Genomic DNA, 56,942 nt, shown 5'->3' with positions numbered 1-56,942 from the left:
TAGGATTCTCAACCGACTCGTCTTTCTGCGAAACCACGCCAATCACTTTACTGCCTTTATTTGCATCATTGATTAGTTTAATAGATTTATCGCGACCAGCCGTAATAGGAATCACCACACCCGGAAATAACACCGTATTTCGCAAAGACAAAATAGGTAGCGTGTCAGGTAAGGCTTCTTTATTTATTTCTTCTTCATCTTCAGGCGTCATCAATGGGATTAATTCTGAATTTTCATCAAAATCTTGAAATGACAAACTGTCAAGGCTTAAAAAATTAGATTTCTTCATAGATATATTTAAGTCATTCTGTCATAAGTTTTACAAGATAACAGAATAGTCTTTATGTTTAAAAGTTTGATTTACTAAATACCCAACTCATAATCAGCGGTTTCATGCTGCATTATTGCTGTATATTTGCCTATAGTATTCAATTAATATGCCATGAACAAAAAGAATACTAAAACATTTTTTTTAATAACTGTAACAATTTGATTTTTGTAGCATCTATATATTAACAATCTGATTTTTTGAAACTAACCACCAAAAATATTGAAGAACTTATAGTCTTGTGTAAATCTGGTAACCAACAGGCGCAGTTGGAAATTTACAACAGATATTACAAAGCTATGTATAATACGGCCTTTAGAATTGTAAAAAATTCTTTTGAGGCGGAGGATATTATGCAAGAAGCTTTTTTATCAGCCTTTACCATGTTAGATACCTTATTAGAAAGCACAACATTTGGAGCCTGGTTAAAACGGATTGTGGTAAACAAAAGTATTTATAATTATACTAAAAACGGCAAATATCAGCATGTTCCAGTAGATGCAGTTTTATACAAATTAGAAGATGAAAGTACAAGTTTGTCTAGTGACGAAACGGCAAATTCACCTAAAGTAAAAGTTATATTAAACGCCATTAATGGTTTAAAGGATACCTACAGAATTGCGCTGACCTTGCATTTAATTGAAGGTTTTGATTATGAAGAAATTGGCCAGATCACCAATGTTTCTTATGCTAATTGCAGAACAACCGTATCACGAGCCAAAGAGAAATTAAGACAAGCCCTTCAACCCGTTATGAATTATTAAAATAATGACTATGAAACCAAACGATTTAGATACTTTATTTCATGATTTAAAAGTGGATTTTGATGTTGAAATACCTGCGGAAAATCACCAGGAACGGTTTTTAGCAAAACTGAATAACCAATCGGCAAGCGCAAAACCAAAACATAAAATTATAAAATTGTGGCTACCTGTTATTGGCATTGCCGCTTCCATTATACTATTGGTTTCTCTGGTTATTGGAAATGGTGCCAATACGACGGTGAAAGGATTGGCAAGCGTATCACCAGAAATGGCAAAAACCCAAGACTTTTTTACATCTACTATTTCAGCAGAGTTAAAAAAACTGGAAATAGCCTCCAATCCAAAGACCACTTTATTAATTAATGATGCTTTAAAACAATTGAAACGGTTAGAAGTAGAATACGAAACGCTTAAAACCGATTTAACTGAAAGTGGAAACGATCAACGCGTTATTTATGCCATGATTTCCAATTTTCAAAACCGTATTGAAGTTTTAGAAAACACTATAAAACAAATTGAACACATGAAAGAATTAAACACGTTTCAATCTGAAAAAATCTTATAAAATAACAATTATGAAAACACACATATTATACAAACTGGTTTTGGCTTTAGCTATTATGCCCATGTTTATGTCCGCCTCTACAGATCCCGTAAAAACGGCTAAACATACCGAGGAAAAAACTATTAAAAAATCCTTTAATGTTTCCAAAAACGCCACACTAAAAATTAATAATAGCTATGGCAATTTAGATATCATTACTTGGAAAGAAAACCGCATTGAAATTGTGATTAAAATCACCGTAAATGGCAGTAGTGAAGATAAAGTTCGTGAGAAAATAGATAATATCTCTGTAGATTTTGATTCCAATTCAAGCTATGTTTCAGCTGAAACTATTTTCAATAAAAATAAATCGCGGTCTTGGTGGAGTTGGGGAAGTTCTAGCAGTATTAATATGAAGATAAATTATATTGTTAAAATGCCCATGACCAATAGCGTGGATTTAAATAATGATTATGGAACTATTAATTTAGATAAGCTGGAAGGAAATGCCAAAATTAATTGCGATTATGGTAAAATAACCACTAAAGAACTTATGGGATCTAATAATGTCATTGCCTTTGATTACTGCAAAAACTCCTATTTCGAATATATAAATAATGGAAGCATTAATGCCGATTATAGCGAATTTGTGGTTTCCAAAGCCAAAAACATTAATCTAGTAGCGGATTATACCAATTCAAAGTTTGAAACCATAGAAAACTTAAAATATAATTGTGACTATGGTTCCTTAACCATAGATAGAGCCAATAATGTAAACGGAACAAGCGATTATTTAACGATAGTTCTAGGCGATATTTATAAAAACGTGAGCATTGATGCGGATTATGGTTCCATAAAAATTAAAAGCATTAAAGAAACGGCTAAAAGTATTAGTATAGACTCGGATTACGTAGGTATAACTATCGGTTTTGACTACAGATATCATTTCAATTTTGAAATTGATTTAGAATATGCTTCGCTTCGCACGCATGAAGGTTTCGAATTTAATAAGAAGCGTGAAGAATCTACAAGTAAATATTATCAAGGTTATTATGGTTCATCATCTACCAATAATCTCATAAAAATAAATTCAGACTACGGAAGCGTGAGTATTGAAAAAAACTAAATCAATCAATTAAAACCAATTATTATGAAAAATCAAATTTTATTATTAGCCATATTATTAACTAGCGCAGTGAGTTGTGCTCAATGGGGAGAGAAAATTTCTGGAAATGGAAATGTTGTAACTGTTAATAGAAATACAAGCGATTATAGTGCCATAAGTTGTGCGGGACCTTTCGATTATATTTTAGTGGCAGGAACTGAAGGTAAATTAAAAATTGAAGGTGAAGACAATTTATTGAAATATGTTATTACAGAAGTCAAAGACGGTAAATTAATTATAAAAACCGAAAATAATATCAATTTAAGAACCAGCAGAGGGAAATCTATTAAAGTAACTATTCCCTTTAAAGATATTGAAAAAGTAAGTTTATTAGGTTCAGGTGATTTATACACCAAAGACCAAATTACAGCGGACGAATTTGACGTGGAATTAACGGGATCCGGCGATATTACATTAGATATTATAGCCAATGAAATAGAAGGCAAATTAACCGGTTCCGGTGATATTACTTTAAAAGGAAAAACGAAGAAATTAGACCTTAGCATTACAGGTTCTGGCGATTATAGCTGCTATGGTTTACAGGCTGATGACACCGAGGTAAATATTTCTGGCTCTGGTGATGCTCAAGTTGTTAGTAATACAAACTTAAAAGTCCGTATTACAGGTTCTGGTGACGTGTCTTACAAAGGGAAACCATCAAAAGAAGATAGTAAGGTTACAGGTTCTGGGAGTATTATTATGGAATAATCGCGATAATAAATAGAAAGCCACTCAAATTGAGTGGCTTTTTTATGATTAAACTTTTCAAAAAAGCTTGTTAAAGCTTATTAAAAATGGTCACGGCATTTATAAGTGTCGTCGAAACCATTCCACCCTGATTTTGCGTAATCTCTTCAGATTGCGTTGTTCTTAAAGTTTGTCCATTATTACTGAACGCAAATTGAACTGTTTGTGCGCCTCCAGATTCTGACATATCAACATCATCAAATTCAAACTCAAAAAATGAGCCATCTACTGTTAGCGTATTTCCGCTTGTTGTGTAGGTGCCAGAACCAGAAACGTTTTCATAAACTTCTGTTACATCCTGAAACTCCACACCATTTAAAGTTGTAACTAAATGCATAGAATAATCGCCACTAGTTTGAAAGGCTGTTTCAGTAAAGGATACGATATAGTCCATATCTACACCAACAATTTCATTTCTAGTTGCTGTAGTTTCTCCCATAATAACAATTTCTGTAGAAGTTTCCGTTTCAAAAGACACAATTTCCCAATCACCTACAAAGGAAGACAAAGAACCCGGATTATTAGTGTCATTATTCTCGTTTGCTGTGTTAAGACCGCTGTCTATTGGTTCATTATCACAAGCTGTGAAGGCCATAAAAAATACGGAAAGTGTTAAAATTGAAATTGATTTGAGGTACTGTTTCATGATTTTAAATTTAAATTAATTTATAAAATAGGTATTAAGAATCTCTAGGAACTCTAAATAATAGGAAAATTCCAAAAAGGAAAAATACGAATAAAAATAATATGGCATTACGCATACTGCCAGTAATTTGATCTACGGTTGCAAAAATAATCATACCAATCACGATTCCTATTTTTTCAGCCACATCATAAAAACTAAAATAGGATGTGGTATCAGCTGTATCTGGTAAAAATTTTGAATAGGTTGATCGGGATAATGCCTGAACACCACCCATTACTAAACCAACAAAACCAGCCGTAACATAAAAGTGAACAGGCGTTACTACAAAATAGGCCGCAAAACACAAACTCATCCAAATAATGTTTACCACAATTAAAGTTTTAACATTCCCGAATTTTTCAGAAGCCCTAGACGTTAAAAATGCACCTAAAATGGCTACCACTTGAATAACCAAAATGCTCACAATTAAACCCATTGTTTTTTGACCATCATCTCCCCAAGCAATTTCTTCTTCACCAAAATAAACCGCAATTAGCATAATAGTTTGAACAGACATACTATAAACAAAAAAGGCTCCAAGAAAGCGTTTTAAGCGCAAGTTTTCTTTGAGTTGGTGCCAAACCGAGCGTAATTCTTTAAAACCGTTAAGTATGACATTCCGCGTTACTTTGTTGCCATTCTTTACCCCTTTCGGTAAGATATAAAAGGTGTATTGGCTAAATAAAATCCACCAAAGTCCAACCATAACAAATGATAAACGCATCATAGCCATTTTAGCTTCACCAGTTTCCTGACTCAAAACCATAATAAGATTAGTAACCAATAGAATAACACTTCCAACGTAACCTAATGAAAATCCTCTTGCACTTATACGGTCTTGTTGTTCTGGAAAAGCAATATCCGGTAAATAGGAATTATAAAAAACCAAACTTCCCCAATAGCCAATAAGTCCCATGAAATAAAAAACTAAACTTATATAAATGTGCTCTAAACTAAACCAGTATAATCCAATACAGCCAATACCACCAACATAACAGAAAAACTTCATAAAGCTTTTCTTATTTCCTACATAATCAGCGATTCCTGACAATAATGGCGACATTATAGAAACTACTAAAAAAGTAAATGCCGTTACAAAAGTTATAAGTGCGGTACTTTTTAATTCCAAGCCAAAAGCGTAAACAACTTTTATTTCTGAAATAAATAATGCGGAATAAAAAATAGGAAAGATGGAAGATGCTATTGTTAAGGTATACACCGAATTGGCCCAATCATAAAAAGCCCAGGCATTTAGAAGTTTGGAACTGCCTTTAGGTAGTGGTTGTTTCATAAAAAAAGCTGCCCTTTTTTGGGCAGCTCCTAAAGTAAACAAATATTTTTAAACGCCTAATATTTTCCTAAAGGTCTATAGCTAGTTACGCCAAATTTCTTGGCTTCTGCATTTGCTTTTGGTACTAAATTCGTTAAATTTTGAATACGAGATGCATTCGCTGGGTGGGTACTTAAAAACTCCGGTGGCCCTTGTCCGCCACTATTAGCATCCATACGTTTCCATAAATTGGCAGCTTCTTCTGGGTTATAACCAGCAACAGCCATTAAAATAAGACCAATTTCATCCGCTTGCGTTTCATGACTTCTACTAAAAGGAAGCATCACGCCTACTTCTGTTCCAATCCCGTAAGATTGATTAAAAATATCACGCGTCTGATTATCCTCAATTAACACATTTCCAGCCAAAGCAACACCTTGTTGAATATAAGCAGCACTCATTCGTTGTTGTCCGTGATTTGCTAAAGCGTGCGCCACTTCATGACCCATAATGGCAGCAATAGCTGTTTCATTTTCAGCTATCGGTAAAATACCTGTGTAGAAAGCAATTTTTCCACTTGGCATACACCATGCGTTAACCGTTTTATCTTCAATTAATTTATATTCCCACTTATAATCCTTTAAATATCCTTGATAACCATTAGCATTTAACCAACGTTCTGCTGAAGTCGCAATACGCTCACCAACGCGCGCAATCATTTCAGATTGAGATGTGCCAGTGACAATTTTATTTTCAGAAAGTACTTGATTATATTGTTGGAAAGCTGATGGAAATATTTGATCATTGGAAACCAACGCCATGGTTTGATTGCCAGTAAATGGATTGGTTGCACAAGATACCACCAAAACTAATGTAAGAATAGAGACTATTTTAAGTTTTAATTTCATGTTTTCAGAGTTTATTTAAATAAAAATGCAAAAATTGAGCCATAATAAAATTGACATTTCCATTGTATTAACAAATATACGTTAGAATACTATTAATTAGATTTTCTTGTTATGTATTAAAGGTATTTCCGACCAAAATAATAAATAAAAAAAGTTATGAAATATTTCCTATCCGTAGTACTTGTCAGTTTACTTTTTAGTTGCAACAGTTCTGCTCAAAAAAATGACACAAAAAAATCTCAAGTATTTCCAATTTCAAAAACGGAAGCGGAATGGAAAAAAGAATTAACAGCTGAACAGTTTTATGTGATGCGAGAAGCAGGAACGGAGCGCGCCTTTTCAAGTCCATTAGATAAAAATTACAAAAAAGGAACCTATGTGTGTGCGGCATGTGAAACACCATTATATTTAAGTGACCATAAATTTGATTCCGGAACAGGATGGCCAAGTTTTGATCGCGTTATTGAAGGAAATGTTGACTTTGGAACCGATAACGATTTAGGCTTTTCCAGAAATGAAGAACATTGCGCTAATTGTGGTGCGCATTTAGGTCACGTTTTTGATGACGGCCCTGGAGATACCACAGGAAAGCGCCATTGCATAAATGGAACATCTTTAAAGTTTATTCCAGAAGCGTAGTATTTCTTTAGGCTTTTTAAAAAATTATAGCATTACGAAAATATGTATTTTTGTAATGCTATTTTTATTTTTATGAAAAACGACTTAATTACGGGTATCATAAAACAGTTTGAATCTTACAAAACTGTTGGTGATAAAACCTTTGATCAACTTACTTTTGAAGAGATGAGTTGGCAGTATAATGATGCTACAAACAGCATTTCAATTATTGTGAAACACATGGTGGGCAATATGTTCAGCAGATGGACCAATTTTTTACTAGAAGATGGTGAAAAAGAATGGCGCCAAAGAGATCAAGAGTTTGAAGCTAGTTATACGAGTAAAGAGGAAATTGTTGATGCCTGGGAAAGCGGTTGGAAATGTCTTTTTGATGCCATTGAACCTTTAAATAATCACGATTGTAATAAAACCGTTTACATTCGCAACGAAGGCCATTTAGTTTCTGAAGCTATCTTCCGCCAATTAGGTCACTATTCCTATCACATTGGTCAAATTGCCTTTGTTGGAAAAATGCTAAAAGGAAACGATTGGCAATCTCTATCTATTCCGAAGGGAAATTCTAGTGAATATAATCTTCAAAAATTCAATAAACCAAAATAAAAGGTTGCTTTACGGTCTATTGGTAATTAATTTCCTGCTAACAATTAATAATCAAATACGATTTCGTAAATTCGTAGCTTCAAAAAACGATTAAAAAATTCACGATGAGTAAATACGATATTATTGTTCTTGGAAGTGGCCCTGGCGGTTACGTAACGGCTATTAGAGCATCACAATTAGGCTTTAAAACAGCTGTAATTGAAAAAGAAAGCCTAGGTGGTGTATGTTTAAATTGGGGATGTATTCCAACAAAAGCCCTTTTAAAATCGGCTCAAGTTTTTGAATACTTGAAGCACGCCGAAGATTATGGCTTAACGGTAAAAGAAGCTGATAAAGATTTTGATGCAGTTGTAAAACGCTCAAGAGGTGTTGCCGATGGTATGAGCAATGGTGTTAAATTTTTAATGAAGAAAAATAAAATTGACGTTATTGAAGGTTTCGGGAAACTAAAACCTGGAAAAAAAGTAGACGTTGATGGTAAAGAATATACAGCCGATCATATTATTGTAGCAACTGGTGCACGTTCACGTGAGTTACCAAGTTTACCACAAGACGGCAAAAAAGTAATTGGTTATAGAGAAGCTATGACATTAAAAGAGCAACCTAAAAAGATGATTGTTGTCGGTTCTGGTGCTATTGGTGTTGAGTTTGCTTATTTCTACAACTCGATGGGAACAGATGTAACAATAGTTGAGTTTTTACCAAATGTAGTTCCTGTTGAAGACGAAGATGTTTCTAAACAATTAGAGCGCTCATTTAAGAAAAGTGGTATTAAAATTATGACATCTTCAGAAGTTACTAAAGTAGATACTTCAGGAACAGGTGTAAAAGCAACGGTAAAAACGAAAAAAGGTGAAGAAGTTCTTGAAGCAGATATTATATTATCGGCTGTAGGAATTAAATCAAATATAGAAAATATAGGTATAGAAGATGTTGGTATTGCCGTAGATCGTGATAAGATTTTGGTAAATGATTATTACCAAACAAACATTCCTGGCTATTACGCTATTGGCGATGTAACTCCTGGCCAAGCTTTAGCGCACGTAGCTTCAGCTGAGGGTATTTTATGTGTGGAGAAAATTGCAGGTCAAAATGTAGAGGCTCTAGACTATGGCAATATTCCTGGTTGCACATACGCATCACCAGAAATTGCCTCGGTTGGTTTAACTGAAAAGCAAGCTAGAGAACAAGGTTTAGATATTAAAGTAGGTAAATTTCCATTTTCAGCTTCAGGAAAAGCAAGTGCTTCTGGCGCTAAAGATGGTTTTGTAAAAGTTATTTTTGATGCTAAATATGGTGAATGGTTAGGATGCCATATGATTGGCGCTGGGGTAACTGATATGATTGCGGAAGCTGTTTTAGGTCGTAAATTAGAAACTACAGGGCATGAAGTATTAAAAACGGTACATCCACATCCAACTATGAGTGAAGCGGTGATGGAAGCCGTTGCTGATGCTTATGGAGAGGTGATACATTTGTAATCCCTTCCTAGCTTCCCATCCTAAATCTTTCGCGAGGGGAAGGACTTTCACTCGGACGGAAATACTAATAATACAAAAAGCGATTCTTAAATTTAAGAATCGCTTTTTTATTGTGTTTGATTTTGAGTTTGAGTAAGGGTTCCTTCCCTTTGGGAAGACTAGGATGGGATAAAACTATGAATAGCCAACTCGTAACTTTGTAATCCAAATCCAACAATAACACCTTTGGAATGTGGCGCAATATATGATTGATGTCTAAAGTCCTCCCTTCCAAACGTATTGGATATATGAACTTCTACAACAGGCGTTTTTATAGCAGAAACGGCATCGCCAATACCAATAGAAGTATGTGTATATGCTGCCGCATTCAAAATAATCCCATCATAGGTAAAACCAACTTCATGTAGTTTGTCTATCAGTTCACCTTCTATATTGGATTGAAAATAAGCAATAAAAACATCTTTATATTTAGATGATACGTCCTCTAAAAATTCTGTAAAGGACAAATTCCCATATATTTCAGGTTCTCGAACGCCTAATAGGTTTAAATTAGGACCATTAATGATAATCAATTTTTTCATAAAGTAAAGGTATAAAAAAAACCGAAGCTATGAAGCTTCGGTTTTCTTTATATAATAAGGTTGATTTAGAACATAAAACCAACACCAGCTTGCCATACAGCATTTTTAGCATCTACGTTTTGTAAAACCGTATCATCTTTAAAAATGTTTGTTAAACCAAAAGTATAACGGGCGTTTACAAAGAAACCACCATCAAACTTATAAGCTGCGCCAAGTGCTAATGAAGTATCGAAATCTTTAATATAAGAATCATCACTGTTTATTTCAATATCACCACCATCAGAGTTTGGTTGAAAATCTAATTCTTCATGAATTTTAAATCCAAATTGTGGACCGGCTTCTACACTTAAGCCTTCAATTAAATAAACTTTAACCAAAACGGGTACCTGAATATAATCTAATTGGTACTCTACATTTTGATCTGTATCAAAAACATTGTCTTGATTCACTTCTTTCACGTCAAATCCTTGACCTGAATAAAGAACCTCTGGCTGAATAGAGAAACGATCCGTAATTGGAATTTCTGCTAATACACCAACGTTAAAACTAGTTCTTGATTTGGCATCATCAAAATCATCACTTGTAATGGTAGAGAAGTTTACACCACCTTTAACACCAAATTCAACAGTTTTAGAATCCGATTGCGCTTGTATACCTGTAATTGTAAAAACTGCTACTGCAGCTACTAAAAATACTTTTTTCATAAGTTTTGCTATTAATAGTTAATAATTATAGTGCAAAAATGGCCATAATTTAAAGTACAGATTGACTTTAAAAAAAATAAAAATGACTCTATTAAAATCATTAAAAAACTAAAGCCGAGTTTTAAATCTCGGCTTTTAGTATAATGTATTATATATAAGTGGTTTAGAACATAAAACCAACACCAGCTTGCCACACAGCATTTTTAGCATCTACGTTTTGTAAAACCGTATCATCTTTAAAAATGTTTGTTAAACCAAAAGTATAACGGGCGTTTACAAAGAAACCACCATCAAACTTATAAGCTGCGCCAAGTGCTAATGATGTATCGAAATCTTTAATATAAGAATCATCACTGTTTATTTCAATATCACCACCATCAGAGTTTGGTTGAAAATCTAATTCTTCATGAATTTTAAATCCAAATTGTGGACCGGCTTCTACACTTAAGCCTTCAATTAAATAAACTTTAACCAAAACGGGTACCTGAATATAATCCAATTGGTACTCTACATTTTGATCTGTATCAAAAACATTGTCTTGATTCACTTCTTTCACGTCAAATCCCTGTCCTGAATAAAGAACCTCTGGCTGAATAGAGAAACGATCCGTAATTGGAATTTCTGCTAATACACCAACGTTAAAACTAGTTCTTGATTTGGCATCATCAAAATCATCACTTGTAATGGTAGAGAAGTTTACACCACCTTTAACACCAAATTCAACAGTTTTAGAATCCGATTGCGCTTGTATACCTGTAATTGTAAAAACTGCTACTGCAGCTACTAAAAATACTTTTTTCATGTTTCTTAAATTTTACAAGTTACTACAGCTTGTACTAAAAACAGTATAGCATGGACCATTCGTTAACTGTTTTTAACAGGTTTCAACAGCAATTAATATTATTTAACGACTTTTAGAAACAAAAAAAACCGAAGCATTTGCTTCGGTTTTAATTTTATATTGAATTTTATTTACTATAATTTGAAAAGTAAACCAAATGCAGCGTTTCCGCCAAATGGGTTAGCAACATCTCCAAAACCGAAGTTAAATTCAGAAACTGATTCACCTTTTAAATCACCTACTTCTGCTTTACCGCTAGTAAAAGATAAAATGTTCTTTAAACCAAAAGTTAAAGCAATATTTTCAGTTACAAAATAGTTGATACCTAAATCAATACCAGCACCAATTACATTAATTTTTTGCTCAACAATTCCGCTTTTGTCTTTAGCAGTTGCATAACCTACACCAAATTCAGAAAACGTTTTAAAACGCTTACCTAAATCCAAGAAGTAGTAACGTGCAAATACACCAGCACCAAAACCTGAAAGGTCTGCAGTATCAACACCAGCAACTTCTTCTTTAGAAGATTGGAAAGATACGTCAAGACCAACAGCTAAATCTTCAGTAACGAAATAACCCGCTTTTGGGCTAATATTAAAGCTACTTTCTTTTTCGTCAGTGTTCTTATTGTTTGCACTGCTGAATCCAACAGTACCTTCAATAAATACATCACCTTCTGCAAAACCAAATGTACTATCGTCTTCTTGTGCGTTAACGTTAGTATAACCGAAAGCTGCAATAGCAGCAATAAATAATAATTTTTTCATTTTGATAAATTTAATTTTGTTTTTAATTTATTTGAAGCGGCAAAAATAAGCCTAATCCTCATATGTACCAAATAAAAAACAGGCATTAGTTTTTAATAGTTATAAACCAAATTATATATCAAAATTAAATCATAAAATTAAGAAGTTTCCCACATTATAAGCCGAATTCTATACCAAAATTAAAGGAATTAAAACCACTTCCGCTTACATAGGTTCCTCCATAATAGGTATCGCCATAATCTACGCCTCCAGAAATACTTTGAAATGATGCCATTAAGGAAATAGCTCCTAAATCAAAACCAAATTTAGGTCTTGCATAAAATCCAGATTTAGCATCACCAGATACATTAACGCCCACACCCAAATCCAATCCTGCAAAAAACTTACGTTCACTAAAATAGTAGCGCGCTGAAGCTGCAATAGGAATAAATGAAGCATCTTTATAGTCTCTAACAACTAATAAGTCCTCATCAAAATAAGTGCTATAGGAATAGCCACCATCAGCTATATAGTGCGTGTAACCCAATAAACCTCCTATTTCTAAATTATCAATTACCTCAAACAAATAGGCGCCATCAAAACCGAAATTAAAAGAAGAAACATCACTAGTTGTGCTTAATGGCAAACCAATATTGGCTCCAATATAGAAGCCTCCAGATTCTACCTTATCTTTAAGGTCTTCTTGGGCATTCATTGTAGTTACTGCGAAAACTGCCAAAGCAGTCAATAACATTGATTTTTTCATATTATTCATGGATTAATTAATGGGTTAATAAGAATAAATGTATCACTTTTCCTGAAATGAAAAAAGCTAAACGCTATGTTTCGACTCCCTAACAAACTTGAGACTAATTAATTAGCCACATATCAAGAAGACTGTTAGAAAAAATAATTTGGAATTGAATATGCCGATTTTCCAATAAACCGAACTATGGTCATTATAAAATTCACTAAAATGAATACCTTAAATATTAAATTTCAGACAAAAAAAATCCATTGTTATTCACAATGGATTTTTTTAATAATAATTGATTATATTATAGAGAAAACTCAATTCCTAAACCAATTGTAGAGAAGTCACCTCCATCTGCACTAATTCCTGTGTAAGAAATATTAGCACCAATCATGTCAGTAAAGTTGTAACCAACTTTTGGACGGTAATAAAAACCACCATCATTTCCATCATTAACGCCAAGAGCATAACCTAAATCTGCACCTAAATAGAACTTTTCAGTTGCCATGAAACGTGCTGCAGCAGCAATAGGCACAAATTGAACGTCATCATAATCGAAATCTAATGTGTTACCTAAAATAGTAACAGATTCAGTTTTTCCAAAAGCATTTGTAAATCCAATAGCAGGACCAACTTGAAATTTTTCAGATACTTCAAATAAATAAGCAGCATCTAAACCAATACTAAACGAAGAATAATCGCCAGCATCACCAATTGGAAGTGCAAAGTTAGCACCTACTTTAAATGAATTTTGTGCAAATGATGTTGAAACACCAAAGGCAGCGATAGCCGCCATCATAAATAATTTTTTCATAATTTTAAGTTTTAATAAATTGATTAGTACAAACTAAACACTTTTTCTTTAATATATCACATAAAATCAACATCTTGTTAACAATTTAATTAACATAAAAACTCAATAAATTGATTTACAGCTATTTAAACAATTAGTTATTAACAATTTATAAAGGAAAGTAAGGCTTCAAACGCTTTTCCATACATTTATTCATTAAAACGAAACCCATGACATGGCATCAAGCCTTAAACGATTTTAATTTATATTTAAAAATTGAACGTGGTTTATCTAAAAACACCATTGCTAGCTACAGTTTCGACATTGAAAAGCTCATGATTTATTTAGAGAAACACGATATAACTATATCACCACTTCACGTTAACTCTGAAACCATTCAACAATTTATTTATGATGTGGCTAAAGATGTAAATCCACGCTCGCAATCGCGTATTATTTCAGGTTTAAGAAGCTTTTTTAGCTTTTTAGTTTTTGAAGACTACAGAAATGATAACCCCATAGATTTAATTGAATCGCCTAGAATTGGTAGAAAATTGCCCGACACCTTAAGTTTAGAAGATATAGACCGGATTATAAACGCTGTTGATATAAACAAGACCTATAATAATGTCCGAATAGGGCAACGTGATCGCACCATGCTAGAAACGCTTTATGGATGTGGGTTACGTGTGAGTGAATTGGTGGAATTAAAGATTTCCGATTTGTTTTTTGAGGAAGGTTTTATAAACGTTACCGGAAAAGGTGATAAACAGCGCTTTGTTCCCATTAGTCCTTCAACACAAGAATTTATAAATTTCTACATTCAAGAGGTCCGATCCACTATCACAATTCAGAAAGAATATAATGACACCTTATTTTTAAACATCCGTGGGAAACAATTAACACGGGCTATGGTTTTTACTATAATTAAAAATTTAGCTACTCAGATTAATATGAATAAAACCATTTCACCACATACGTTTCGGCATTCCTTTGCTACACATTTATTAGAAAATGGAGCGGATTTAAGAGCTATACAAATGATGCTCGGGCATGAAAACATTACCACCACGGAAATTTATGTGCATTTAGACACCAAGCAATTAAAGAAAGCCATTCAAACCTTTCATCCTAGAAAATAAAAAGTCCTTCATATTTTAGAAGGACTTTTTAAATATATACTTTTTAAAATCTTATTTAGCAATGTTAACGGCACGCGTTTCACGAATAACCGTAACTTTAACTTGCCCTGGATAGGTCATATCCGTTTGAATTTTTTGTGAAATATTAAAAGATAAATCAGCTGCTTTTTGATCATCTACGCGATCGCTTTCTACAATAACACGTAACTCACGACCGGCTTGAATAGCATAGGCTTTTTTAACACCTCCGAAACCGAAAGCAATATCTTCTAAATCTTTTAAACGCTGAATATAACTATCTAGAACTTGACGTCTAGCACCTGGTCTAGCACCTGAAATAGCATCACACACTTGCACAATTGGTGCTAATAAGGTTTTCATTTCAATTTCATCGTGGTGAGCACCAATGGCGTTACAAACGTCATCTTTTTCACCATATTTTTCAGCCCACTGCATTCCTAAAATAGCATGTGGCGTTTCCATGTCGGCTTCTGCATCTGGAACTTTACCAATATCATGCAGTAATCCGGCACGTTTAGCCATTTTAGGGTTTAAACCTAATTCTGCTGCCATAATACCACAAAGTTTAGCAACTTCGCGGGAGTGTTGTAGTAAATTCTGTCCATAAGAAGAACGGTATTTCATACGACCCACCATTTTAATTAATTCAGGATGTAAATTATGAATTCCTAAATCGATGATGGTACGTTTTCCAACCTCAATAATTTCTTGCTCAATTTGTTTGGTTGTTTTTTGAACAACTTCTTCAATACGGGCTGGGTGAATACGGCCATCCGTAACCAATTTATGTAAGGAAAGACGGGCTATTTCACGACGTACAGAATCAAAACATGATAGAATTATAGCTTCTGGCGTATCATCTACAATAATTTCAACTCCTGTAGCGGCTTCAATGGCACGAATATTTCGACCTTCACGACCAATAATACGCCCTTTAACATCATCAGATTCAATATTGAAAACAGAAACACAGTTATCTACGGCTTCTTCCGTTCCAATGCGTTGAATGGTATTGATAATAATTTTTTTAGCTTCGTGTTGTGCGGTAAGTTTAGATTCTTCTATAGTATGCTGAATGTATGCCATGGCATCGTTTTTAGCTTCACCTTTTAAAGACTCAACCAATTGGGATTTAGCATCTTCAGCTGATAAACTAGAAATAACTTCCAATTGCTCAATTTGACTTTTATGTAAACGGTCTACTTCTTCTTGCTTTTTTTCAACAACTTCTAAACGGTGGTTATAATCATTTACTTTTTCCTCTAAACCATCATTTAATTTTTTACTTTTCGAAAGCTCACCAGATAATTGAGATTCTTTGTCGCGCGTCCGTTTTTCAACATCTGCAATCTTTTTATCACGTGCCAAAATCACTTTTTCGTGTTCTGATTTTAATTCAATAAACTTTTCTTTTGCTTGAAGTATTTTATCTTTTTTAAGTGATTCGCCTTCACTTTTAGCTTCTTTTAATATAGCTGCTGCCGATTTTTTAGCACTTTTTATAACTCGTGATGCATTGTTACGTTCCAAAACCTTTGCAACAATAAACCCTATAATGATACCTAATAATATTCCACCTACAATAACAATTGTATTATCCATTTTCTAGTTGATTAATTTATATAAAAAAGCCTGCACCAGAATAAAGTTTTGTATAAACTCCTTAAAACAAGTTTAGGGATACCAAGCTGATCAAAAATCTGTTCGAGATACTGAATAAATTCAGCACTAACAGCACGCTTTTACAGCTTAAACTCACCCTTTTTAAAGAAATCGCGTTGAGTTTATCAAAAAAAATAACTAATGCAGGCAGTAACCTTTATTTTATTTATAAGAACGTTAAGAATCTAAATGCGTATCCAACATACTGTTTAAAGCGTCAAGCTTTAATTCTACCGTTTCGTTCGCATAATCTTTATCCAATGTTTTCTGTTCCACTTGTGAGGCAAACTGCAAGGCACACATAGCCAATACATCTTGCTTATCTTGAACAGAATAACTTTGCTCAAATTGCTTTATCATAGCTTCAATATTTTTGGCTGCTTTACGCAAACCTTCTTCTTGGCCAGGTGTAATTGTTAAAGGATACACCCTATTTGCTATTGAAAGCTTTATTTTTAGTTTTTCTGACATTTAAAAACTATGATTCATTATTCGGAAAGTTGCGTAATACAATGATCAATTTCCCTAATTAATGCGTTTATTTTGAGTTTAGTTTCTCTTTTATTTTCATCACTGCCAAGCATGGAATTGGCTATTTTTAGCGCTTCATATTTTTCCTCCCATGTAACGATTGTCGCTTTATGAGCCTGAAGCATATGTTGAGTTGATTGTAATTCCTGCTGCAATTTTAAATTTTCTTGTTTAAAAAGCTGCTGCTTATGTAAAACCCTATTGATTTTTTTTTCTAAAGCATCTACAGTGTCTTCAATTTTACTCATGTATCATATCCATACTTATGTCACAAAGTTAACATACCTCGATTAATTTAACAATACTTTTTCAATAAAAATTAAATATAATGCGTTTCAACTCAAAATCAACATTCTGGCAATGCTTCGAGATTTTCTTGCCAAATTTGAATCAAATATATACTTTAGCATCAATATCCATTTTATGCAAAAATTCCTCGTATTTTTTATCTTTATAGTTTTCACAAGTCAGGCCCAAAACCCCTATCCTACTGACTATTTTAGACATCCGTTGGATATTACGATTATTCCTTCTGGAACTTTTGGTGAATTGCGTTCCAATCATTTTCATTCTGGCTTGGATATAAAAACACAACAACGCGAAGGTTTAAAAGTTTACGCCGCAGCCGATGGCTATGTGAGTCGTATAAAAATTGATAATTTTGGTTATGGAAAAGCGGTTTATATTACACATCCAAATGGCTACACGACGGTTTATGCGCATTTACAAAAATTGGCACCTATTTTAGAAACTTACATTAAAAAACTACAATATGGGCAAGAATCTTATGAAGTCGAAATTTTCCCTAAACCTGATGAAATGCCCCTTTTAAAAGGCGATCTCATTGCTTATAGCGGAAATACAGGTGGTTCTGGTGGGCCACATTTACATTTCGAAATTCGTGATAATGCCGAAAGACCTATAAACCCTCTACTCTTTGGTGTTGAAATTACGGATAACACCAGACCTATAATTACCGACGTTTATGCGTATGCCATTTCTGATGATGCGCACGTAAACACAACACGAGGCAAACAAAAATTACGACTTATTAGTACGGCCAAAGGCGATTATACAGTGGAAAATATCAAAGCATTTGGCAAAATTGGTTTCGCCATAGAAGCTAATGACAGACAAGATTTGGCAGCGAATACAAATGGTGTTGGTATGATTCAGACTTTTTATAATGGGAATCCTAAATTTGAAATTGATTTTAAACGCTTCTCTTTTGATGAAACACGTTTATTGAATAGATATATAGATTATTCCCATTATACCGATAAAAAGGAACGCCTTCAAAAATTATACGTAGAAAGTGGCAATGAATTAAGCATGATTAAAAACCTAGACGATTATGGTTATATTAATGTTGCTGATAGCACCTCATCTGTTTATAAAGTGCGAGTTTCTGATTTTCATAATAACGAAGTTTGGTTAACCATCAATATTGAAGGATTTAAACCCGAGGAATTAAAAGCGGCTGATGACATTATCACGCCTTTCCATATTTATTCACAAAAATCAAATGAGCTTTTAAATAAAAATATATCGGTTCACTTTCCTCAAGATACCTTTTTTGATGATTTCTATATTAATTTCGAAGTAAAGAACGACACCATCACCTTGCATGACGATAGCGTTCCTGTTAAAAACAACTTTACTATAACGTATGATATTAGTAATTATAAGACCGAGGAATCCGATAAATTATATATTGCCCGTTTAGTAGGCTGGAAAAAACAATATCCTATTTATTCTAAAACCGATAGAAAGGAAAACACCTTAACAACATATGCCAAAACGTTAGGAACTTACGCCATTGTTATGGACACGATTGCACCTAAAATAAAACCTATTAATTTTTCCGAAGGGAAATGGTTAAGTAAATACCGATTCTTAAAACTTAAAATTGAAGATAACGAATCGGGAATTTCTAGTTTTCGCGCGACTTTAAATGGCAAATGGATTTTAATGGAATATGAGTACAAATCGAATATGTTGACTTATGATTTTGAAGATGACATTTCAACTGAAACAAAAAATAATTTAAAACTAATTGTTACGGATAATGTTGGAAATAATTCTACTTTTGAAACAACTTTTTTCCGAAAATAAAACATACTATCTTGACCTATAAATCTTTTTCCGTTTTCAGCATTCTTATGTTATTGGTTGTTTTCACTGCCGCAGCGCAAACCGGAACACTGCAAGGTGTTATTTTAAATGCTGACAATACTCCCATTCCAGACGTAAATATTACCGTAGGAAGTTCAGGAACCACAACAGATAATTCGGGATATTATAGCCTAAAAATACCCGCAAATGAGGATGTAAAAGTTCTTTTTACTCATATTACCTTTAAATCCGTTACCGCAACATTCAACCTAAAAAATGGTGAAGAGATAGAATTTCACCCCGTCATGGATGATGCTATTGAGCAAATGGCAACCGTTGTTATATCCGGTAAAACTCGGAAAGATGTCCAAGGAATTACAACCCTGGAACCTGAAACAATCCGAAATATTCCAGGAGCCAATTCTGGTGTGGAAAATCTATTAAAAACTTTGCCAGGCGTAAGTGGAAATAATGAATTGAGTACACAATACTCCGTTCGTGGTGGGAATTTTGATGAAAACTTGGTATATGTTAATGGGATAGAAGTGTATCGTCCGTTTTTAATTCGTTCTGGTCAACAAGAAGGTTTAAGTTTTGTAAACACAGATTTAGTTCAAAATGTAGATTTTTCAGCTGGTGGATTCCAAGCAAAATACGGTGATAAATTATCGTCCGTTTTAGATATTACCTACAGAAAGCCGTATCAATTTGGCGTTAGAGCCGATGTAAGTTTATTGGGCGCGAGTGTTTCGGCAGAAGGTCGTAGTAAAGATTCTAAATTCACGGGTATTGTTGGCATGCGTTACCGCGATAATAGTTTATTGGTAAATGCCAAAGAAACTGAAACGAATTACGATCCTACATTTGCAGATATACAAACCTATCTTACCTATAAATTTACGGATAAATTTCAGGTCAGTTTTTTAGGAAATGCCTCTGCTAACCGTTACAATTACGAACCTGAAACACGCCAAACTAATTTTGGAACCTTACAAAACCCAATGGCTTTACTCGTTTTTTACGAAGGTCAAGAACGCGATAAATATGAAACCTATTTTGGTGCCTTAAAAGGAACTTATTTTTTAAATGATCATGTTACATTAAACCTTATTGCATCAACCTATCATACTATTGAAGAAGAACATTTTGATATTTTGGCGCAATACCGTTTAGGTGAAGTGAACACGAATATTGGTGATGAAGATTTGGGTGAAGTTGAATTTAGTGAAGGAATTGGCAGCCAATTAAACCATGGACGAAACGATTTAGACGCCCTAATTACAACCATTGAGCATCAAGGTGATTATAAAAAAAACGATCATGAATTTGAATGGTCTGTAAAATATACCAATGAAGATATTCGCGACCGTTTGGTTGAATGGGAAGTAATTGATTCCGCTGGATTTTCCATTAATCCGCCACGTTCGGGCTCTTTTAATGACCAACCTTATACACCTTATGAAGGTCCGTTAGAAGCGTTTCAAAATGTACGCGCTAAAAATAAAACGCAAATAGACCGTTTGCAAGCTTATTTACAATGGAGCAAACGGATGGATATTGGCTCTAGTGAAGCTTGGTTAAATGTTGGTGCCCGCGTTCATAATTGGACTGTAAATGGTGAAGGTATTCAAGGCAGCAACCAAACTGTTGTGAGTCCGCGAGCGCAATTCGCCATTAAACCAAATTGGAATAAAGACATGCTTTTCCGAATAGGAACAGGATTATATTATCAACCACCATTTTATAGAGAATTAAGAGATTCATCTGGAACAGTCAGACCAAATGTTAAAGCACAAAAGTCTTTTCATATTGTTGTTGGAAATGATTACAGTTTTAAAATGTGGGATAGACCTTTCAAACTAACAACGGAAGCTTACTATAAAAAAATAAGCGATGTAAATCCATATACATTGGAAAATGTCCGAATTCGTTACAGAGCTAATAATAATGCTGAAGCTTATGCATATGGTTTAGATATGCGCTTAAATGGTGAGTTTGTTCCTGGAACCGAATCTTGGTTTAGTTTTGGATTTCTAAAAACAGAGGAAAGTATTGATGATCGTGGCTATATTGCTAGACCAACGGATCAACGTTTAAAATTTGCGGCTTTATTCCAAGATTATGTACCAAGCCTACCAAAAATGAAAGTGTATTTAAATCTGGTTTATAATACAGGATTGCCTGGCGGATCGCCAAGTTATGCGGATCCTTACGTATATCAAAATCGTTTACCAGATTATAAACGTGCCGATGTTGGTTTCCAATATGTCATTGTAGATGATAAAGATGATTATGAATACGGCTGGCGTAAACCTTTTAAATATTTGTCCATAGGAATTGAAATTTTCAATGTATTTGATGTTCAAAACTCCATTACAAATACCTGGGTTCGCGATGTATATAGTAAACGCCAATACGGTATTCCAAATTATTTAACACCACGCGTGTTTAATGTAAGAACTAGTATGCGCTTTTAAGAATCACGTTTAAACAATTTTATCCAAGCTTTAAAAATTTAACAGAGTTTTGATTTAACCGAACCTACTTTGTACTACTTTTGTATTATGAAAACGAAGTTTCAACTTCATATTGTGTTCTCCTTACTCCTAGTTTATGTTATAAGCTTTGGGGTTTCGGTTCATGATGTTATTGCTGATTCCTTTTCTGAAAATACCTTTAAAAAACAGACAACGCATAAATCATCAAAAAATGATTCTCCTATATATTATGCGTATCAGGATATTGAAATAATAGGTCATACGCCTACAGATTCAGAAATTGCTGATGTTTTTCCTGAAACTTTAATAGCATTTAATAGTTTTCAAGATTTAAATCCTTCAAAAACGGCTCAAGATAGTCAGTATCTTAAAGCGGGACGTTATATTATACCTAGTTTTAATATACAAGCCTGTATATTTCCTTTCCACGATTTTATTTAGATTCCCTTTTTAATTTTTGTCAGGCTGAAACTTTAACCAAAAGTTTCACGCATTTAAGTATGCCTAATTTTAACATTCAAAAAAATAAAATATCATGGAATCTAATTCAATTATTATCGGTCTAATCATATTAGCAGTAATAGCTTTACCTATTATAGCTATTCAAATGTCTCAAAGTTTTAAAAAGAAAAAAGCTAAAAACGAATTTATTGTTGAAGCTAAAACAAATAATGTTCATATTTCAGACGTGGATTTCTGGGGAACTTACTACGCTATTGCTATGGACAGTTCTGAAAACAAACTAGTTTATTCTAAAAAAACAGAAGATGAAACGGTTTGGATTACTGCCGATTTAAGCCAAGTAACGGAATGCTACATTCATAAAACGGATAGAACAGTAAAAAATCTAACAACAAATAAAACGGAAACAGATCGAATTGATTTAGTATTGCGCACTAAAGGCCAAAAAGACTATGTTTTAGAGTTTTATAATATAGACGTAAACTTTGAAATGACAGAAGAAAAAACCTTATTAGCCAAATGGCAAGAACGTATAAAATCGCAATTAGCTACAGCAAAAGTAGCTGCTTAAATTTTAAATCCCTTTCAAAATAAATTGAAAGGGATTTTTTTTATGCTGTTATAAAATCTTTTAAAACAGAAATAACGTAATCAATTTCAGCTTTAGTATTAAAAATACTGAATGAAAAACGAAGCGAAGGTTTCTTTAAATCGTCTTCACATAAAACTTCGTTTAAAACATGAGATCCTTTATTGCTACCACTTTGACAAGCACTTCCTTTTGAACAGGCTATGCCTTTTAAATCCATTTGAAATAACAAAATCAATGCTTTCTCTGGCGGTATAGGTAAACACACATTTATTAAAGTATACGTACTCTTTTCTAAATCTCCAGACAAACCATTAAAAGTTACTTTTGGAAAGGCTTGGCGTAATTCAGAAATAAAATGACGTTTTAAATCTAACACATATTCACGGTCTTCATTTAAGTTAGCATAAGCCATAGTGAAGGCTTTTTCCAAACCAACAATATTATGTACGGCTTCCGTTCCAGCGCGAATACCACGCTCCTGCTCGCCTCCAAAAATTAAGGATCTTAAACCAGAATTCTTTCTAATATATGCAAAACCAACACCTTTTGGTCCATGAAATTTATGAGCACTAACGGCTAGAAAATCGATGTGAACGTCTTGTAAATTCAATTCATAATGTCCAACAGATTGAACGGCATCACTATGAAACAAAGCGTTGTGAGCTTGGCATAAATTACCTACGCGTTTCACATCTAAAATATTACCAATCTCATTATTCACATGCATTAAACTCACCAAGGTTTTCCCGTGAGATTGAAGTAATGTTTCCAGATTTTCATAATCCACTTGACCGTGAGCGTCTAATTTCACATAACTAACGGTAATATCACAGGTTCTTTCTAATTGTTGAACGGTATGTAAAACCGCGTGATGTTCAATTTTTGACGTAATTATATGTTTAACACCCAAATCTCTAATGGCACATTGTAAAACCAAATTATCCGCTTCCGTACCGCCAGAAGTAAAAACAATTTCGCCAGCACTCACATGGAGTTTTTTGGCAATTGTTTTTCGCGCTTGTTCAATTAATACCTTGGACGATCGGCCAAAACTATGAGTAGATGAGGCATTCCCATATTCATTACGCATCACGTTTGTCATAACATCAATAACTTCATCTCGCATCTTCGTGGTTGCCGCACTATCAAAATAAACTGCTTTCATACTTGGGGTTTTCGCATTAAAAATAATTCCTACAAAATTACGGGAAATAAAATTATTTGTTCCGGATGACGTTGTATATTTAGCAATTCTTTTAATTTTGTTTAAAATATGTTTTCATGCGAAAATTAATCCTACTACTTCTTACAATTTCAGTATTCACATCTTGTGACGATGGTGACATCATAAATATTGAATTCGATTTTGACGATACATTTTCAGCTTGTGGTGAATTAGTTTTTTATCAAATAAAGGATAATCCTTATGAATCTTTGTCATTAAAAATTACAGATCCAAGATGGACTTTGGAAAAACTAATTGCTATAGATACTATTACGGGACAACTTATTAATGATCAAGAAATAGTAATTGATATTGGACTAGCCGGAAATCAATTTAATTACCGGTCTTATAATGCCGATCCAAGAGGTTTGTTTTGTAATGATGTTCCACCTTCTAATATCCAAATTCTTGAAGATTTATCTAGTGTTGGCGGAAAAGCATATATTAATGTTACTTTAGTTGAAGATGATTTGGACGGAATTCCAGCAGAATTTGAAGATGAGAATACAGATGGCGATAATAATCCCGCAACGAATCCAAAAGATACAGATGGCGATGGCATTCCAGATTATTTAGACGTAGATGATGATGGCGATAATGTTTTAACTTCTGTGGAATTAGATGACAATGCTGATGGTGATAATGATCCGCGAACTAACCCGAGAGATACAGATGAAGATGGCATTCCTGATTATTTAGATAGTGATGATGATCAAGATTTAGTTCCAACCATTAATGAAGAAAGCAGGTCTGCAGATCAAAATCCAGCAAATGATTATAGTAGTCCTGGAATAGCTGATTACTTAAACAAAACTATTACAGATTCCGTTCCAGCAACAGCCTACCGCGCAAATCAAATAAATCAAGTATTTAAAATAACATTACGTGTGGAAGGCGTTAGTTTCTCTACCATAACTCAAGATTTATTTATTATGGGAACTTTAGTAGATTCTAGATTAATAAAAACGCGCTCCATAACTCCCGAATTTTAATCGGGACTAACGTTCTGAAAAATATAGACTTCAGTAGCACCAACGCCATATTTTTGATAATCGGCATCGTAATATTTAACGTTATTATAGCGACCAAATAAATATTCCAATTCCGTTTTTAAAACGCCCTCACCTACCCCGTGAATGAAAACTATTTTTTGAATCCTTTTACGAATAGCAAAATCCAGTTGTCCCCTGGCCGTATCTAATTGCAAGGTTAACATATCATGATTACTCATGCGTTTAGAGTTTGTAGTAAGATGATGAATATGTAAATCCACCTCCATAGTGGGTAAAAAGCGTTCTTTCGTTTTTTTAGTTGTAGTTGCTCTTCTTTTAGGTTGTTCCTTCTCTCTTATCATAGCTTCCGCACCACTTAAATCTATTTTCATAGGTTTAGTAACCACGAGCTCATGCGCTTCAAAATCTAGCTCAAAACCGTCTGGTGTTTCAATAGTAATAATATGATCTTTTACTTTGGAAACGATGCCTGATAAATTATCATCTAAAACTGCAACGGTATCTCCTATTTTAAACTTCGTCATGCTCTTCGGATTTTTCATTTAATTCTTTGTCAAATTTACTCGGAATTCTACTAGAAATTCTATAGACACCGAACATTAAAATAACAATACCTATTATTAAAAAAGCGACAGGTTTATCATCACCTGTTTGGCCGTAAATGGCTAATATACCGCCAATTAAAATCAAGAAATAACTTAAATATTGTTGCTTTTTCATACTATGGTCGTTGAAATTTTACGCTTGGTCGAAAATAATATTAAATGTTGAAACGGCATATTAAAAGCATGCTTTTTTTTTATAAATTCATAGGAGATAACCACTTAAATAGTAGCTAATTATGTTTAAAATCACGTCTTTCCCTCGGATATTGTTTGTCTTTATTTTTATGTTTGTACTGCAAACAGAAGTTTTTGCCCAAGTTGGGATAGGGACTACTTCGCCCGCACCAGGAGCAGTGCTGGATGTTACAAGCACGAATAAAGGATTTTTAGTTCCAAGAGTTGATATAGCAGACTTGTCAACCATTGCGCCTGTTACGGGTGGAACCACAGCAGGTCTATTAGTTTGGAACACAAATGCCACAACGGGTATTGGCTATCACTATTGGAATGGCTCTCGATGGATACCGTTTGGAAATGGTGGAATTAATTGGGCATTAATAGGAAATGCTGCAACAACAGCAAACTTTATAGGTACAACCAATAATACACCATTAAATGTACGGACTAATAATATAGAAAGGATGCGTATTTTAGGAAATGGAAATATAGGTATAAGAACAACTACACCATCAAATATGTTCCAAATGACTAACGGCGGTTTAGCTGTAGGTGCGAATGCTATGGCATCATTCGATAACCTTGGTACGACTGGCGTCTCTTTATCTGGTTATAATTCCTCAACAAATAATCCTTATAATAGCATTGAAGGTGTTACTAATTATAATGGGACTACTTATGTAACATCAGGTGTTTTTGGACTCGCAATCAACGCTTCTTTAACACATCAAGCAATTGGTGTTAGGGGGGCTGCAAATGGCAGAGACGGCATTGGAGTATACGGTACTAGACAAAACGTTGGAGGCATATTAGGATGGGGAGGATTATTTGTCAATGATTTAGGTTATACTGGATTTTTCGGTACCATTTCTGATGAAAAAACGAAAAAGAATATTTCACAGATTCAGGATGCGCTTTATATTGTTAAACAATTGAAACCTGTTACATATTATTTTGACCTTGAGAAATATCCAAATATGGGCTTAAATGATAAAATGGAATATGGTTTTATAGCTCAAGAAGTAAGAGATGTTTTACCTGAAGTGACAAGAATAAAAGCGTTAGACACTAATGCAACATCAGAAAATATCCCTTACCAAATGAAAGAAAACAAAAATGAATCTTTCGTTGTATTAGATTACACTAGAATAATTCCAATATTAACAAAAGGTATGCAAGAACAGCAAAAAATTATTGAAACCCAAAATGATAGAATTTTTACTTTAGAGGTGAAAATAATTGAACTTGAAAGTAGAATGAATGTATTAATTAAACGTCAAAATTAGTATTTATATGACTAATTAAATAAACAGATTATGAAATACATATACTTAATTATTATAATTTCCGTAAGTAATTTAATATTAGGACAAACCGACCTACACGTAGGTGGTAATTCATATGTTTACGTTGATGGTACCATTTTCAATAGTTCTCCTGCTGAAGCTCCTATTTATGTTTCTAATTCTATTAACTTAAATGCAGCTAATAGCTATGTCTATCTGCGCAACGAAGCACAACTTTTGCAAGGCAATGATGTGAAAAATAGTGGCATTGGAAAAGTCAGTGTTTATCAATCTGGAACCGTAAATACATATGCTTATAATTATTGGAGTTCGCCTGTAGGAAATACAGCGGCTAATGATTTAGCTAACCGACCATTTATTCCCAACAACAATATTTATGACCACATAGGTAACGTGAATCCTGCACTAGCACCAATTACAAGTGTGCTTGCCACTTACACTTCTGGCTATAACGGCACGCCTACTGCAGCGCCAATACCACAAGTTATTTCTAGTTTTTGGTTGTATACTTATAATCCTGGAATTCTATATACCGATTGGGATACTCTAGGTGCAGGCGGCTCCGTGAATTCTGGTTATGGTTTTACTATGAAAGGAAATTCTAGCGAATCTCAGCAATACGATTTTAGAGGAAAAGCTAATAATGGGACCTTTACCGTAAACGTAGGAAATGGTTTAGAAACTTTAGTAGGAAACCCATACCCTTCTGCTTTGGATGCTCGCGATTTTATTCATGACCCTGCTAACATTGGTTTAATTACAGGTGTCCTAAAATATTGGGAACAAGCGCCCGGAGCGACTTCTCATGTGTTATCGAATTATGTGGGCGGCTATGCCACCTATACTGTTTACCTTGACGGCACAGATTCCTTCACTTATGCTCCATTTACAACTTATTTAGCGGATGGAACAGCAACAAATTTTCCCGCTGGTATTTATGGAACTAAAATTCCACAGCGCTATATTCCAATTGGGCAAGGATTCATGATAGAAGGTATCACAACAGGTTCGGTAACCTTTAATAATGCGCAACGTGAGTTCTACAAGCAATCTGGTCCAAGAAGCTACTTTTTCAGAAATGAAGATGATAATTCTGATAATACATCTGAAGAAACCACTTATACAGAAGAGGGTTTAAATATAGTTCCTGCCGATTTTAAACGCTTTCGTATTAATGTTGATTTTACAGAGAACGAATTATATACGCGACAATTATTAATGAATTTCCACAATTCCGCAACGGATGGCTTTGATTATGGGTTAGAAGGAAAAGGAGATACACCATTAGCTTCCGATGCTTATTGGATATTGGACAATCAACCGTATGTTATTCAAGCTTTCAGCTACAATCAAGCTTTACAAATACCTTTGGTAGTTAAGGCTCGTGCGAATCAACCAATTCGGTTTCGAATCTATGATGTTCAAAATTTTGATGACAGTCAACCTATTTATATTCATGACATTCAAAATAATATATATGTAAACCTTCGCAATCAACATTATGAAATAAACTTGCCACAAGGCGTTTACACAGACAGATTTGAAATTACATTTGCTGCACAAACTTTAAGCAATCCTGATTTTGCTGCAAGCGATTTCACTATATTTCAAAATAATCAGAATTCAGAATTAACTTTGATTAATCCGAAACAGCTCGCTATAAAGCAACTATCAGTTTTTGATGTATCTGGAAAACGCGTTTTAAACTTAAAAAAATTACCGCTATCTGAAAAGCAAATGTTCTCTACTAAACAGTTCAGTGATGGCATGTATGTTGTATCCTTGGAATTTGAAGCTGGTAATTCTCTAACTAAAAAAGTAATCGTTTCAAATAAAAAGTAATTTATTAAACACTTTTTATAACTTTGAGCGAACCCAATTTAAGAAGCTTATGTCTTCATTAGAAGATTTTATGTTACCCTGTTTTACCAAACAAATCTTCGGAGTTGACTGCATGGGCTGTGGCCTTCAGCGCTCTGTTTCACTTATGTTTCATGGTGATCTAATTGCTGCTTTTAAAATGTATCCAGCTATTTATCCATTAATACTTCTATTTATAGCAATTGGTTTCAATATTTTTTTTAAATTTCAACATTCAAATAGAATCATAAACACACTCGCAATTGTAACCATTAGTGTTATAATTGGGAGTTTTATTTTAAAACTAATCATTTAAACCATCACTAACCGTTCTTAAAAGTTGCTTTATGTTTAATTAAGCAACTTCAAGAACAAAAAATTAAAAACAAGTAAATATGGAACAAAAAAGACTCAATCCAACATTAGTATATGTGTTGGCTATTCTTGGTTTATTATGCTGTTGTATAGCTGGCTTTGGATTTATTCTAGCTGGTATCGCCTTTTTTATAGCTCATAATCAAATTAAGCAAGCACAATTACATCCTGAAGAATATGATTTAAGAAGTGTTAATGCCATGAATACCGCAAAAACGGTAGCATTAGTAATTTTGATAATCAATCTTCTATATTTAGTTTGGTCTATTTACCAAGTCTATTCCATGGGCGGACCTGATGCTTATATGGAGCAATTCCAAGATATAATGGAGCAAATTCAAGAAGGTCAAAATTAATAAAAAGTGATTTTTTATCATAAAAAAAGCGACAAATTTAAATTGTCGCTTTTTTTTATATCCATAAGTAACAGGTTACTTAATTTTATTTTTCGAATTGCTTCAAAGTCTTCGTAATAATTGATACACAATCCAATAATTGCGCTTCAGTCATAACTAAAGGTGGTGCAAAACGAATAATGTTACCATGAGTTGGTTTTGCTAATAATCCGTTATCGCGTAAAGCTAAACAGATGTTCCAAGCCGTATCACTATCCTCATCGTCATTTATTACAATAGCGTTTAATAAACCTTTACCACGAACCAAATTCACAATGGAACTTGTTTCAATAAATTTATTTAATTCACTTCGGAATAATTCACCTAATTTATAAGCGTTTTCTGCTAATTTTTCATCTCTAACAACTTCTAAAGCTGCCATGGCAACCGCAGCTGCTACGGGGTTTCCTCCAAAAGTACTACCGTGGTTTCCAGGACGTATAACATTCATAACAGAATCCATGGCTAAAACAGCAGAAACTGGATAAGCACCGCCAGATAAAGCTTTACCTAAAATTAAAATATCTGGTTTTACTTCAGGTTCGCTTGAACAATTTTTATCTTCACAATTACAATTACCGCAGGTTGCTAATAAACGACCTGTTCTGGCAATTCCTGTTTGAACTTCATCTGCAATAAAAAGTACATTATGTTTTTTACAAAGTGCTTTTGCTTTTTCTAAATAATCATCAGCAGGAACGTAAACACCTGCTTCACCTTGAATAGGCTCTACTAAAAATCCAGCAACATTTGGGTTGGCTTCTAAAGTAGCTTCCAGTGCTATTAAATTATCATATTCAATTTTAATAAATCCATCGGTATAAGGACCAAAGTTTTTTCTAGCTACCGGATCGTTAGAAAAAGAAATAATGGTCGTGGTTCTTCCGTGGAAGTTATTTTCACAAACAATAATTTCAGCTTGATTTTCAGGAATTCCTTTTACTTCATAAGCCCATTTTCTACAAATTTTCAAAGCAGTTTCAACCGCTTCGGCTCCTGTATTCATTGGTAATAACTTGTCGAAATTGAAAAATTCACAAGCAAATTTCTCGTATTTCCCTAACATGTCATTATGAAATGCTCTGGAAGTTAATGCTAATGTACTAGCTTGTTCATGCATAGCATTCACAATTTTTGGATGACAATGTCCTTGGTTTACCGCGGAATAAGCAGAAAGAAAATCGTAATACTTTTTACCTTCTACATCCCATACAAATACACCTTCACCTTTTTTTAAAACTACGGGCAGTGGATGGTAATTGTGTGCGCCATACTTGTTTTCTAAATCAATCGCTTCTTGCGACGTTAATTGGTCTAAAACAGCCATTTTATTATATTTTTAAAGTTTATATCCAAGAAAATGGATATCTAAAATAACCATTCCTTATCTACCTTTATCTTTTCTATAAGGATCAATAAACGACCTACATATTCGAAAATTCAGCGTGGGAAAGAAATCATCCCTAGTTATTGCAAATTTACTAAATATATGCTGTTTCCTAAAATAATTGGAACATGTTTTTTGCTACGAAAAAAGAAAGTACTTTTGCAGCTATGTCTAGAAGAACTAAAAAAGAAATATTAACCAATGTTGAAGTTGTTGACGCTGGTGCCAAAGGGAAAGTAGTAGGAAAAGCTGAAGATGGTAGAGTTATATTTATGCCAAACGCTGTTCCTGGTGATATTGTTGATGTACAAACTCTTAAAAAGCGCAAAGCTTATTATGAAGGTAAAGCAATAGTCTTTCATAAACTTTCTGATAAACGTACCGAGCCGGAATGTCAACATTTTGGCGTTTGTGGTGGTTGTAAGTGGCAAAATATGGGCTACGAACATCAATTATATTACAAACAGAAAGAAGTTACCAATAATTTAACCCGAATTGGCCATATTGAATTACCAGAGGTCACCCCTATTCTAGGATGCAAAGAACCTTATTTTTATAGAAATAAAATGGAGTTTTCTTTCAGTGATAGTCGTTGGTTAACTGTTGAAGAAATCCAGTCAGATGGCGATTTAGGTGATAGAAATGCTCTTGGTTTTCATATTCCTGGTATGTGGGATAAAATTTTAGATATTAAAAAATGTCATTTACAGGCAGATCCTTCAAACGCCATTAGAAATGCTGTAAGGGAATTTGCCATTGCAAATGATTTAGAATTTTTCAATACCCGAAATCAACATGGTTTATTAAGAACTATGATGATTAGAACATCATCCACCGGTGATATTATGGTTATGATTCAATTTTTTAAAGAAGATAAAGCTAAACGTGAATTATTATTAAATTATTTAGCCGAAACGTTTCCTGAAATTACTTCACTTCAATATGTGGTGAACGAGAAAGCTAATGATACTATTTATGATCAAGATGTGATTTGTTATAAAGGACAAGATCATATTTTTGAAGAAATGGAAGGTTTACGTTTTAAAATTAATGCGAAATCTTTTTATCAAACAAATTCGGAACAGGCTTATGAACTCTATAAAATCACTAGAGATTTCGCAGGTCTTTCAGGAAGCGAATTGGTTTATGATTTATATACAGGAACCGGCACTATTGCTCAATTTGTAGCTAAAAATGCCAAAAAAGTAGTGGGTGTTGAAGCTGTTCCCGATGCTATTTTAGCAGCCAAAGAAAATGCACAATTAAATGGTATTGATAACGTTGACTTTTATGTGGGCGATATGAAAAATGTGTTTAATCAAGATTTTATAAATACACACGGTCATCCAGATGTTATTATTACGGATCCGCCGCGTGATGGGATGCATAAAGATGTGGTGCAGCAAATTTTAAATATTGCGCCAGAAAAAGTAGTGTATGTTAGTTGTAATAGCGCCACACAAGCGCGCGATTTGCAGCTCTTGGATGAACAATACAAAGTAACACGCACGCAGGCTGTAGATATGTTTCCGCAAACGCATCACGTTGAAAATGTTGTACTTTTGGAAAGAAGATAATTCCTATGAAAAAAACCATAAGCCTATTAATCTTATTAGTCAGTTTGGCATTTAGTTGCGAGCGTGATGATATTTGCACGTTAGATACGGTTACCACGCCTAGATTAACCATTTCTTTTTATAACAGTGATAATCCCGAACAACAAAATCCTAAAAGCGTTGCCAAGTGTTACGTAATTGGTGATGGAAATACGGAAACCTTACCAGAATTAAATGGCACTGCCGACAAATTAGTTATTTTACTACCGTTAAAAACGACAGCGACAAGTACAACGTATAGTATTTATAACAACTATGTTTATAATAATAACAATACGCCTGATGACACGACTGATGATACCATAACTGGAAATGAAGACATCATCACCATTTCTTATGTTACAGAAGAAGTTTACGTTTCTAGAGCCTGTGGCTTTAAAACCGTATTTAAAAACGTAACCTTAACTGTTGAAGATGATGGCGATAAATGGATTGAAATTATAGAATCAGTAAATGATAATCAAATAATTGAAAATGAATACACAACGAACTATAACATCTATCATTAAAGTATTTCTGATTAGCGTGCTGTTTTGTTCGGTTTCATTTGCACAAAACGACAGTATTCCTTCTAATAAAAAACTGAAAGATAGCAGTAAGCAAAAGGAAAAATACGGCCTACGTGTTGGTGGCGATGCCAGTAAGTTAATTCGGTCCTTTTTGGACGATGATTACAAAGGTTTTGAAGTAATGGGTGATTTCCGGTTTACTAAAAAATGGTATTTAGCCGGTGAATTTGGGGTGGAAGAAAAAAGAACCACCAATGATTATATTGATGTAACCGCCACCGGAACTTATATAAAATTAGGAGCCGATTATAATGCGTATCAAAACTGGTCTGGAATGAGCAATATGCTTTACGGAGGCTTTCGTGTGGCTGCCAGTAATTTTAGTCAGAAAATAGATAGCTACGCCGTTTACTCCCAAAATCAATATTGGGCTCCACAGTTTAACGCATCAGAAAGTAAAGATTATTCGGGTTTAAATGCGCTTTGGGCGGAAATTATTGTCGGATTGAAAGTTGAAGTTCTTAGCAATTTATATTTAGGCGTTAACGCACAATTCAAATACATTATTGCGCAAAAACAACCTGATAATCTTGAAAACCTTTACATTCCTGGGTATAATAAAACCTATGACAGTGGTAGTTTTGGCTTTGGCTATGGCTATAATATTTCCTATTTAATTCCGATTTTTAAGAAAAATAAGTAGTGTTCAGTGTTCAGTGTTCAGTGTTCAGTGTTCAGTGTTCAGTGTTCAGTGTTCAGTGTTCAGTGTTCAAAAAAAAAAAAAAAATCCAAAACTCAATCCTATTAAAACTTAATAACTTTGAATATTTGAATATTTGAATCTTGAAATATTTGAATCTTTGAATCTTTAAAACTTTGAAAGAAAACTAATCCCGATCCTGAAACTTCGCTTTTTTACTCCCTTCGTACATGACATATTTAACTAAACGCGCATCTAATTTCGCATTCATTAAGTGTATTTTTCTAGAAGGACGTAAACCTACATGTTTTAAAGCATCTAAATTGGAAGTTATAAACCAAGCGTCTGTTCCTGGATAATTTTGCTTTAAAGTATCGCCAATGGAAGCATAAAATTTCTCCATATCAATATCCAAACGTTCACCGTATGGCGGATTGAAAACCATGTGAAGTTTAGCATCACCAGCTTTTTGTGTTTTAAAGAAATCTTCGTGCTTTATAGTTACAAATTCATCTAAGTGCGCATTTTTAATGTTGTCTTTAGCTTTTTCAACCGCACTAGGCGATTTATCGTAACCCATTATTTTATGATGAAAATCACGTGTTTTTTTCAAAAGAGATTCTTCAATCGTTTCAAATAAAGCTACATCCCAATCATTCCAACGTTCAAAAGCAAATTCCTTTCGCATTAAATTTGGTGGAATATTGCAAGCAATCATAGCTGCTTCTGCCAAAATAGTTCCAGAACCACACATAGGATCCATAAAATCGGACTGACCATCCCAACCAGATAACATAACCAATCCAGCTGCTAGCACTTCATTAATTGGTGCAATATTCGTTGCCGTTTTATAACCACGTTTGTGCAAAGATTCACCTGAAGAATCTAATGAGATAGTACATTGATTTCTATCAATATGCACATTTACTTTTAAATCAGGAAAACGTAAATCTATATTCGGACGCTCATTAGTAGTATCTCTAAATTTATCTACTATGGCATCTTTTGTTTTAAGAGAAATATATTGTGAGTGTGTAAATTGTTCCGAATGAACCGTGGAGCTAATGGCTAAAGTACCATCAGATTTCATAAACTGACTCCAATCCATTTTATAAACTTGGTCGTATAAATCCTGCTCATCCTTAATATGAAAAGTATTGATTGGTTTTAAGATTTTTATCGCCGTTCTTAACCCTAAATTAGCTTTGTACATAAAACCTTTATCACCAGTAAAACCAACCATTCGGATACCTTTCTCAATGTGTTGCGCACCCATTTGGCGTAGTTCGTTTTCCAGTAATTCTTCAAAGCCAAATAAGGTTTTGGCAACCATTTTATAATTATTCTCCATTGCAGACATTAAATAGAATGCAAAAATACAGTATTTTTGTGGCAAGACAACAGACTTTATCCAACAAAGACAATTTGTGGGTACTGAAAATTATATTTAAATACCAAATCCCTTTAACGGGAAAACCCCTATGGAAAATACATCACAATGGTTTACTTCATGGTTTGACTCACCGTATTATCACATTCTTTATAAGGATAGAGATTATAGCGAAGCACAGCTATTTATGGATACTTTAACGAATTATTTAAACCTTCCAGAGCAAGGTGAAATTTTAGATTTAGCATGCGGAAAGGGTCGTCATGCTATTTACTTAAATTCTTTAGGTTTTGATGTTACCGGTGCCGATTTATCTGAAAACAGTATAGTACACGCCAAACAATTTGAAAATGACACCTTGCATTTTAAAGTGCATGATATGTGCAAACCGTTTGACAAGCAGTTTGACGCCGTTTTTAATTTATTCACCAGTTTTGGTTATTTTGAAAATGAAGTTGATAATTTAAGAACCATAAAAGCAATTCAAGCTGATTTAAATGAAACGGGTTTTGGTGTGATTGACTTTATGAATAGTGATTTTGTAATTGATAATTTAGTCCCTGAAGAATTGAAAACCGTTGATGGTATTGATTTTCATTTAAAACGTTCTGTTGAAGATGGCTATATCATCAAAGACATTGAATTTGAAGATGCTGGCGAAAACTATAAATTTCAAGAACGCGTTCGTGCTTTCACATTATCCGATTTTGAAGCGTTGTTTGAGCAAGCCGGTGTTTATTTATTAGATATTTTTGGCGATTATAAATTGCATAAATTCCATAAAACTGCTTCTGAACGTTTAATTATGATTTTTAAATAATGCTGCAATATTTATTACCCATTTTAGCTGTAATTGTAGGTGCCGCTTTAGTTTTGCTAACGCGCAAAAAAGCCTATTTCAACTTTAAATTGTTGCTTGCTTTTAGTGGTGCATTTTTATTGGCCTTAACGCTTTTTGAACTTTTACCAGAAGTTTATGCACATTTGGATCCTAAACAAACAGGACTTTACATCATGTTTGGCATTCTTATTCAAATTATTTTAGAGTTCTTTTCTAAAGGTGCCGAACATGGGCACGTGCATGTGCATACCGACGGAGAAGACTTTCCTTGGGCCCTATTTATAAGTTTGTGTATTCATAGTTTTTTAGAAGGCTTTCCTATTCATGAACACAATGATATGGTTTATGGCATTTTAATCCACAAAATTCCCATTGCTACGGTCATTACAGGTTTTTTAATTCATTCCAAATTTAGCAAAATTCAGGTCATTTCATTTCTAGTTATTTTTGCTTCTATGACGCCTTTAGGAACTTATATTTCTAATCATGTTAGTATTTTTGCAGAATACATTAGTGTTATAAATGCCATTGTTATTGGTATCTTTTTACATATTTCCACCACTATTTTATTTGAAAGTGGCGAAGGGCATAAATTTAATCTCACCAAATTAATTGCTATTGTTTTAGGTATTGCGGCAGCTTATATGATATAATTAGTACTATGTTTTCAAAAGAAGAATCGCGGCAACTCCGACAAATATTTTGGACCAGTTTTGGAAAATCCTTTCCACGAAAGTGGATTCTTTATGATACCAAAACCAAAGGCATGAGTTTTAAATTTCATTTTGATACCAAAACGGCTTTAGTGGCCTTGGACTTAGAAGATGACTTGGAAAACAGAATTAACGTTTGGGAAAAATTAGAAGCGCTGAAAAGCATTTTAATAGAAGACTACCTACCTGAAGCTATTTACGATGAAACGTTTTTTTTAGAAAACGGAAAAGAAATTTCCAGAATTTATGTGCAATTGGAACAAAAAGTTTCTATCCACAATAAAAATACTTGGCAAGAAGTGATGGTTTTTTTCAATGAAACTATGGGTCGGTTTGAAGCTTTTTTCGAAGATTATTACGATGTTATTAAATCTTAAAATAGGCTTTTGCTTTAAATTGCTATTTTTCTGATAGTTAAATCCTTTAAAGATCGGGAATACCACGTTATTATAAGTTGCTAAAAAAAAATAGTTTAAATCATCATTTTCAACTGATTATATCGTTTTGATTTCCTAGTTTTGCATCCTGAAAAAAACACGTATCAAAATTAATTTTTTTGAAACGAAAAATTTATAGATTTTTAGATATTGGATCATCTTATTACTTTTTCAATAACGGTATTCACGGGCTTTTTTGCCATTATGAATCCCATTTCCAATTTGCCGATATTTCTGTCGTTGGTTGGTCATGCTGATAAAGAAACAAAACGCCGAATTAGCAAACGTGCTATTGCCATTGCATTTATCATTGTTTGTGTATTTGCGATTTTGGGAAAATTTATTTTCGAAATTTTTGGCTTGACTATTCCTGCGTTTAAAATCACAGGTGGAATTCTAATTTTCTATGTAGGTTTTGATATGCTTCAATCTAAAAAATCCAATTTAAAGCATTTAAAAAATACGCATATTGATGAAAACATTGCCGTTTCACCTCTAGCTATTCCTATCCTTGCAGGTCCTGGAACAATTGTTACAGCTATGAACTTTGTATCAGACGCTACGTATTTACAAATTGGTATAGTACTAATTATTTTCGCTTTAATATGTTTAATGACGTTTATCACCTTTAGATTAAGTGATTTTATCGTTCGTAAAATAGGAAATAATGTGATTTCTGTAGTAGGGAAAATTATGGGTTTAATTATTGCTATAATTGGAACCAATATGATAATTGAAGGCATTAAAATAGCTTTCGACTTGCCATTTTACACGCTTTAAATTACATAAAAATATACCATAATGAAGTGGCAGATAGCGCCAGCGAGAACAAAAAGATGCCAAATAACATGGTTGAATTTTATTCTATCAATTGCATAAAATAGAATACCTGCTGTGTAGGCAAATCCGCCTGCAAATAACCAAAAAAGGCCGTCTGGCCCTAGAATGTTGGATAAATAAGAATAATCAAATATAACTAGCCAACCCATTATTAAGTAAAGTAGCACCGAAAAAATTTCAAACTTGCCGGTGAAAAACACTTTCAAAATAAAGCCGAAAGCGGCAATTCCCCATACCGTCCAAAACAAAAGCCACCCTTTACTCGCTTCCAGTGTAATTAAAGCCACAGGCGTATACGTTCCAGCAATTAAAAAGTAAATACTAATGTGGTCCATAATCCGAAAATAACGTTTCGGTTTATCAGATTCTACAAAGTGATATAACGTGGAAGAACTAAAGAGCAGGATTATGGTTAGTCCATAAACAATGACACTAAATAAACTCCAATTGGTTTTATTGGAATCATGAAGAATTAAAAACACCAGGGCAACAATACCAATAAGCGCTCCAATGGCGTGGGTAATACTATTTAAACGTTCTTCATATGGAGTTTGTACGCGCATTAGGGCATTTCTTTGGCGTGTAACCATTTATTAGTTAGCTCGTAAATATCATAATCTAAAGCCGATTTTTGGCGCTCTAAACGGCCACTTTGAAAATTACGTTCTAGGATATCTTCTATTAAATAATCCTCTTTTACATTCCAAGGATCAAACTTTTCTTTAAGCGAAATATTGAATAGTAAAGCCGTATTATTAAACCAAAAGGCACGCCAGCCACTACGCAGATTTTTTATTAAATCGAAAGTAGTTGTTCCCGTTTGACGATGGATTAATTTGACAAGAATTTGACCTTCAGTTTTGGAAAGTTTTTTTAATTCTTCCGAAAACTCTTCTTCAATATATTTCTGAATTAATTTAGAATAACGCCTTTTCTCACTCTCACTTTGCAAACTATTTAAACGTTCATTTAAAGATTCTAGGCGCTCCGCTGCCAATTTAGCATATGGATACACTTTAATGGTTTTCCGTCTTACCACCAAATAGCGCTTTCTATCCGCATCCGAACTGAATTTTAGTCGGTGTAACAAGAGAATTTCATTTAAATTAATGGCACTAGTTGGAATGGAATCGCCTTCAACAATAATATAGACAACATCGGTAGAATCTGCTTCCTCCTCATCTATTTGAGCAAAAAGCAATGCTGGAAAAATCATTAAAAAGTAAACAAGTATTTTCATAGGTTTTAACGAATCCAAAATCGTTCCAAAGGGTGAGCAAAATTAATAATTTAAAAAAGCTTTAACCTTAAAATCGTATTAATATTGTTAATTTAGTGGAAAATTAATACAAATGGCAAAAAAGAGTATACTGAACAAAAAGTCAATGGACTTTTTAGAGAAATATTTAAATAATGCATCGCCTACGGGCTATGAGTGGGAAGGTCAGAAAATATGGATGGACTACCTAAAACCTTATGTGGATGAGTTCATTACCGATACTTACGGTACGGCGGTTGGCGTTATTAACCCAAAAGCTAAATATAAAGTGGTTATTGAAGGCCACGCTGACGAAATTTCTTGGTATGTTAACTATATATCTGATAACGGATTAATTTACGTGGTTAGAAATGGTGGTAGTGATCATCAAATTGCTCCAAGTAAAATTGTTAATATTCACACTAAAAATGGCATTGTAAAAGGTGTTTTTGGATGGCCAGCTATTCATACACGAAGCAAAACTAAAGAAGAAGCGCCAAAACCAGACAATATTTGCATTGATGTAGGTGCAAAAGATAAAGCGGGAGTTGAAGCAATGGATATTCACGTAGGTTGTGTAATTACCTATCCAGATGAATTTCATATTCTAAATAAAGATAAATTTGTATGTCGCGCTTTAGACAACCGTATGGGTGGTTTTATGATCGCGGAAGTAGCGCGTTTATTAAAAGAAAACAAGATAGAATTACCTTTCGGACTTTATGTTACCAATTCGGTACAAGAGGAAATTGGCTTACGTGGTGCAGAAATGATTACTCAAACCATTAAACCAAATGTAGCTATTGTAACAGATGTAACGCACGATACCACGACGCCAATGATAGAGCAAAAAGTGCAAGGACATGTGGAAATGGGTCTAGGGCCTGTTATTGCTTATGCCCCAGCTGTACAACAAAAATTACGCGATTTAATTACTGAAACTGCAGAAGCTAACAATATTCCATTCCAGCGTGCGGCCTTATCTAGAGCAACAGGAACCGATACAGATGCTTTTGCTTATAGCAATGGCGGTGTTCCATCAGCATTAATATCGTTACCGTTGCGTTATATGCATACAACTGTGGAAATGGTTCACAGAGACGATGTGGAAAACGTAATTAAAATGATTTATGAAACCTTATTGAAAATAGAAGAAGGCGAAACATTTTCTTATTTTAAATAATATTCCCAACTCTCACGAAAGTGGGAGTTTTTTTTAAAATAGATTTTAATTTCATGGAAGAAGAAATTATTGACATCGTTACCAAAACCGGCGAACCTACGGGTAAAACGGCTTTAAAATCTGAAATCCATAGTAAAGGTTATTACCACAACACGGCTCATATTTGGTTTTATACGGATAAGGGCGAAATATTATTAGCTCAAAGAGCGGCTTCAAAAACCATTTGTCCACTTCTTTGGGATGTTTCCGTTGCTGGGCACGTGGATGCTGGCGAAACAATAGAAGAAGCTGCTATGCGCGAAATTCATGAAGAAATAGGTTTAACAATTTCAGTATCTGATTTACAGAAAATAGGCACTTTTCCATGTTTTCAAACTTATGAAAATGGCATAATAGATAATGAGTTTCACCACACCTATTTAGCAGAATTACAAGTATCTTTAAAACAATTAAAACCCCAACCAGAAGAGGTTGAGGCTTTAGAGCTAGTCACGATTAGAACCTATAAGTCCCTTTTGGCTAATAGCGAAACCAATTCTTATTTTGTGGCTTCAAATCGTGAGTATTATGAATTTATTTTGAAAGAGATTTCTAAAGTTACGTCTTGATTTTTTTAAATAATAAAGACACTAAAAGATTATTGCGCTTAAGAAACAACTATGTATTCAACTAACGTGTTAACTACATACCAAATCCTCTTCTGCAATCTTCTCCCAATTATGAAATTTCAATTTGATATTAGTTTCTTTGGCATTACAAGTGGTACTCGTATTAAGTTGAGAAGATACAGTGTCATTTTTATAGGTGCCACAATTTCTGCATTTGTAGGTAGACATGGTTTTTGAATTTTAATTTACTAATAGCTTATGTATTTAATAATACAATTTCAAAAGTACACTCTAAACAGACAAAACCTGTCCGTTTACAAAACGCTTCTCATACATTTTATTAAAATATAAGTAAAATTACTCATTAACAGGGCGAAAACATTAGTAAACATTAACTGTTAAGAACCACTATAAATAAATATCATTTGTAAAACTTAAAATATTCGAGGGTGTTAAATACTTTAATTATAATACCCCAACATTAACTCCAAATGGTTTTTAACATCCGCCATCACATGTACCGGACTAACAACTTTAACCCAAAGATTATATTTATAAATAGTCATTAAAAACTCATAATTGGGTTCTAAAAAAACTTTTATTTCGCCCCAAATGTGAGGATCAGTATAATCTAAACTTGGTGTGTCGAGCTCTTTTGGTCGTGAAACAATTTGTTGGGAATGATGCAACGGATTCCCTTCCAAATATTTAAAATGATGGTTTGCAACTTGAATATGAATCCATTCCGGTTTCAATCCCGTTTTTAAAATGCCTATTACATTTTTAAAATATTCAGACGGACTAAAATCGACAGGCTGCTTGACGATTTGTTTACTAATTTTTAAAGCCTTGATACGATCATCTAAACAAAAAGCATAAATACCGTATTGTTCATTATGGGCTATTAAATACCAAGCTTGGTTAATTTCTTTTATGTGTAGAGGCTGAAAAAAGCCTGATATTATTTGAAAGCCATTATCGTCATACCAACCTGAATAGCTTATTTCCACTAGAAACTGCTGTTCAATAGCATTAATTAGCGGCACCAAATCCACTTGAAGACTCAAGGAACTTCTAGAAGCTGTAAAATGATCTTTCCATAAATGTGCGTGATGGTGCAATAAATAAAGTTCCGTTTTATCGTAAACCTCCTTTAAAGCTTCGGTGATTTCATAACTATCTATATAATATCCAGAATGACGCTTGTGTAAAATAAGCGTATGATAATATGATTTAATTTTATCCAAATCACGTTTAACGGTTTTCTGACTGTATTGGTTCAATTTATCATAAAGTGGATCATCAATATTATTGGAGCGCAATTGGTCTAAAGAATTTTGCAAATCTTCTAGCGTAACAAATCCATTTTTTTCAACACCATATACTTTTGGGTTGGAAATAATACGTAAAATATAATAACGACGAAGAAATTCTGGTGTCATATCTTGGTTTGAGAAACTAAAATAATAATAAAGTTTTAAATGACTAATACGAAGTCGGTTTTTATATATTTGAAAACTCAACCTGCTCCATGACATCGGTTTTTAGTAAAAAGGACTTTATTGCCACCAAATGGTTTACCCTCGAGAAACTTATTCAATTGGTTATCGGCATTTTGATTGTTCCTAAAATTTTCAGTTCGCTTGGAACGGTGGACATGGGTAAGCTAAAACTTGCAGAGTCTGTTATAGCGATGCTCACGCCGTTGTTCTTTTTAGGGTTAGCGGTTGTTTGCATTCGCGAAATTGTATACAATCCTAAAAAAAGTACGCAGATTCTTGCCACTGCTTTTTATCTTCGACTTATAAGTTGGATGCTTATTTTTTCTGGTCTCCTACTCTATTTTTATTTGAATCCTAATAATTCAATAACCGTTCTTTATCTAATAATTGCATTCAGCTACCTATTTAAACTTACTGATGTTTTTGAATATTATTTAATAGCGAAAAAATGGACCAAATATATTTTTATAAGTAAAATTTCAACCCTTATTATTATTGTGGTCTTACAGTATTACGGCATCAGGAATCAATTGGATGTATTTTATTTTGCGAAACTAATGGCCCTAGATTTTGGAATTCAAGGCCTATTTTATTTTGCTATTCTGAAATTTCAAGGGACTTTAAAATGGCAGGAATGGAAATTTTCCTGGCCACTTGGAAAATCGTTGCTAAAAATGTCTTATCCCTTAATTATTTCGAATAGTCTCATTATATTTTATGTAACTATAGATGAAATATTTTTAAAATATTACCATAATGATCATGCAAATGGCATTTTTGCGAGTGTACAGTTTTTGGTAATCGCATTAAGCTGGAATATTGGATTTTCAATAATTACAGCATTATATCCTTCATTAGCGGAATCATTTAACGGAAATCGCATTATATACCTAAAAAAATTAAGACAATTAACGTTTATAATGGTTGGGCTTGGAATAGGAATTGCTCTTTTTTACACATTTTTAGGTCCATTGATATTGGAAAGGTATTTCAGTGAAAAATATGCAGAAGCCAAAACCCCCTTATTTATATTTTGTTGGGCACCTGTGTTCGTTTTTATTGGTATGATTTACGAAAAACACCTACTCAACACCAATCGGCTAAACCAAAATATCTATCGCTTTATTTTAGGCTGCGTAATTAACGTTATTCTATGCATCATTTTAATTCCGAAATATGATGTTATAGGAGCAGCTATTGCCGTTTTAGTTAGTCATATTTTCACCAATATTATCTATCTTTTTATCGATTCCGAAACTAGAAAACAAATTCTATATCGAAATTAATTATCTTTCACCCATGAATTTATTCCTAGTAGCAATTGCGCCTGTTTGCATCATTATATTTTACATCTATTTCAAAGACAAATATGAAAAAGAGCCTATTTTATTGCTCATCTATTCCTTTTTATTCGGTGCATTTGCCAGTGTTTTATTAACCACAATTTTATATTTTTTATTTGATTATTACTTCCTTTTAGAAAAAGCTAGCGTTTTTCAGCAATTTATAAGAGCCTTTTTTATAGTAGGTTTCATTGAAGAATTTAGCAAATACATCATTGTTAGGTATTATGCACAAACTAAAGAAGAATTCAATGAACCTTTTGATGGTATTGTATATGCGGTTATGGTTTCCATGGGTTTTGCAGCAACTGAAAACATTATATATGTGCTAGAAGGCGGTTATGAAGTTGCCGTATTACGAGCGTTTACAGCCGTGCCTGCTCATGCCACTTTTGGTATTTTAATGGGTTATTATATGGGAAAAGCCAAGTTTTCAAAAAATAAACGACTTTTAAATTTGGTCGGATTATTACTAGCCATCCTGTTTCATGGTGCTTATGACTTTTTTCTATTTATCGATTTTATTCCTGGCGTTTGGATTGGAGCCTTTGTGTCGCTTTTTATTGGTGTTGTTTTATCTCGAAATGCTATTAGACGTCATCAAGCAAATTCACATTTCAAGGTTTAGTAAATTCTAATTTGCTATTTAATTAAACGTTTCATATTTCTTATATTTACAATTCTAAAAATAAAAAAATGAGTCCAATTTATCAGACTAAAGTTAATAATACGTACGATTTCGAATTAACTCAAGAAGCTGTTGAAGCTTTAGATTCGGTTAAAGAAACCAACAGTAATTATCATATTATAAATAATGATACAAATTATAAAGCTGAAATTGTATCATCAAATTTTATTACCAAACACTATCAAATGAAAATTAATGGCAATTTATATAGCATCGCCATAGAAGATCATTTAGATACGTTAATTAAGGATTTAGGTTTTGAAATTGGCGCATCCAAACAAGTTAATGACATTAAAGCACCTATGCCTGGATTAATTTTGGATATAGCAGTTCAAGTTGGCCAAGAGGTGGAAGAAAACGACACCTTACTTATTTTAGAAGCTATGAAAATGGAAAACGTGATCACGTCACCTAGAAGCGGTTTTATTAAATCCATTTCGGTTAAACAAGGTGATGCGGTTGATAAGAGTCAATTGTTAATAGAGTTTGAGGCATAAAAGTGAAATTATAAAAATTGCAAAGCGTAAAATTTGACGTTTTATACTTAAAAATAAACAAAATCCCTTCCCTTTGGGAAGGTTAGGATGGGAATGAAAAAAATACTTATAGCAAATAGAGGAGAAATTGCCATTCGCGTGATGCGAACCGCTAAAAAAATGGGCATTAAAACGGTTGCTGTTTTTTCCACAGCTGATCGGAATGCACCACATGTGAAATATGCTGATGAAGCCGTTTTAATTGGTGAAGCACCTTCCAATCAATCGTATTTAAAAGGCGATAAAATTATTGAAGTCGCAAAAAGTCTTAACGTAGATGCCATTCATCCTGGATATGGATTTTTATCAGAAAATGCAGAATTCGCAGAACTTTGTGAAGCCAATAATATCATTTTTATTGGTCCGAAATCGGATGCCATTCGCGTTATGGGAAGTAAATTAGCAGCTAAAGAAGCCGTTAAACATTACAACATTCCTATGGTTCCAGGAACGGAAGAAGCCATTACGGATATTCCTGCTGCAAAAAAAATAGCCAAAGAAATTGGGTTTCCAATTCTAATAAAAGCCTCCGCTGGTGGTGGCGGAAAAGGCATGCGAATTGTTGAAAAAGAATCCGATTTCGAATCGCAAATGGATCGTGCCATTAGTGAAGCCGTAAATGCTTTTGGTGATGGATCGGTTTTTATTGAAAAATATGTGAGCTCACCTCGTCATATTGAAATTCAAATTATGGCAGATTCTCATGGCAATATTATACATCTTTTTGAACGTGAATGTAGTATTCAACGTCGCCATCAAAAAGTAGTAGAAGAAGCACCATCATCTGTATTAACTCCTGAACTACGAAATGAAATGGGTGAAGCCGCCATAAAAGTGGCCAAGGCCTGTAATTATTTAGGCGCTGGAACGGTAGAATTTCTATTGGATGAAAAACATAATTTCTACTTTTTAGAAATGAATACGCGTTTGCAAGTAGAACATCCCGTGACTGAATTAATTAGTGGAACAGATTTGGTAGAACTACAAATTAGGGTGGCTCGTGGTGAAGAATTAGCCATCAAACAAACCGATTTAAAAATTACCGGTCATGCATTAGAATTGCGTGTGTATGCCGAAGATCCTTTAAATGATTTCCTGCCCAGCGTTGGTAATTTAGAAGTTTATAAACTTCCTGAAGGACCGGGCATTCGTGTAGATAATGGTTTTGTAGAAGGTATGGATGTCCCTATTTATTATGATCCGATGCTGGCAAAACTTATCACTTACGGCAAAACACGCGAAGAAGCTATCGAATTGATGATTTCTGCCATTGCCGATTATCATATTCAAGGAATTGAAACAACTTTACCCTTCGGAACCTTTGTTTTTAAGCATGATGCTTTTCGTTCCGGTAATTTCGACACCCATTTTGTGAAAAAATATTATTCACCTGAAGCGCTCAAAGACGAACAAGAAGCAGAAGCCAAATTAGCGGCTATGATTGCAGTTAAGCATTATATGGCTGAACAAAAATTATTACGAATACCAGTGAAGTAGTGTTCAGTGTTCAGTGTTCAGTGTTCAGTGTTCAGTTAAAAAAAAATTCTGCAGCAGTAATAAAAGAATTAATCAAGATAGCTTTGCACCTTTGTGCCTTCGCGAGAAAATAACAACCATACAACAAACAGTATATATGGAATCCAAAATAGAAGATTTAAATAAAAAATTAGCCCTAGCCTATTTAGGTGGTGGCGAAAAACGCATAGAGAAACAACATGCTAATAAAAAATTAACCGCTCGCGAACGCGTTTTGTATTTATTAGATGAAGGCTCCTTTGAAGAAATTGGCGCATTGGTTACTCACCGAACGAAAGATTTCGGCATGGACAAGCAACAGTTTTATGGTGATGGTGTGGTAACAGGATATGGAACAATTTCTGGGCGTTTAATTTATGTTTTTGCTCAAGATTTTACCGTTTTTGGTGGTTCACTTTCTGAAACACATGCCGAAAAAATCTGCAAAGTGATGGATTTAGCCGTAAAAGTAGGTGCTCCAATTATAGGCTTAAATGATTCTGGAGGCGCCCGAATTCAAGAAGGCGTTCGCTCGCTTGGTGGTTATGCTGATATTTTCTATCGCAATGTGCAGGCATCAGGAGTTATTCCACAATTATCTGCTATCATGGGTCCTTGTGCTGGAGGTGCTGTTTACTCGCCAGCTATGACGGATTTCACCTTAATGGTGCAAGACACCAGTTATATGTTTGTTACAGGCCCAAATGTGGTGAAAACCGTTACCAATGAGAACGTAACTAGTGAAGAATTAGGTGGTGCCAGTGCACATTCCACAAAATCGGGTGTCGCTCATATAACGTCCACGAATGATGTAGAATGTTTGGAAGATATTAAGAAATTATTGAGTTATTTACCTCAAAATAATACCGAAAAAGCGAAAGATTTTCCTTTTGAATTAGCGGATGAAGTACGCGAAGAGTTAACGAAAATTATTCCCGATAATGCCAACAAACCTTATGATATGCATGCGGTTATTTCAGGCATTATTGATGCAGATTCTTTTTTCGAAATCCATAAAGATCATGCCGAAAATATCATTGTAGGTTTTGCCAGATTAGGTGGAAAAAGTATTGGTATTGTCGCCAATCAACCGATGTTTTTAGCAGGTGTTTTAGATGTGAATAGCGCGAAGAAAGCGGCGCGATTTGTTCGTTTTTGCGATGCTTTTAATATTCCTTTACTTGTTTTAGAAGACGTTCCAGGATTTCTACCAGGAACCGATCAAGAATGGAATGGTATTATTGTTCATGGCGCGAAATTGCTTTACGCATTTTCCGAAGCTACGGTGCCAAGAGTTACCGTAATTACCCGAAAAGCTTATGGTGGCGCTTATGATGTAATGAATTCTAAACATATTGGTGCGGACATGAATTATGCATGGCCAAGTGCTGAAATCGCCGTAATGGGTGCAAAAGGTGCCGCGGAAATAATTTTTAAAAAAGAAATTAATGCGGCTGCTGACAGTGAAGCAAAATGGAAAGAAAAAGAAGCTGAATATGCTGAATTATTCGCTAACCCTTATAGTGCAGCAGAGCGTGGTTTTATTGATGAAGTAATTTTACCCGAAACTACCAGACGTAAATTAATAAAAGCGTTTGCTATGCTAGAAGATAAGCAAGTTGAAAGACCAAAACGCAAGCATGGGAATATTCCGCTATAAGATTTCAATTATTATATTTCATAAAAAAACAAGCCATACATTTTCATGCATGGCTTGTTAAACATTACTAATTATTAAAAAACTAACTTGTAAGTATTTTTAAATATAGGTCATTTTTTAGTGTACGATAGGTTTCCAAATGTTTCAAATACTTGGTACAATAGGTATCGTGTAAATTCACATAATAAACATCGCATTCTAAATCGTCACATTCATTATATTTTTCAATGGAACTTCTATAATTGTGTAACTCATTCATAATTACGGTATTTTGTTCAGATTTCTCTAAAAAACTATCGCGTAATACTTTATCATTCAATTTATTCGAAGCTATTTTGGCTAACCAATCACTCTCATCTGTAACATAACTTAAATGAGAAAGCCAAACATCAAGCTCTTGTGTGCGCTTGGCTAGAATGATTTCTTCATCTGTATTATGATTTAATAAAGGGTTTAATTCCATTATACTTGATATTGTTTGTTCGATTTATTTTGCGTTACATTTATAATACGCAGTTTTTTGATACCACCAGGAAATTCCCAATCAATAACATCGCCTTGAGCATACCCAAAAACAGCAGATCCCATAGGCGTTAACACTGAGACCTTATTACCTTGCGGGTTTTTTTCGTTAGGCGTTACTAATTCAAAGGTGTTTTCCCAACCATCATCCGTTGCAACGGTTATTATAGAATTAAATCTAATAACATCTTGAGGAACTAATTCTTCATCATGGATGATAGCATTTTCTAATTCAGTTTCCAGTCTTTTTACAGAGTATTTCCGCGTATCTTCTTTATAATTTTTAGATAAATTCAATAGGCTTTTTAAAACAACATACTCCTTTTTCTCTAAAATCAAATTTCCGTATTTCATGTCGCATAAAGTTTTATTTATGGAAAAATTCCACGTTGAATATATGCTTTTTCAATACGCTGAATAGCAATAAAATAAGCAGCTGAACGCATGTCTATTCCTTTCTCTTCAGATGTTTGAGAAACTTTTCTAAAAACTTCTTTAATCTTTTTATCAATTTTAGCTAAAATTTCATCAAGTTCCCAAAGTTCACCATTACGGTTTTGTAACCATTCGAAATAACTTCCAATTACACCACCAGAGTTACATAAAATGTCCGGAATAATAGTAATTCCTTTATCCATTAATATTTTTTCAGCTTCAACTGTTGTTGGTCCATTTGCACCTTCAGCAATTAAAAATGCTTTAATTTGAGTTGCATTTTCTGCAGTAATTTGGTTTCCTAAAGCTGCTGGAATACAGATATCACAATCTAATCCGAAGAAATCCTCTTTAGCAACTTCAGTAGAACCTGCAAAACCAACTATAGAGCCTTTATTATCTTTCGTATATTCAAATAAATCAGCAACAGAAAGACCTTCTGAATTACTAATTGTTCCAAATGCATCTTGAACTGCAACCATTTTAGCACCTACTGTTTCCAAAAAGTGTGCTGCCCAATAACCTACATTTCCAAAACCTTGAACAATAAAACGTTTACCATTTAAGTCTATATCTTTACTTTCAGCCCAATACTTAATAGTTAAGAATACACCAAAACCTGTTGCTCTATCACGTCCTTCTAAACCACCTGATCCAGTTGGTTTTCCAGTAACTACGTGCTGATTTTTAGAACGTTCAGATGGCGCTTTTGTAGACATATACGTATCTGCAATCCAAGCCATTGTTTGTGCATTGGTATTAACATCTGGAGCAGGAATATCATGTTCTGGTCCTATGTTTTCACCTAAAGCATAGGTAAAACGTCTTGTAATACGCTCTAATTCTGTAATTGAATATTTGGTTGGATCCATTTGAATTCCACCTTTGGCACCACCGTAAGGTAAACCTGCTAATGACGTTTTCCATGTCATCCACATAGCTAAAGCCTTTACAGAGTCAATGTCAATTGTTGGATGATAACGTAATCCACCTTTATAAGGACCTAAAGCGTTATTATGTTGAACGCGATATCCTTTAAAAATTTCAACTTCGCCATTGTCCATACGAACTGGAAAGTGAATAATTAGCTCGTTGTTTGTAACGGCTAATATTTTTTTAATGTTTGGATTTAATTGAACCATTTCTGCAGCAGCATCGAATTGTTTCATAACATTCTCTAACATGCCCTGTTTAGGTTGCTTTTTCTTCTTTACTTCTTTTGTTAATGTCATTTTTTTATATTTAAATAAGTTCAATAGCAGCCTTTTTCAATTTATGATTGACCGGTTTTGCTTTAAATTGGGATTGGTTTTTAAGTATACTTTTAGCACTAATTTGAAATTCACTACACGACCAGATAAAACTTTTATTGGTGGTTAAAATGCAGGTGTCCATAAACTTGCAATCTTGACACAAACTATTTTCCACTGCTTCACTCATTAAAACTAGCCATTTTTATCTAATCACTAATAAGCAATGGCCGTGCCACATAAAAACATAATATTTAAAATACGATTAAACCAGTGATTTACAGTGCTTTCTATATCAATATTGAGAAATGATAGATTTGCGGCTTGTGGTAAAATTACGCAACCGCGTAATAACTACACACTTAAAGTGTAACTTATTTTATTTTTTCACCAAGCGTTTTTCGATCGATCTGTAATATTTTCGCTGCTTTGGTTTTATTATTGTTGGTTGCTTCTAAAACTTGCAGTATATAAGCTTTCTCCATTTCTTTTAATGGCAATAGCGTTAAGCTTTCCTTTGGAAATGTTATATGATATTTTAATTGATCTGGTAAATCGGCAATCGTTACCTGCTTATCACACATGATAACCGCGCGTTGAATAACATTTTCTAATTCCCGAATGTTTCCAGGCCAATCATAGCGTTCCAAAGCATGTAAAGCCTCTTCTGAAATGGTTACCAAACGATCTTTAAATTCGACACCATATTTAAACAGGAATTTATTGGTTAATAAACCAATATCCTCTTTACGCTCTTTTAAAGGCGGAACAGAAACCTCAACCACGGTTAATCGGTAATATAAATCTTCGCGAAAACGTCCTTGGGCTATTAAATCTTTCAAATCCACATTAGTTGCAGCTATCACACGAACGTCAATAGCTTCTACCTTTTGTGAACCCACCCGTGTAACTTCCTTTTCTTGAAGCACGCGCAACAATCGCGCTTGGGTAGCTAATGAAGCATTTCCAATTTCATCTAAAAAGACAGTGCCTTTATGTGCGGCTTGAAAAAAACCATTTCTATTCTCATCGGCACCTGTAAATGCTCCCTTAGTGTATCCAAATAATTCGGCTTCTAACAAACTTTCAGGAATAGCGCCACAATTCACGGCAATAAATGGCGCTGTGGCATATTTCCCCATATAATGAATGGAGCGTGCCACTAATTCCTTTCCTGTACCACTTTCACCACTAATAAAAATAGTGGCTTTATTATTTTTAACGCGATCTATAACATCGGTTACTTTTTTTATAGCATCAGATTTGCCAATGAGCTCGCCATATGATTTTTTGTCTGAATCTTCTTGCGGGATAGATGCTTTTTTAGGACGACCTTCAAAAGCTTTAGCTACGGCACTTTTAAGTTCTTCTTTGGTGAAAGGTTTAGTTAAATATTCCATTACCCCAGATTTCATAACCTCTAAAGCACCATCAATAGATGGATAACCTGTTACTACTAATTTGGGAATACTCGGGAAATGTTCAGAAACATATTTTACCAGTTCTAATCCATCTACACCAGGCATTTTTAAATCGGTTATCAATAAATCGATACTTTGATCTTGCAAAATGGCAATCGCTTCTTTAACAGAAACAGCTTTAAAAGTATGGTAATTTAAAGTCTGTAAATGCCGCTGAAGTAGTTCAAGAATATGAACATCATCATCAACTAACAGAATATTTTCACGATTAAATCCCATATTTTAGTTTTTTGGAAAGCTAATGGTAAAAATAGTGCCTTTTGGTGAATTGGGCCTATGTTTTATACTTCCTTTATGACTTTTCACAATGCCATGCACCACACTTAAGCCCAATCCGGAACCTTCTCCAACTGGTTTTGTAGTAAAAAAAGGATTGAAAATATTCTCCCCTTTTTCGGGATTAATACCTGAACCCTCATCACTAATTTCAATGATAATCTGTGTTGCGTTTTGAATAACTTCAACATTAATTAAACCACGTTCTGGTGAGAAATAAATGGCGTTTATAACCAAATTAAAAATAACCTGCGTAAGTTGAATGGCATCCACGCGAAATGGAATTTGAGCATCTTCAATATCCACATTGCAAACAATATGTTTTTTTGAAAAGTTCGGTTTCAATAAACTAATAGCATCCTTTATTATAGGCGTAATATTGGTCAGCGCCATTTGTTGAGGCATATCACAGGAAAAGAACATTAGTTTTTTAACAACTTCTCGTGAATAAATAGCACTATTCATAATTTTATCTAAATCGTTGATGGCGGTCTTATCGCCTTCAAATTGATCTTTTAGCAATTCTGAATAACCTAAGATATTAGCCAAAGGGGTATTAAGTTCATGGGCAATTCCGGCTGTAATTTCACCTAAAATTGATAACCTGTCAGCACGTTCTATCTGACGTCTAGACATGGCTTCTTTTTCAATAATTTGCTTACGCTCAATTAAATTACCAATTTCTGAAGCTACTTTATTTAGCAGTTGTTTTTCTTCATTTAAAAATGTATTTGCCGAAAATTTAGATTTTAAATAGCCCACTTTTATAGAACCAATGGGAATATTGAACGCTTTAATAGCCGAAACAATAAAAACTTGATCCTCTGATTTTTTTCCAGCGAAAAATAAAGCTTCCTCTACTTTTATTTCTACAGAGGCATCTTCAGAATATAAAACAGCACCCTGTAAACTTCGGGAAATAGCTTTTAATGTGGGATGCAAATCGTCCAAATTGCAATTTGCTATATAGGAACTTACCGTATATAAGCAGGTGAGTTCTTTTATTCGTTCATTTAACTTTTCTTCAGCTGAAATTAACGGCGACATATAGTAGATTTTATAACACAAAAATACAGATTTTAATTAGCATGAAGTCAGATTTTGGGTTGATTTACTGTTGATTAATCAAAAACATTGGGTTTGATAAATTAAATTAAAAAGAATTAACAATCTCTTATAATTTAGCATAGTTAAAACTCTTTTCTTTTAAAGTAATTTTGCCTAATGCCTATTGAAACACCAACTAACGAAAAAGTAAACCTCGAATTTATTGCCCTTATGGCCTCTTTAATGGCTATTGTTGCGCTTTCTATTGACGCTTTGCTTCCTGCCCTACCCGATATTGCTCGCGATTTAGATGTTACCGATGTTTCTAAAAATCAGTTGTTAATTACCATGATTTTTTTAGGATTGGGTTTTGGTCAGCTTATTTTTGGGCCCCTTTCGGATAGTTTTGGACGTAAACCCATAATCTATGTCGGTTTTTTACTGTTTGTTTTAGCGAGTATTTTATGTGTTACTGCGGTTAGTTTTGAATGGATGATTGTGGGCCGGATACTGCAAGGAGTAGGTTTGGCGGCACCGCGAACTATTAGTATTGCCATGGTTCGGGATTCTTACAGTGGGGATTATATGGCTAAAGTGATGTCTTTCGTGGTCATGATTTTTATTTTGGTTCCTGTAATAGCACCCACATTAGGACAGTTTCTAATTACATTTTATGACTGGCATTCTATATTTTATGTCAACCTTATTTTTGGTGTTTTAGTTATGTTTTGGTTTTGGAAGAAACAACCAGAAACCCATTTAAAAGCGCATCGAACCAAACTAACTCCTAGCCTTTTTATGGAAGGTGCTAAAGAATTTTACCGTCATAAAGATGCTGTCGCTTATACCGTGATTTCTGGTTTAATAACAGGTTCTTTTATGGTGTATTTAAGTACCTCGCAACAAATTTTTGAGCATCAATATAATTTGGCGGAATTATTCCCTTATATTTTTGCCAGTCTTGCTATTTCCATTGGATTTTCAACATTTTTAAACAGCACCTTGGTTTTGCGTTTCGGCATGAAAAAGATTGCCTTTACAGCTGCTATATGTTATAGTATTGTTTCTGTACTATATGTTCTGATATTTTCATCAGGAATAAATCCAGATTTATCGGTTTTAGTTATTTTCTTCGTTTTACAATTCACCGCTATCGGGTTCTTATTTGGTAATTTACGTTCTCTAGCTATGGAACCTATTGGGCATATTGCTGGGGTTGGCGCTGCCATTAATGGCTTTTTCAGTACCATTATGGCTGTACCGATAGCTAGCTTTATTGGAAGCTTTATTTCCGAAAGTGTTTTGCCTTTATTTATTGGATTCTCCATTTGTGGTATTTTGTCTGTTGTTTTATTTCTTTCGGTTAAAAACACCGCTAAAATTGTAGTGCCTCAATAACGGATACTACAGATGAAATTATATATTCCACACCAATAGCAATTACAATAAACCCGATAATTCTTGATAAAGCATTAATTCCTGATGCGCCTAAAAAGGTCACTATTAAATGTGACGATTTCAATATAAGGTAAATTAAGACGGTTGTAAATAACATGGCGGATACTATAATACCGATTTGAAGTGTGGACTGATATTCCTGATTGAAAGTAATAAGCAATGAAATAGTTCCCGGTCCTGCCAACATAGGAATAGCCAAAGGTGTTAAAGAAATGGCATCTCGAGTATGAATATCTTCTTGAACTGTATCGGGTTTCATACCTTTATGTTCCTTGAATTTACCTGTTAGCAATGCAAAACCTGAAGACGCTATAATGAGTCCACCAGCAATTTTTAAAGCGTTTAAGCTTATTCCGAAAAAGGATAAAATATACTTTCCTGCAAAAAACGAAAGCAACAGAATTATACACACATTAAAGGCCGTCCAAAATGCGGTTACTGCACGTTCCTTTTTGGTGTTTTCTTGAGTTAACCCTACAAATACCGGCACGGTTCCGAGTGGGTTCATGATGGAGAATAACGCTCCGAAACTGACTAAAAATAAATCCATAGTTTTTTACTACAAATTCACTACTTTTTATCAGGTTGTACGTTAGGGCAATTTTAAATTAGGATGTTGTTATGGTTAAATTTTCAACTTACTTTCTTCGGGAACGCTGCTTTGGTTTTTTTTCATCAATGCGCACGTACACGAGCTTGAAACGGCCATTTCCACTTTCGCGCTTATCAATTTCGAAATCGTCAATGGAATTAATTAACGGCGTTAGTTTTGCGAAACCATAGTTACGCGAATCGAAGTTTGGTTGTTTCTTTTGAAGTAAACTACCAACATCTCCTAAAAAGGCCCAACCATCATCATCGGCCAAATCTTCTATGGTTTGGGATATAAATTGAATATCCTTGGCGGTAATTTTATCGTAAGAATCTTTTTTGACTTTTTTGTCATCTTCTGAATCCAAATCCGAATCGGTGTTTGTGGAGGCTTGTTTTAAAATTTCAATGTAGATGAATTTATCACAGGCTACAATAAAGGGTTTTGGCGTTTTCTTTTCACCTATTCCATACACTTGCATTCCGGCTTCACGCAGTCTGGTTGCCAAACGCGTAAAATCACTATCACTAGAAACCAGGCAAAAACCGTTTACTTTTTCACTGTAAAGAATATCCATAGCATCAATAATCATGGCGCTATCTGTGGCATTCTTTCCAGTGGTGTAACCATATTGTTGAATGGGTGTAATGGCATTTTCAAGCAGCATGTTTTTCCATTTGGAAAGGTGTGGTTTGGTCCAATCGCCATAAATACGTTTAATGGTTGGGTTGCCGTATTTGGCAATTTCTTCCATCATTTCTTTTACGTAGGCAGACGGAATATTGTCGCCATCAATTAACACTGCAAGTTTAATATCCATGGTATTATTTTAGTTAGATAGGTATTTTGTAAAGTTAATAAAGTGGGTAGTATTTTCCATAAAATAGTATCAGTTTTTAATTTGTTGCAGATGATATGGCTTAATTTGCTTTGTTTTATTAGGTATTAGCCTGCTGCTATTTTAAATATGGTTTAAATTATCAGTGGTTTTTATATTGGTTTCATTTTTTGTTTTGCCGTTGCCAGTATTCTAAATGCGGGAGGGATAATTCTAAATACGGGAGCAATATTTCTAAATGCGGGAGGGAAAATTCTAAATACGGGAGCAATATTTCTAAATGCGGGAGCGATAATTCTAAATGAGGGAGCGATAATTCTAAATGCGGGTTTAATATTTCTAAATACGGGCGCGATATTTCTAAATGTGGGAGAGATATTTCTAAATGCGGGAGAGATATTTCTAAATGCGGGAGCGTTATTTCTAAATGCGGGAGGGCTATTTCTATTTTCAGCAATTAAATTTCCAATTGCCGTGCCGGTATATTGGACTGCAATTGGATATTTTTTTAAAAGGATTAGGGGTTTTTAATTTGGTGTTTTGCTAATCTTTTTTCTTTGTGAATTTTATTATTGTTATTTGACCAAATTCTGGGCTGGTTGCTCCGTAAACGGATTTGACGTATTTTTTCACTTCTGCTGCGGTGTTTACCAAACTCGTTTCTGCTTCATATAATACCTTGTTTCTTTCTAGACGGGCTTTGCTTACTTGGGCATAGGCGTTTGATACTTGTTTATTTTTGTCTTTTAGGTCTTGAAGTTGTGTTTGCAGTGTTGCTACTTGCAGG

General features: G+C 34.0%; 63 protein-coding genes and 1 other RNA gene (2 of these 64 running past the window's edge). 32 read left to right on the top strand and 32 right to left on the bottom strand.

The window, feature by feature from the left end:
- On the bottom strand, positions 1-289 hold the beginning of the coding sequence (gene lon / locus ES674_RS08950; protein ID WP_148403583.1) for an endopeptidase La. Its footprint begins 2,162 nt before the window's first position; only the first 289 of its 2,451 coding nucleotides appear in the window; it begins with the start codon at positions 287-289; its stop codon lies beyond the left edge, outside the window.
- Between the two features lie 239 nt (positions 290-528).
- Between lon and ES674_RS08945 the strand changes: the two genes are divergently transcribed.
- The 4 genes from ES674_RS08945 to ES674_RS08930 are packed head-to-tail and all read left to right on the top strand — an operon-like array spanning position 529 to position 3,509.
- On the top strand, positions 529-1,092 hold the full coding sequence (locus ES674_RS08945; RefSeq protein WP_170233983.1) for an RNA polymerase sigma factor: 564 nt from the start codon (positions 529-531) through the stop codon (positions 1,090-1,092).
- 10 nt (positions 1,093-1,102) lie between these two features.
- Positions 1,103-1,657, top strand: coding sequence for a hypothetical protein (locus ES674_RS08940; protein ID WP_148403582.1), 555 nt, complete (start codon positions 1,103-1,105; stop codon positions 1,655-1,657).
- 10 nt (positions 1,658-1,667) lie between these two features.
- Complete coding sequence (locus tag ES674_RS08935) at positions 1,668-2,762, top strand: hypothetical protein (RefSeq protein WP_148403581.1); 1,095 nt, start codon at positions 1,668-1,670, stop codon at positions 2,760-2,762.
- A 24-nt stretch (positions 2,763-2,786) separates the two neighbouring features.
- On the top strand, positions 2,787-3,509 hold the full coding sequence (locus ES674_RS08930; RefSeq protein WP_148403580.1) for a head GIN domain-containing protein: 723 nt from the start codon (positions 2,787-2,789) through the stop codon (positions 3,507-3,509).
- A gap of 70 nt (positions 3,510-3,579) precedes the next feature.
- Here the strand turns inward: ES674_RS08930 and ES674_RS08925 are convergent, their stop codons facing one another.
- Genes ES674_RS08925 through ES674_RS08915 form a run of 3 tightly spaced genes read right to left on the bottom strand, consistent with a single transcriptional unit; the run spans position 3,580 to position 6,411 of the window.
- Positions 3,580-4,194: a hypothetical protein gene (locus ES674_RS08925; RefSeq protein ID WP_148403579.1), complete on the bottom strand. Its 615-nt coding sequence runs from the start codon at positions 4,192-4,194 to the stop codon at positions 3,580-3,582.
- Between the two features lie 34 nt (positions 4,195-4,228).
- Positions 4,229-5,524 carry an MFS transporter gene (locus tag ES674_RS08920; protein WP_148403578.1) on the bottom strand — a complete coding sequence of 432 codons (1,296 nt, stop codon included), beginning with the start codon at positions 5,522-5,524 and terminating at the stop codon, positions 4,229-4,231.
- A 56-nt stretch (positions 5,525-5,580) separates the two neighbouring features.
- Positions 5,581-6,411, bottom strand: a complete 831-nt coding sequence (locus ES674_RS08915; protein WP_148403577.1) for a M48 family metallopeptidase — start codon at positions 6,409-6,411, stop codon at positions 5,581-5,583.
- Between the two features lie 156 nt (positions 6,412-6,567).
- On the opposite strand from ES674_RS08915, the gene msrB reads away from it, so the two are divergent.
- The 3 genes from msrB (at position 6,568) to lpdA (ending at position 9,131) form a co-directional block, all read left to right on the top strand.
- Positions 6,568-7,050 (top strand): peptide-methionine (R)-S-oxide reductase MsrB, encoded by a 483-nt coding sequence (gene msrB, locus ES674_RS08910; protein ID WP_148403576.1) that lies wholly within the window; start codon positions 6,568-6,570, stop codon positions 7,048-7,050.
- A 72-nt stretch (positions 7,051-7,122) separates the two neighbouring features.
- Positions 7,123-7,650, top strand: a complete 528-nt coding sequence (locus ES674_RS08905) for a DUF1572 family protein (RefSeq protein WP_170233982.1) — start codon at positions 7,123-7,125, stop codon at positions 7,648-7,650.
- 104 nt (positions 7,651-7,754) lie between these two features.
- Positions 7,755-9,131 (top strand): dihydrolipoyl dehydrogenase, encoded by a 1,377-nt coding sequence (lpdA, locus tag ES674_RS08900; RefSeq protein ID WP_148403574.1) that lies wholly within the window; start codon positions 7,755-7,757, stop codon positions 9,129-9,131.
- Between the two features lie 158 nt (positions 9,132-9,289).
- On the opposite strand, the gene aroQ is transcribed toward lpdA, so the two are convergent.
- The 6 genes from aroQ to ES674_RS08870 all read right to left on the bottom strand — a co-directional run bounded on the left by aroQ (position 9,290) and on the right by ES674_RS08870 (position 13,571).
- Positions 9,290-9,712, bottom strand: coding sequence for a type II 3-dehydroquinate dehydratase (aroQ, locus tag ES674_RS08895; RefSeq protein WP_148403573.1), 423 nt, complete (start codon positions 9,710-9,712; stop codon positions 9,290-9,292).
- Between the two features lie 65 nt (positions 9,713-9,777).
- Positions 9,778-10,416, bottom strand: a complete 639-nt coding sequence (locus ES674_RS08890) for a porin family protein (protein ID WP_148403572.1) — start codon at positions 10,414-10,416, stop codon at positions 9,778-9,780.
- A gap of 163 nt (positions 10,417-10,579) precedes the next feature.
- Positions 10,580-11,218, bottom strand: coding sequence for a porin family protein (locus ES674_RS08885; RefSeq protein ID WP_148403572.1), 639 nt, complete (start codon positions 11,216-11,218; stop codon positions 10,580-10,582).
- 173 nt (positions 11,219-11,391) lie between these two features.
- Positions 11,392-12,024 (bottom strand): outer membrane beta-barrel protein, encoded by a 633-nt coding sequence (locus tag ES674_RS08880; RefSeq protein ID WP_148403571.1) that lies wholly within the window; start codon positions 12,022-12,024, stop codon positions 11,392-11,394.
- A 154-nt stretch (positions 12,025-12,178) separates the two neighbouring features.
- On the bottom strand, positions 12,179-12,769 hold the full coding sequence (locus ES674_RS08875; protein WP_148403570.1) for a hypothetical protein: 591 nt from the start codon (positions 12,767-12,769) through the stop codon (positions 12,179-12,181).
- A gap of 292 nt (positions 12,770-13,061) precedes the next feature.
- Positions 13,062-13,571: an outer membrane beta-barrel protein gene (locus ES674_RS08870; RefSeq protein ID WP_148403569.1), complete on the bottom strand. Its 510-nt coding sequence runs from the start codon at positions 13,569-13,571 to the stop codon at positions 13,062-13,064.
- A gap of 209 nt (positions 13,572-13,780) precedes the next feature.
- Here ES674_RS08870 and xerD point away from each other — a divergent pair, with 209 nt between their 5' ends.
- Complete coding sequence (gene xerD / locus ES674_RS08865) at positions 13,781-14,692, top strand: site-specific tyrosine recombinase XerD (protein WP_148403568.1); 912 nt, start codon at positions 13,781-13,783, stop codon at positions 14,690-14,692.
- A 51-nt stretch (positions 14,693-14,743) separates the two neighbouring features.
- Here the strand turns inward: xerD and rny are convergent, their stop codons facing one another.
- The 4 genes from rny to ES674_RS08845 form a co-directional block, all read right to left on the bottom strand.
- Positions 14,744-16,315, bottom strand: a complete 1,572-nt coding sequence (gene rny / locus ES674_RS08860; protein WP_148403567.1) for a ribonuclease Y — start codon at positions 16,313-16,315, stop codon at positions 14,744-14,746.
- A gap of 54 nt (positions 16,316-16,369) precedes the next feature.
- Positions 16,370-16,497: non-coding RNA, 6S RNA (gene ssrS / locus ES674_RS08855), on the bottom strand.
- Positions 16,498-16,552: 55 nt separating this feature from the next.
- Positions 16,553-16,846: a cell division protein ZapA gene (locus ES674_RS08850; RefSeq protein WP_148403566.1), complete on the bottom strand. Its 294-nt coding sequence runs from the start codon at positions 16,844-16,846 to the stop codon at positions 16,553-16,555.
- A gap of 17 nt (positions 16,847-16,863) precedes the next feature.
- Positions 16,864-17,154, bottom strand: coding sequence for a hypothetical protein (locus ES674_RS08845; protein WP_148403565.1), 291 nt, complete (start codon positions 17,152-17,154; stop codon positions 16,864-16,866).
- A gap of 175 nt (positions 17,155-17,329) precedes the next feature.
- Between ES674_RS08845 and ES674_RS08840 the strand changes: the two genes are divergently transcribed.
- From ES674_RS08840 to ES674_RS08825, 4 genes are all read left to right on the top strand, one after another.
- Positions 17,330-19,021 carry a M23 family metallopeptidase gene (locus ES674_RS08840; protein WP_148403564.1) on the top strand — a complete coding sequence of 564 codons (1,692 nt, stop codon included), beginning with the start codon at positions 17,330-17,332 and terminating at the stop codon, positions 19,019-19,021.
- A 47-nt stretch (positions 19,022-19,068) separates the two neighbouring features.
- The gene (locus ES674_RS08835) at positions 19,069-21,498 is read left to right on the top strand and encodes a TonB-dependent receptor (RefSeq protein WP_148403680.1); all 2,430 of its coding nucleotides are present in this window, start codon (positions 19,069-19,071) and stop codon (positions 21,496-21,498) included.
- Between the two features lie 87 nt (positions 21,499-21,585).
- The gene (locus ES674_RS08830; RefSeq protein WP_148403563.1) at positions 21,586-21,960 is read left to right on the top strand and encodes a hypothetical protein; all 375 of its coding nucleotides are present in this window, start codon (positions 21,586-21,588) and stop codon (positions 21,958-21,960) included.
- Between the two features lie 94 nt (positions 21,961-22,054).
- Positions 22,055-22,552, top strand: coding sequence for a hypothetical protein (locus ES674_RS08825; protein ID WP_148403562.1), 498 nt, complete (start codon positions 22,055-22,057; stop codon positions 22,550-22,552).
- A 40-nt stretch (positions 22,553-22,592) separates the two neighbouring features.
- Here the strand turns inward: ES674_RS08825 and ES674_RS08820 are convergent, their stop codons facing one another.
- Entirely contained in the window at positions 22,593-23,738 is a 1,146-nt protein-coding gene (locus ES674_RS08820) for a cysteine desulfurase family protein (protein WP_148403561.1), read from the bottom strand.
- Between the two features lie 116 nt (positions 23,739-23,854).
- Here ES674_RS08820 and ES674_RS08815 point away from each other — a divergent pair, with 116 nt between their 5' ends.
- The gene (locus ES674_RS08815; protein ID WP_148403560.1) at positions 23,855-24,790 is read left to right on the top strand and encodes a hypothetical protein; all 936 of its coding nucleotides are present in this window, start codon (positions 23,855-23,857) and stop codon (positions 24,788-24,790) included.
- Here ES674_RS08815 and ES674_RS08810 read toward each other — a convergent pair.
- Positions 24,787-25,335: a Smr/MutS family protein gene (locus ES674_RS08810; protein WP_148403559.1), complete on the bottom strand. Its 549-nt coding sequence runs from the start codon at positions 25,333-25,335 to the stop codon at positions 24,787-24,789. The two genes, ES674_RS08815 and ES674_RS08810, sit on opposite strands and share 4 nt — an antisense overlap.
- Entirely contained in the window at positions 25,322-25,531 is a 210-nt protein-coding gene (locus ES674_RS08805; RefSeq protein ID WP_148403558.1) for a hypothetical protein, read from the bottom strand. Before ES674_RS08805 ends, ES674_RS08810 begins: the two co-directional genes overlap by 14 nt.
- 121 nt (positions 25,532-25,652) lie before the next feature.
- Here ES674_RS08805 and ES674_RS08800 point away from each other — a divergent pair, with 121 nt between their 5' ends.
- The 4 genes from ES674_RS08800 (at position 25,653) to ES674_RS08785 (ending at position 29,491) form a co-directional block, all read left to right on the top strand.
- Positions 25,653-26,879 (top strand): tail fiber domain-containing protein, encoded by a 1,227-nt coding sequence (locus ES674_RS08800; protein ID WP_148403557.1) that lies wholly within the window; start codon positions 25,653-25,655, stop codon positions 26,877-26,879.
- 30 nt (positions 26,880-26,909) lie between these two features.
- Positions 26,910-28,742 carry a T9SS type A sorting domain-containing protein gene (locus ES674_RS08795; RefSeq protein ID WP_148403556.1) on the top strand — a complete coding sequence of 611 codons (1,833 nt, stop codon included), beginning with the start codon at positions 26,910-26,912 and terminating at the stop codon, positions 28,740-28,742.
- Between the two features lie 49 nt (positions 28,743-28,791).
- On the top strand, positions 28,792-29,076 hold the full coding sequence (locus ES674_RS08790) for a DUF2752 domain-containing protein (protein WP_148403555.1): 285 nt from the start codon (positions 28,792-28,794) through the stop codon (positions 29,074-29,076).
- Between the two features lie 79 nt (positions 29,077-29,155).
- Positions 29,156-29,491: a CCC motif membrane protein gene (locus tag ES674_RS08785; protein ID WP_148403554.1), complete on the top strand. Its 336-nt coding sequence runs from the start codon at positions 29,156-29,158 to the stop codon at positions 29,489-29,491.
- A gap of 85 nt (positions 29,492-29,576) precedes the next feature.
- On the opposite strand, the gene rocD is transcribed toward ES674_RS08785, so the two are convergent.
- Entirely contained in the window at positions 29,577-30,857 is a 1,281-nt protein-coding gene (gene rocD, locus ES674_RS08780) for an ornithine--oxo-acid transaminase (protein WP_148403553.1), read from the bottom strand.
- Between the two features lie 227 nt (positions 30,858-31,084).
- On the opposite strand from rocD, the gene rlmD reads away from it, so the two are divergent.
- The 3 genes from rlmD to ES674_RS08765 are packed head-to-tail and all read left to right on the top strand — an operon-like array spanning position 31,085 to position 33,745.
- Complete coding sequence (gene rlmD, locus ES674_RS08775) at positions 31,085-32,494, top strand: 23S rRNA (uracil(1939)-C(5))-methyltransferase RlmD (RefSeq protein WP_148403679.1); 1,410 nt, start codon at positions 31,085-31,087, stop codon at positions 32,492-32,494.
- A gap of 5 nt (positions 32,495-32,499) precedes the next feature.
- Positions 32,500-33,042 (top strand): DUF6452 family protein, encoded by a 543-nt coding sequence (locus tag ES674_RS08770; protein ID WP_148403552.1) that lies wholly within the window; start codon positions 32,500-32,502, stop codon positions 33,040-33,042.
- Positions 33,008-33,745, top strand: a complete 738-nt coding sequence (locus tag ES674_RS08765) for a DUF6048 family protein (RefSeq protein WP_246125997.1) — start codon at positions 33,008-33,010, stop codon at positions 33,743-33,745. The genes ES674_RS08770 and ES674_RS08765 overlap by 35 nt, the downstream gene beginning before the upstream one ends.
- Before the next feature lie 184 nt (positions 33,746-33,929).
- On the opposite strand, the gene ES674_RS08760 is transcribed toward ES674_RS08765, so the two are convergent.
- Positions 33,930-35,093: a THUMP domain-containing class I SAM-dependent RNA methyltransferase gene (locus ES674_RS08760; protein WP_148403677.1), complete on the bottom strand. Its 1,164-nt coding sequence runs from the start codon at positions 35,091-35,093 to the stop codon at positions 33,930-33,932.
- Positions 35,094-35,223: 130 nt separating this feature from the next.
- Here ES674_RS08760 and ES674_RS08755 point away from each other — a divergent pair, with 130 nt between their 5' ends.
- The 4 genes from ES674_RS08755 (at position 35,224) to ES674_RS08740 (ending at position 37,903) form a co-directional block, all read left to right on the top strand.
- Positions 35,224-35,952 (top strand): class I SAM-dependent methyltransferase, encoded by a 729-nt coding sequence (locus ES674_RS08755; protein WP_148403551.1) that lies wholly within the window; start codon positions 35,224-35,226, stop codon positions 35,950-35,952.
- Positions 35,952-36,626: a ZIP family metal transporter gene (locus ES674_RS08750; protein WP_148403550.1), complete on the top strand. Its 675-nt coding sequence runs from the start codon at positions 35,952-35,954 to the stop codon at positions 36,624-36,626. The genes ES674_RS08755 and ES674_RS08750 overlap by 1 nt, the downstream gene beginning before the upstream one ends.
- An 8-nt stretch (positions 36,627-36,634) precedes the next feature.
- Complete coding sequence (locus ES674_RS08745; protein WP_148403549.1) at positions 36,635-37,063, top strand: DUF4268 domain-containing protein; 429 nt, start codon at positions 36,635-36,637, stop codon at positions 37,061-37,063.
- Between the two features lie 210 nt (positions 37,064-37,273).
- A complete protein-coding gene (locus ES674_RS08740; protein WP_148403548.1) occupies positions 37,274-37,903 on the top strand; it encodes a MarC family protein in 630 nt (209 codons plus the stop codon).
- Here the strand turns inward: ES674_RS08740 and trhA are convergent.
- Both trhA and ES674_RS08730 read right to left on the bottom strand, forming a co-directional pair.
- A complete protein-coding gene (gene trhA, locus ES674_RS08735) occupies positions 37,900-38,526 on the bottom strand; it encodes a PAQR family membrane homeostasis protein TrhA (RefSeq protein ID WP_148403547.1) in 627 nt (208 codons plus the stop codon). The genes ES674_RS08740 and trhA overlap by 4 nt on opposite strands.
- The gene (locus ES674_RS08730; RefSeq protein WP_148403546.1) at positions 38,526-39,203 is read right to left on the bottom strand and encodes a DUF4294 domain-containing protein; all 678 of its coding nucleotides are present in this window, start codon (positions 39,201-39,203) and stop codon (positions 38,526-38,528) included. The genes trhA and ES674_RS08730 overlap by 1 nt, the downstream gene beginning before the upstream one ends.
- Positions 39,204-39,315: 112 nt before the next feature.
- On the opposite strand from ES674_RS08730, the gene ES674_RS08725 reads away from it, so the two are divergent.
- Together ES674_RS08725 and ES674_RS08720 are read left to right on the top strand one after the other, a co-directional pair.
- Positions 39,316-40,404 (top strand): M42 family metallopeptidase, encoded by a 1,089-nt coding sequence (locus tag ES674_RS08725; RefSeq protein ID WP_148403545.1) that lies wholly within the window; start codon positions 39,316-39,318, stop codon positions 40,402-40,404.
- 53 nt (positions 40,405-40,457) lie between these two features.
- On the top strand, positions 40,458-41,012 hold the full coding sequence (locus tag ES674_RS08720) for an NUDIX hydrolase (protein WP_148403544.1): 555 nt from the start codon (positions 40,458-40,460) through the stop codon (positions 41,010-41,012).
- A 69-nt stretch (positions 41,013-41,081) separates the two neighbouring features.
- Here ES674_RS08720 and ES674_RS15385 read toward each other — a convergent pair whose 3' ends face one another.
- Together ES674_RS15385 and ES674_RS08715 are read right to left on the bottom strand one after the other, a co-directional pair.
- Entirely contained in the window at positions 41,082-41,240 is a 159-nt protein-coding gene (locus ES674_RS15385) for a hypothetical protein (protein WP_170233981.1), read from the bottom strand.
- A gap of 233 nt (positions 41,241-41,473) precedes the next feature.
- A complete protein-coding gene (locus ES674_RS08715) occupies positions 41,474-42,454 on the bottom strand; it encodes a helix-turn-helix transcriptional regulator (RefSeq protein WP_170233980.1) in 981 nt (326 codons plus the stop codon).
- An 89-nt stretch (positions 42,455-42,543) separates the two neighbouring features.
- On the opposite strand from ES674_RS08715, the gene ES674_RS08710 reads away from it, so the two are divergent.
- From ES674_RS08710 to ES674_RS08690, 5 genes are all read left to right on the top strand, one after another.
- Complete coding sequence (locus ES674_RS08710) at positions 42,544-43,800, top strand: flippase (RefSeq protein WP_148403542.1); 1,257 nt, start codon at positions 42,544-42,546, stop codon at positions 43,798-43,800.
- Between the two features lie 13 nt (positions 43,801-43,813).
- Positions 43,814-44,485: a PrsW family intramembrane metalloprotease gene (locus ES674_RS08705; RefSeq protein ID WP_148403541.1), complete on the top strand. Its 672-nt coding sequence runs from the start codon at positions 43,814-43,816 to the stop codon at positions 44,483-44,485.
- A 68-nt stretch (positions 44,486-44,553) separates the two neighbouring features.
- Entirely contained in the window at positions 44,554-45,042 is a 489-nt protein-coding gene (locus ES674_RS08700) for an acetyl-CoA carboxylase biotin carboxyl carrier protein subunit (protein ID WP_148403540.1), read from the top strand.
- Positions 45,043-45,135: 93 nt separating this feature from the next.
- On the top strand, positions 45,136-46,578 hold the full coding sequence (gene accC, locus ES674_RS08695; RefSeq protein WP_148403539.1) for an acetyl-CoA carboxylase biotin carboxylase subunit: 1,443 nt from the start codon (positions 45,136-45,138) through the stop codon (positions 46,576-46,578).
- A 136-nt stretch (positions 46,579-46,714) separates the two neighbouring features.
- Positions 46,715-48,256, top strand: a complete 1,542-nt coding sequence (locus ES674_RS08690) for an acyl-CoA carboxylase subunit beta (RefSeq protein ID WP_148403538.1) — start codon at positions 46,715-46,717, stop codon at positions 48,254-48,256.
- 82 nt (positions 48,257-48,338) lie between these two features.
- On the opposite strand, the gene ES674_RS08685 is transcribed toward ES674_RS08690, so the two are convergent.
- The 6 genes from ES674_RS08685 to ES674_RS08660 all read right to left on the bottom strand — a co-directional run bounded on the left by ES674_RS08685 (position 48,339) and on the right by ES674_RS08660 (position 53,267).
- Positions 48,339-48,719 carry a hypothetical protein gene (locus ES674_RS08685; protein WP_148403537.1) on the bottom strand — a complete coding sequence of 127 codons (381 nt, stop codon included), beginning with the start codon at positions 48,717-48,719 and terminating at the stop codon, positions 48,339-48,341.
- Positions 48,719-49,132, bottom strand: a complete 414-nt coding sequence (locus tag ES674_RS08680; RefSeq protein WP_148403536.1) for a GreA/GreB family elongation factor — start codon at positions 49,130-49,132, stop codon at positions 48,719-48,721. The genes ES674_RS08685 and ES674_RS08680 overlap by 1 nt, the downstream gene beginning before the upstream one ends.
- Before the next feature lie 17 nt (positions 49,133-49,149).
- Positions 49,150-50,445, bottom strand: a complete 1,296-nt coding sequence (locus ES674_RS08675) for a Glu/Leu/Phe/Val family dehydrogenase (protein ID WP_148403535.1) — start codon at positions 50,443-50,445, stop codon at positions 49,150-49,152.
- Between the two features lie 10 nt (positions 50,446-50,455).
- The gene (locus ES674_RS08670; protein WP_148403534.1) at positions 50,456-50,653 is read right to left on the bottom strand and encodes a hypothetical protein; all 198 of its coding nucleotides are present in this window, start codon (positions 50,651-50,653) and stop codon (positions 50,456-50,458) included.
- A 184-nt stretch (positions 50,654-50,837) separates the two neighbouring features.
- Positions 50,838-52,163 carry a sigma-54-dependent transcriptional regulator gene (locus ES674_RS08665; RefSeq protein ID WP_148403533.1) on the bottom strand — a complete coding sequence of 442 codons (1,326 nt, stop codon included), beginning with the start codon at positions 52,161-52,163 and terminating at the stop codon, positions 50,838-50,840.
- A gap of 3 nt (positions 52,164-52,166) precedes the next feature.
- Positions 52,167-53,267, bottom strand: coding sequence for a sensor histidine kinase (locus ES674_RS08660; RefSeq protein WP_148403532.1), 1,101 nt, complete (start codon positions 53,265-53,267; stop codon positions 52,167-52,169).
- A 177-nt stretch (positions 53,268-53,444) separates the two neighbouring features.
- Between ES674_RS08660 and ES674_RS08655 the strand changes: the two genes are divergently transcribed.
- On the top strand, positions 53,445-54,665 hold the full coding sequence (locus tag ES674_RS08655; protein WP_148403531.1) for a multidrug effflux MFS transporter: 1,221 nt from the start codon (positions 53,445-53,447) through the stop codon (positions 54,663-54,665).
- On the opposite strand, the gene ES674_RS08650 is transcribed toward ES674_RS08655, so the two are convergent.
- From ES674_RS08650 to ES674_RS08640, 3 genes are all read right to left on the bottom strand, one after another.
- Entirely contained in the window at positions 54,643-55,275 is a 633-nt protein-coding gene (locus ES674_RS08650; RefSeq protein ID WP_148403530.1) for a MarC family protein, read from the bottom strand. The genes ES674_RS08655 and ES674_RS08650 overlap by 23 nt on opposite strands.
- An 88-nt stretch (positions 55,276-55,363) precedes the next feature.
- Positions 55,364-56,137, bottom strand: coding sequence for an NYN domain-containing protein (locus ES674_RS08645; RefSeq protein ID WP_148403529.1), 774 nt, complete (start codon positions 56,135-56,137; stop codon positions 55,364-55,366).
- 561 nt (positions 56,138-56,698) lie between these two features.
- Positions 56,699-56,942, bottom strand: partial view of a hypothetical protein gene (locus ES674_RS08640; protein WP_148403528.1) — the 3' end only. It continues 488 nt past the right edge of the window; 244 of the gene's 732 nt are visible here — the last part of the coding sequence; the start codon falls outside the window, past its right edge — the gene reads right to left on this strand; the stop codon is at positions 56,699-56,701.

The organism is Bizionia myxarmorum, from assembly GCF_008086205.1.
GTDB lineage: Bacteria > Bacteroidota > Bacteroidia > Flavobacteriales > Flavobacteriaceae > Algorimicrobium > Algorimicrobium myxarmorum.
Note: the sequence above shows the minus strand (reverse complement) of the source record. Positions and strands in the feature narration are given on the sequence as shown.

What these genes read in the sequence shown, in the direction of transcription:
- ES674_RS08940 (WP_148403582.1), top strand. Translation starts at nt 1,103, where the DNA reads ATGAAACCAAACGATTTAGATACTTTATTTCATGATTTAAAAGTGGAT.
- ES674_RS08935 (WP_148403581.1), top strand. Translation starts at nt 1,668, where the DNA reads ATGAAAACACACATATTATACAAACTGGTTTTGGCTTTAGCTATTATG.
- ES674_RS08930 (WP_148403580.1), top strand. Translation starts at nt 2,787, where the DNA reads ATGAAAAATCAAATTTTATTATTAGCCATATTATTAACTAGCGCAGTG.
- ES674_RS08925 (WP_148403579.1), bottom strand. Translation starts at nt 4,194, where the DNA reads ATGAAACAGTACCTCAAATCAATTTCAATTTTAACACTTTCCGTATTT.
- ES674_RS08920 (WP_148403578.1), bottom strand. Translation starts at nt 5,524, where the DNA reads ATGAAACAACCACTACCTAAAGGCAGTTCCAAACTTCTAAATGCCTGG.
- ES674_RS08915 (WP_148403577.1), bottom strand. Translation starts at nt 6,411, where the DNA reads ATGAAATTAAAACTTAAAATAGTCTCTATTCTTACATTAGTTTTGGTG.
- msrB (WP_148403576.1), top strand. Translation starts at nt 6,568, where the DNA reads ATGAAATATTTCCTATCCGTAGTACTTGTCAGTTTACTTTTTAGTTGC.
- ES674_RS08905 (WP_170233982.1), top strand. Translation starts at nt 7,123, where the DNA reads ATGAAAAACGACTTAATTACGGGTATCATAAAACAGTTTGAATCTTAC.
- lpdA (WP_148403574.1), top strand. Translation starts at nt 7,755, where the DNA reads ATGAGTAAATACGATATTATTGTTCTTGGAAGTGGCCCTGGCGGTTAC.
- aroQ (WP_148403573.1), bottom strand. Translation starts at nt 9,712, where the DNA reads ATGAAAAAATTGATTATCATTAATGGTCCTAATTTAAACCTATTAGGC.
- ES674_RS08890 (WP_148403572.1), bottom strand. Translation starts at nt 10,416, where the DNA reads ATGAAAAAAGTATTTTTAGTAGCTGCAGTAGCAGTTTTTACAATTACA.
- ES674_RS08885 (WP_148403572.1), bottom strand. Translation starts at nt 11,218, where the DNA reads ATGAAAAAAGTATTTTTAGTAGCTGCAGTAGCAGTTTTTACAATTACA.
- ES674_RS08880 (WP_148403571.1), bottom strand. Translation starts at nt 12,024, where the DNA reads ATGAAAAAATTATTATTTATTGCTGCTATTGCAGCTTTCGGTTATACT.
- ES674_RS08875 (WP_148403570.1), bottom strand. Translation starts at nt 12,769, where the DNA reads ATGAAAAAATCAATGTTATTGACTGCTTTGGCAGTTTTCGCAGTAACT.
- ES674_RS08870 (WP_148403569.1), bottom strand. Translation starts at nt 13,571, where the DNA reads ATGAAAAAATTATTTATGATGGCGGCTATCGCTGCCTTTGGTGTTTCA.
- xerD (WP_148403568.1), top strand. Translation starts at nt 13,781, where the DNA reads ATGACATGGCATCAAGCCTTAAACGATTTTAATTTATATTTAAAAATT.
- rny (WP_148403567.1), bottom strand. Translation starts at nt 16,315, where the DNA reads ATGGATAATACAATTGTTATTGTAGGTGGAATATTATTAGGTATCATT.
- ES674_RS08850 (WP_148403566.1), bottom strand. Translation starts at nt 16,846, where the DNA reads ATGTCAGAAAAACTAAAAATAAAGCTTTCAATAGCAAATAGGGTGTAT.
- ES674_RS08845 (WP_148403565.1), bottom strand. Translation starts at nt 17,154, where the DNA reads ATGAGTAAAATTGAAGACACTGTAGATGCTTTAGAAAAAAAAATCAAT.
- ES674_RS08840 (WP_148403564.1), top strand. Translation starts at nt 17,330, where the DNA reads ATGCAAAAATTCCTCGTATTTTTTATCTTTATAGTTTTCACAAGTCAG.
- ES674_RS08835 (WP_148403680.1), top strand. Translation starts at nt 19,069, where the DNA reads ATGTTATTGGTTGTTTTCACTGCCGCAGCGCAAACCGGAACACTGCAA.
- ES674_RS08830 (WP_148403563.1), top strand. Translation starts at nt 21,586, where the DNA reads ATGAAAACGAAGTTTCAACTTCATATTGTGTTCTCCTTACTCCTAGTT.
- ES674_RS08825 (WP_148403562.1), top strand. Translation starts at nt 22,055, where the DNA reads ATGGAATCTAATTCAATTATTATCGGTCTAATCATATTAGCAGTAATA.
- ES674_RS08820 (WP_148403561.1), bottom strand. Translation starts at nt 23,738, where the DNA reads ATGAAAGCAGTTTATTTTGATAGTGCGGCAACCACGAAGATGCGAGAT.
- ES674_RS08815 (WP_148403560.1), top strand. Translation starts at nt 23,855, where the DNA reads ATGCGAAAATTAATCCTACTACTTCTTACAATTTCAGTATTCACATCT.
- ES674_RS08810 (WP_148403559.1), bottom strand. Translation starts at nt 25,335, where the DNA reads ATGACGAAGTTTAAAATAGGAGATACCGTTGCAGTTTTAGATGATAAT.
- ES674_RS08805 (WP_148403558.1), bottom strand. Translation starts at nt 25,531, where the DNA reads ATGAAAAAGCAACAATATTTAAGTTATTTCTTGATTTTAATTGGCGGT.
- ES674_RS08800 (WP_148403557.1), top strand. Translation starts at nt 25,653, where the DNA reads ATGTTTAAAATCACGTCTTTCCCTCGGATATTGTTTGTCTTTATTTTT.
- ES674_RS08795 (WP_148403556.1), top strand. Translation starts at nt 26,910, where the DNA reads ATGAAATACATATACTTAATTATTATAATTTCCGTAAGTAATTTAATA.
- ES674_RS08790 (WP_148403555.1), top strand. Translation starts at nt 28,792, where the DNA reads ATGTCTTCATTAGAAGATTTTATGTTACCCTGTTTTACCAAACAAATC.
- ES674_RS08785 (WP_148403554.1), top strand. Translation starts at nt 29,156, where the DNA reads ATGGAACAAAAAAGACTCAATCCAACATTAGTATATGTGTTGGCTATT.
- rocD (WP_148403553.1), bottom strand. Translation starts at nt 30,857, where the DNA reads ATGGCTGTTTTAGACCAATTAACGTCGCAAGAAGCGATTGATTTAGAA.
- rlmD (WP_148403679.1), top strand. Translation starts at nt 31,085, where the DNA reads ATGTCTAGAAGAACTAAAAAAGAAATATTAACCAATGTTGAAGTTGTT.
- ES674_RS08770 (WP_148403552.1), top strand. Translation starts at nt 32,500, where the DNA reads ATGAAAAAAACCATAAGCCTATTAATCTTATTAGTCAGTTTGGCATTT.
- ES674_RS08765 (WP_246125997.1), top strand. Translation starts at nt 33,008, where the DNA reads ATGAATACACAACGAACTATAACATCTATCATTAAAGTATTTCTGATT.
- ES674_RS08760 (WP_148403677.1), bottom strand. Translation starts at nt 35,093, where the DNA reads ATGGAGAATAATTATAAAATGGTTGCCAAAACCTTATTTGGCTTTGAA.
- ES674_RS08755 (WP_148403551.1), top strand. Translation starts at nt 35,224, where the DNA reads ATGGAAAATACATCACAATGGTTTACTTCATGGTTTGACTCACCGTAT.
- ES674_RS08750 (WP_148403550.1), top strand. Translation starts at nt 35,952, where the DNA reads ATGCTGCAATATTTATTACCCATTTTAGCTGTAATTGTAGGTGCCGCT.
- ES674_RS08745 (WP_148403549.1), top strand. Translation starts at nt 36,635, where the DNA reads ATGTTTTCAAAAGAAGAATCGCGGCAACTCCGACAAATATTTTGGACC.
- trhA (WP_148403547.1), bottom strand. Translation starts at nt 38,526, where the DNA reads ATGCGCGTACAAACTCCATATGAAGAACGTTTAAATAGTATTACCCAC.
- ES674_RS08730 (WP_148403546.1), bottom strand. Translation starts at nt 39,203, where the DNA reads ATGAAAATACTTGTTTACTTTTTAATGATTTTTCCAGCATTGCTTTTT.
- ES674_RS08725 (WP_148403545.1), top strand. Translation starts at nt 39,316, where the DNA reads ATGGCAAAAAAGAGTATACTGAACAAAAAGTCAATGGACTTTTTAGAG.
- ES674_RS08720 (WP_148403544.1), top strand. Translation starts at nt 40,458, where the DNA reads ATGGAAGAAGAAATTATTGACATCGTTACCAAAACCGGCGAACCTACG.
- ES674_RS15385 (WP_170233981.1), bottom strand. Translation starts at nt 41,240, where the DNA reads ATGTCTACCTACAAATGCAGAAATTGTGGCACCTATAAAAATGACACT.
- ES674_RS08715 (WP_170233980.1), bottom strand. Translation starts at nt 42,454, where the DNA reads ATGACACCAGAATTTCTTCGTCGTTATTATATTTTACGTATTATTTCC.
- ES674_RS08710 (WP_148403542.1), top strand. Translation starts at nt 42,544, where the DNA reads ATGACATCGGTTTTTAGTAAAAAGGACTTTATTGCCACCAAATGGTTT.
- ES674_RS08705 (WP_148403541.1), top strand. Translation starts at nt 43,814, where the DNA reads ATGAATTTATTCCTAGTAGCAATTGCGCCTGTTTGCATCATTATATTT.
- ES674_RS08700 (WP_148403540.1), top strand. Translation starts at nt 44,554, where the DNA reads ATGAGTCCAATTTATCAGACTAAAGTTAATAATACGTACGATTTCGAA.
- accC (WP_148403539.1), top strand. Translation starts at nt 45,136, where the DNA reads ATGAAAAAAATACTTATAGCAAATAGAGGAGAAATTGCCATTCGCGTG.
- ES674_RS08690 (WP_148403538.1), top strand. Translation starts at nt 46,715, where the DNA reads ATGGAATCCAAAATAGAAGATTTAAATAAAAAATTAGCCCTAGCCTAT.
- ES674_RS08685 (WP_148403537.1), bottom strand. Translation starts at nt 48,719, where the DNA reads ATGGAATTAAACCCTTTATTAAATCATAATACAGATGAAGAAATCATT.
- ES674_RS08680 (WP_148403536.1), bottom strand. Translation starts at nt 49,132, where the DNA reads ATGAAATACGGAAATTTGATTTTAGAGAAAAAGGAGTATGTTGTTTTA.
- ES674_RS08675 (WP_148403535.1), bottom strand. Translation starts at nt 50,445, where the DNA reads ATGACATTAACAAAAGAAGTAAAGAAGAAAAAGCAACCTAAACAGGGC.
- ES674_RS08670 (WP_148403534.1), bottom strand. Translation starts at nt 50,653, where the DNA reads ATGAGTGAAGCAGTGGAAAATAGTTTGTGTCAAGATTGCAAGTTTATG.
- ES674_RS08665 (WP_148403533.1), bottom strand. Translation starts at nt 52,163, where the DNA reads ATGGGATTTAATCGTGAAAATATTCTGTTAGTTGATGATGATGTTCAT.
- ES674_RS08660 (WP_148403532.1), bottom strand. Translation starts at nt 53,267, where the DNA reads ATGTCGCCGTTAATTTCAGCTGAAGAAAAGTTAAATGAACGAATAAAA.
- ES674_RS08655 (WP_148403531.1), top strand. Translation starts at nt 53,445, where the DNA reads ATGCCTATTGAAACACCAACTAACGAAAAAGTAAACCTCGAATTTATT.
- ES674_RS08650 (WP_148403530.1), bottom strand. Translation starts at nt 55,275, where the DNA reads ATGGATTTATTTTTAGTCAGTTTCGGAGCGTTATTCTCCATCATGAAC.
- ES674_RS08645 (WP_148403529.1), bottom strand. Translation starts at nt 56,137, where the DNA reads ATGGATATTAAACTTGCAGTGTTAATTGATGGCGACAATATTCCGTCT.